General features: G+C 33.8%; 46 protein-coding genes and 1 tRNA gene. 28 read left to right on the forward strand and 19 right to left on the reverse strand.

The features are described from left to right. Nucleotides 1-151: 151 nt before the first annotated feature. The 6 genes from uvrA to AA089_RS09595 all read right to left on the reverse strand — a co-directional run bounded on the left by uvrA (nt 152) and on the right by AA089_RS09595 (nt 9,262). Nucleotides 152-2,986 (reverse strand): excinuclease ABC subunit UvrA, encoded by a 2,835-nt coding sequence (gene uvrA, locus AA089_RS09565; RefSeq protein ID WP_046756722.1) that lies wholly within the window; start codon nt 2,984-2,986, stop codon nt 152-154. 428 nt (nt 2,987-3,414) lie between these two features. After that, on the reverse strand, nt 3,415-3,882 hold the full coding sequence (locus tag AA089_RS09575; RefSeq protein ID WP_046756724.1) for a hypothetical protein: 468 nt from the start codon (nt 3,880-3,882) through the stop codon (nt 3,415-3,417). Nucleotides 3,883-3,945: 63 nt separating this feature from the next. After that, on the reverse strand, nt 3,946-4,335 hold the full coding sequence (locus tag AA089_RS09580) for a hypothetical protein (RefSeq protein WP_046756725.1): 390 nt from the start codon (nt 4,333-4,335) through the stop codon (nt 3,946-3,948). Nucleotides 4,336-4,770: 435 nt separating this feature from the next. Next, complete coding sequence (locus AA089_RS09585; protein ID WP_053002304.1) at nt 4,771-7,488, reverse strand: zinc-dependent metalloprotease; 2,718 nt, start codon at nt 7,486-7,488, stop codon at nt 4,771-4,773. A gap of 123 nt (nt 7,489-7,611) precedes the next feature. Next, a complete protein-coding gene (locus AA089_RS09590; protein ID WP_046756726.1) occupies nt 7,612-8,322 on the reverse strand; it encodes a hypothetical protein in 711 nt (236 codons plus the stop codon). Nucleotides 8,323-8,347: 25 nt separating this feature from the next. After that, on the reverse strand, nt 8,348-9,262 hold the full coding sequence (locus AA089_RS09595) for a DUF4846 domain-containing protein (RefSeq protein WP_241479986.1): 915 nt from the start codon (nt 9,260-9,262) through the stop codon (nt 8,348-8,350). 65 nt (nt 9,263-9,327) lie between these two features. Here AA089_RS09595 and AA089_RS09600 point away from each other — a divergent pair, with 65 nt between their 5' ends. Beyond that, nucleotides 9,328-9,852 (forward strand): hypothetical protein, encoded by a 525-nt coding sequence (locus AA089_RS09600; RefSeq protein ID WP_046756727.1) that lies wholly within the window; start codon nt 9,328-9,330, stop codon nt 9,850-9,852. Nucleotides 9,853-10,040: 188 nt separating this feature from the next. On the opposite strand, the gene AA089_RS09605 is transcribed toward AA089_RS09600, so the two are convergent. Beyond that, the gene (locus AA089_RS09605; RefSeq protein ID WP_064972217.1) at nt 10,041-10,553 is read right to left on the reverse strand and encodes a fasciclin domain-containing protein; all 513 of its coding nucleotides are present in this window, start codon (nt 10,551-10,553) and stop codon (nt 10,041-10,043) included. A 131-nt stretch (nt 10,554-10,684) separates the two neighbouring features. Between AA089_RS09605 and AA089_RS09610 the strand changes: the two genes are divergently transcribed. The 7 genes from AA089_RS09610 (at nt 10,685) to AA089_RS09640 (ending at nt 23,649) form a co-directional block, all read left to right on the forward strand. Beyond that, nucleotides 10,685-11,266, forward strand: a complete 582-nt coding sequence (locus tag AA089_RS09610) for an RNA polymerase sigma factor (RefSeq protein WP_241479987.1) — start codon at nt 10,685-10,687, stop codon at nt 11,264-11,266. Beyond that, the gene (locus tag AA089_RS09615; RefSeq protein WP_046756729.1) at nt 11,263-12,069 is read left to right on the forward strand and encodes an anti-sigma factor; all 807 of its coding nucleotides are present in this window, start codon (nt 11,263-11,265) and stop codon (nt 12,067-12,069) included. The genes AA089_RS09610 and AA089_RS09615 overlap by 4 nt, the downstream gene beginning before the upstream one ends. 230 nt (nt 12,070-12,299) lie before the next feature. Then, nucleotides 12,300-15,251, forward strand: a complete 2,952-nt coding sequence (locus AA089_RS23640; protein ID WP_162200431.1) for a DUF7619 domain-containing protein — start codon at nt 12,300-12,302, stop codon at nt 15,249-15,251. A 174-nt stretch (nt 15,252-15,425) separates the two neighbouring features. Next, entirely contained in the window at nt 15,426-17,378 is a 1,953-nt protein-coding gene (locus tag AA089_RS09625) for a tetratricopeptide repeat-containing sensor histidine kinase (protein WP_156168962.1), read from the forward strand. 1 nt (nt 17,379) lies between these two features. Next, nucleotides 17,380-18,141 carry a LytR/AlgR family response regulator transcription factor gene (locus AA089_RS09630; protein ID WP_046756731.1) on the forward strand — a complete coding sequence of 254 codons (762 nt, stop codon included), beginning with the start codon at nt 17,380-17,382 and terminating at the stop codon, nt 18,139-18,141. 92 nt (nt 18,142-18,233) lie between these two features. Beyond that, nucleotides 18,234-20,819 (forward strand): DUF7619 domain-containing protein, encoded by a 2,586-nt coding sequence (locus AA089_RS09635; RefSeq protein ID WP_046756732.1) that lies wholly within the window; start codon nt 18,234-18,236, stop codon nt 20,817-20,819. A gap of 178 nt (nt 20,820-20,997) precedes the next feature. Next, entirely contained in the window at nt 20,998-23,649 is a 2,652-nt protein-coding gene (locus tag AA089_RS09640) for a DUF7619 domain-containing protein (protein WP_053002309.1), read from the forward strand. 132 nt (nt 23,650-23,781) lie between these two features. On the opposite strand, the gene AA089_RS09645 is transcribed toward AA089_RS09640, so the two are convergent. After that, complete coding sequence (locus AA089_RS09645) at nt 23,782-24,450, reverse strand: DNA alkylation repair protein (RefSeq protein ID WP_046756733.1); 669 nt, start codon at nt 24,448-24,450, stop codon at nt 23,782-23,784. A gap of 183 nt (nt 24,451-24,633) precedes the next feature. On the opposite strand from AA089_RS09645, the gene AA089_RS09650 reads away from it, so the two are divergent. Continuing rightward, nucleotides 24,634-25,437 (forward strand): hypothetical protein, encoded by an 804-nt coding sequence (locus tag AA089_RS09650; protein ID WP_241479988.1) that lies wholly within the window; start codon nt 24,634-24,636, stop codon nt 25,435-25,437. A gap of 91 nt (nt 25,438-25,528) precedes the next feature. On the opposite strand, the gene ggt is transcribed toward AA089_RS09650, so the two are convergent. Further along, the gene (ggt, locus tag AA089_RS09655; RefSeq protein ID WP_046756735.1) at nt 25,529-27,229 is read right to left on the reverse strand and encodes a gamma-glutamyltransferase; all 1,701 of its coding nucleotides are present in this window, start codon (nt 27,227-27,229) and stop codon (nt 25,529-25,531) included. A gap of 10 nt (nt 27,230-27,239) precedes the next feature. Then, the gene (locus AA089_RS09660; protein WP_046756736.1) at nt 27,240-27,824 is read right to left on the reverse strand and encodes an acyl carrier protein phosphodiesterase; all 585 of its coding nucleotides are present in this window, start codon (nt 27,822-27,824) and stop codon (nt 27,240-27,242) included. A 61-nt stretch (nt 27,825-27,885) separates the two neighbouring features. On the opposite strand from AA089_RS09660, the gene AA089_RS09665 reads away from it, so the two are divergent. Together AA089_RS09665 and glmM are read left to right on the forward strand one after the other, a co-directional pair. After that, nucleotides 27,886-28,944: an acyltransferase family protein gene (locus AA089_RS09665; RefSeq protein ID WP_046756737.1), complete on the forward strand. Its 1,059-nt coding sequence runs from the start codon at nt 27,886-27,888 to the stop codon at nt 28,942-28,944. Nucleotides 28,945-28,951: 7 nt separating this feature from the next. Continuing rightward, nucleotides 28,952-30,340: a phosphoglucosamine mutase gene (gene glmM, locus AA089_RS09670; protein ID WP_046756738.1), complete on the forward strand. Its 1,389-nt coding sequence runs from the start codon at nt 28,952-28,954 to the stop codon at nt 30,338-30,340. 65 nt (nt 30,341-30,405) lie between these two features. On the opposite strand, the gene AA089_RS09675 is transcribed toward glmM, so the two are convergent. Genes AA089_RS09675 through AA089_RS09685 form a run of 3 tightly spaced genes read right to left on the reverse strand, consistent with a single transcriptional unit; the run spans nt 30,406 to nt 32,858 of the window. After that, nucleotides 30,406-31,677 carry a hypothetical protein gene (locus AA089_RS09675; protein ID WP_046756739.1) on the reverse strand — a complete coding sequence of 424 codons (1,272 nt, stop codon included), beginning with the start codon at nt 31,675-31,677 and terminating at the stop codon, nt 30,406-30,408. Between the two features lie 6 nt (nt 31,678-31,683). Further along, nucleotides 31,684-32,697, reverse strand: coding sequence for an App1 family protein (locus tag AA089_RS09680; RefSeq protein WP_046756740.1), 1,014 nt, complete (start codon nt 32,695-32,697; stop codon nt 31,684-31,686). An 8-nt stretch (nt 32,698-32,705) separates the two neighbouring features. Beyond that, the gene (locus tag AA089_RS09685) at nt 32,706-32,858 is read right to left on the reverse strand and encodes a YqaE/Pmp3 family membrane protein (protein ID WP_046756741.1); all 153 of its coding nucleotides are present in this window, start codon (nt 32,856-32,858) and stop codon (nt 32,706-32,708) included. Nucleotides 32,859-33,083: 225 nt separating this feature from the next. Here AA089_RS09685 and AA089_RS24225 point away from each other — a divergent pair, with 225 nt between their 5' ends. Next, nucleotides 33,084-33,554: a hypothetical protein gene (locus tag AA089_RS24225; RefSeq protein ID WP_053002311.1), complete on the forward strand. Its 471-nt coding sequence runs from the start codon at nt 33,084-33,086 to the stop codon at nt 33,552-33,554. On the opposite strand, the gene AA089_RS09695 is transcribed toward AA089_RS24225, so the two are convergent. Continuing rightward, on the reverse strand, nt 33,555-34,451 hold the full coding sequence (locus tag AA089_RS09695) for a lysophospholipid acyltransferase family protein (protein WP_046756742.1): 897 nt from the start codon (nt 34,449-34,451) through the stop codon (nt 33,555-33,557). 56 nt (nt 34,452-34,507) lie between these two features. Here AA089_RS09695 and AA089_RS09700 point away from each other — a divergent pair, with 56 nt between their 5' ends. The 4 genes from AA089_RS09700 to AA089_RS09715 all read left to right on the forward strand — a co-directional run bounded on the left by AA089_RS09700 (nt 34,508) and on the right by AA089_RS09715 (nt 39,274). After that, a complete protein-coding gene (locus AA089_RS09700; protein WP_046756743.1) occupies nt 34,508-35,158 on the forward strand; it encodes a rhomboid family intramembrane serine protease in 651 nt (216 codons plus the stop codon). A 13-nt stretch (nt 35,159-35,171) separates the two neighbouring features. Further along, nucleotides 35,172-36,326 carry an alginate O-acetyltransferase AlgX-related protein gene (locus AA089_RS09705; protein WP_046756744.1) on the forward strand — a complete coding sequence of 385 codons (1,155 nt, stop codon included), beginning with the start codon at nt 35,172-35,174 and terminating at the stop codon, nt 36,324-36,326. A gap of 13 nt (nt 36,327-36,339) precedes the next feature. Beyond that, a complete protein-coding gene (locus AA089_RS09710) occupies nt 36,340-37,275 on the forward strand; it encodes a tetratricopeptide repeat protein (protein ID WP_046756745.1) in 936 nt (311 codons plus the stop codon). Between the two features lie 319 nt (nt 37,276-37,594). Beyond that, nucleotides 37,595-39,274, forward strand: a complete 1,680-nt coding sequence (locus AA089_RS09715) for a DUF885 family protein (protein WP_082113243.1) — start codon at nt 37,595-37,597, stop codon at nt 39,272-39,274. A 981-nt stretch (nt 39,275-40,255) separates the two neighbouring features. On the opposite strand, the gene AA089_RS09720 is transcribed toward AA089_RS09715, so the two are convergent. The 3 genes from AA089_RS09720 to AA089_RS09730 form a co-directional block, all read right to left on the reverse strand. Then, nucleotides 40,256-40,337: transfer RNA gene (locus tag AA089_RS09720), tRNA-Tyr, on the reverse strand. A 153-nt stretch (nt 40,338-40,490) separates the two neighbouring features. Next, nucleotides 40,491-41,639, reverse strand: coding sequence for a TlpA disulfide reductase family protein (locus AA089_RS09725; RefSeq protein WP_053002316.1), 1,149 nt, complete (start codon nt 41,637-41,639; stop codon nt 40,491-40,493). A 72-nt stretch (nt 41,640-41,711) separates the two neighbouring features. Continuing rightward, complete coding sequence (locus AA089_RS09730) at nt 41,712-42,185, reverse strand: hypothetical protein (RefSeq protein ID WP_046756746.1); 474 nt, start codon at nt 42,183-42,185, stop codon at nt 41,712-41,714. Nucleotides 42,186-42,377: 192 nt separating this feature from the next. On the opposite strand from AA089_RS09730, the gene AA089_RS09735 reads away from it, so the two are divergent. Next, nucleotides 42,378-45,296 carry an FAD-binding and (Fe-S)-binding domain-containing protein gene (locus AA089_RS09735; protein WP_046756747.1) on the forward strand — a complete coding sequence of 973 codons (2,919 nt, stop codon included), beginning with the start codon at nt 42,378-42,380 and terminating at the stop codon, nt 45,294-45,296. A gap of 59 nt (nt 45,297-45,355) precedes the next feature. Here AA089_RS09735 and AA089_RS09740 read toward each other — a convergent pair whose 3' ends face one another. Both AA089_RS09740 and AA089_RS09745 read right to left on the reverse strand, forming a co-directional pair. After that, nucleotides 45,356-45,859, reverse strand: a complete 504-nt coding sequence (locus AA089_RS09740; RefSeq protein WP_046756748.1) for a DUF421 domain-containing protein — start codon at nt 45,857-45,859, stop codon at nt 45,356-45,358. A 143-nt stretch (nt 45,860-46,002) separates the two neighbouring features. Continuing rightward, the gene (locus AA089_RS09745; RefSeq protein ID WP_046756767.1) at nt 46,003-46,839 is read right to left on the reverse strand and encodes a UDP-2,3-diacylglucosamine diphosphatase; all 837 of its coding nucleotides are present in this window, start codon (nt 46,837-46,839) and stop codon (nt 46,003-46,005) included. 184 nt (nt 46,840-47,023) lie between these two features. On the opposite strand from AA089_RS09745, the gene aroC reads away from it, so the two are divergent. The 11 genes from aroC (at nt 47,024) to AA089_RS09800 (ending at nt 57,160) form a co-directional block, all read left to right on the forward strand. Then, nucleotides 47,024-48,088, forward strand: coding sequence for a chorismate synthase (gene aroC, locus AA089_RS09750; protein ID WP_046756749.1), 1,065 nt, complete (start codon nt 47,024-47,026; stop codon nt 48,086-48,088). Then, nucleotides 48,085-48,603: a hypothetical protein gene (locus AA089_RS09755; protein ID WP_046756750.1), complete on the forward strand. Its 519-nt coding sequence runs from the start codon at nt 48,085-48,087 to the stop codon at nt 48,601-48,603. Before aroC ends, AA089_RS09755 begins: the two co-directional genes overlap by 4 nt. A gap of 25 nt (nt 48,604-48,628) precedes the next feature. Then, a complete protein-coding gene (locus AA089_RS09760; RefSeq protein ID WP_046756751.1) occupies nt 48,629-50,077 on the forward strand; it encodes a dicarboxylate/amino acid:cation symporter in 1,449 nt (482 codons plus the stop codon). Between the two features lie 63 nt (nt 50,078-50,140). After that, on the forward strand, nt 50,141-51,172 hold the full coding sequence (gene gshB, locus AA089_RS09765; RefSeq protein ID WP_082113246.1) for a glutathione synthase: 1,032 nt from the start codon (nt 50,141-50,143) through the stop codon (nt 51,170-51,172). Beyond that, nucleotides 51,172-52,002 carry a sulfurtransferase gene (locus tag AA089_RS09770; RefSeq protein WP_053002318.1) on the forward strand — a complete coding sequence of 277 codons (831 nt, stop codon included), beginning with the start codon at nt 51,172-51,174 and terminating at the stop codon, nt 52,000-52,002. The genes gshB and AA089_RS09770 overlap by 1 nt, the downstream gene beginning before the upstream one ends. Further along, nucleotides 51,999-52,418, forward strand: a complete 420-nt coding sequence (locus AA089_RS09775) for a hypothetical protein (protein WP_046756753.1) — start codon at nt 51,999-52,001, stop codon at nt 52,416-52,418. Before AA089_RS09770 ends, AA089_RS09775 begins: the two co-directional genes overlap by 4 nt. A gap of 1 nt (nt 52,419) precedes the next feature. Next, complete coding sequence (locus tag AA089_RS09780; RefSeq protein ID WP_046756754.1) at nt 52,420-52,944, forward strand: hypothetical protein; 525 nt, start codon at nt 52,420-52,422, stop codon at nt 52,942-52,944. Between the two features lie 30 nt (nt 52,945-52,974). Then, the gene (locus AA089_RS09785) at nt 52,975-53,802 is read left to right on the forward strand and encodes an N-formylglutamate amidohydrolase (RefSeq protein ID WP_046756755.1); all 828 of its coding nucleotides are present in this window, start codon (nt 52,975-52,977) and stop codon (nt 53,800-53,802) included. A gap of 14 nt (nt 53,803-53,816) precedes the next feature. After that, a complete protein-coding gene (locus AA089_RS09790) occupies nt 53,817-54,974 on the forward strand; it encodes a flavohemoglobin expression-modulating QEGLA motif protein (protein ID WP_046756756.1) in 1,158 nt (385 codons plus the stop codon). A 133-nt stretch (nt 54,975-55,107) separates the two neighbouring features. Beyond that, nucleotides 55,108-56,808: a helix-turn-helix domain-containing protein gene (locus AA089_RS09795; protein ID WP_162200432.1), complete on the forward strand. Its 1,701-nt coding sequence runs from the start codon at nt 55,108-55,110 to the stop codon at nt 56,806-56,808. Between the two features lie 85 nt (nt 56,809-56,893). Next, a complete protein-coding gene (locus AA089_RS09800) occupies nt 56,894-57,160 on the forward strand; it encodes a hypothetical protein (protein WP_046756758.1) in 267 nt (88 codons plus the stop codon). Nucleotides 57,161-57,478: the final 318 nt, after the last annotated feature.

The raw sequence follows: 57,478 nt of genomic DNA on the forward strand, positions 1-57,478 counted from the left end.
GTATCGAACTAAATTTTTTACATCGAACTCAGGTTAACTAACACTTGCAAAATTGCACTTGTATCACAAAAATAGAAAATTTAAGTTTCTGAACTGTTAAATACGCTTGATGAACTGTTTATTGAACAGCATAGTACGTGTTTTTATTCAATTATTCCAATTCCTTCTTCAAGAAACGTGCGGTATGACTCGTTTTGTGTTTGGCAACTTCTTCCGGAGTTCCTTTTGTGACCACTTGTCCGCCACCTTTTCCACCTTCATAACCAATATCAATGATGTAATCTGTCATTTTAATCACGTCCATATTGTGCTCAATAACGACAATGGTATTTCCTTTGTCAACGAGTTTGTTTAGTACTTCCATTAAGACACGAATGTCTTCAAAATGCAGTCCCGTTGTAGGTTCGTCTAAAATATAGAACGTATTTCCTGTATCTCGTTTAGAAAGTTCAGTTGCTAGTTTGATACGTTGTGCTTCACCACCAGAAAGTGTGGTACTTTGTTGCCCAAGTGTAATGTAACCCAAACCAACATCTTTAATGGTTTTGAGTTTTCGGTAGATTTTCGGAATGTGTTCAAAGAACGTAACCGCTTCATTCATCGTCATGTTGAGTACATCTGAGATCGATTTCCCTTTGTAGCGAATTTCTAAAGTTTCACGGTTAAAACGTTTTCCGTTGCAGGTTTCACATTCTACATAGACATCTGGTAAGAAGTTCATTTCTATCACACGCAATCCACCACCTTGACAGGTTTCACAGCGTCCGCCTTTTACATTGAAGCTAAATCGTCCAGGTTTGTACCCGCGAATCATTGCTTCGGGCGTTTTTGCATAAAGACTACGGATTTCGCTAAAAACTCCCGTATACGTCGCAGGATTCGATCGTGGTGTACGACCAATTGGCGATTGATTGATATCGATTACTTTGTCAATATGCTCTAAACCTTTGATGCTTTTGTACGGCATTGGCTCTTTTACGGCATTGAAAAAATGTGCGTTTAGAATAGGGTAGAGCGTTTCATTGACTAAGGTCGATTTTCCACTTCCTGAAACTCCTGTAACGCCAATCATTTTCCCTAATGGAAATTCTACAGACACATTTTTTAAATTGTTTCCTGTAGCACCTTTTAGGATTAGTTTTTTACCGTTTCCTTTTCTACGTTTTTTAGGAACTGCAATTTCTTTGTTTCCGTTTAAGTATGCAGCGGTCAGTGTATCGTGTGTGAGTAATTCTTTTGGCGTTCCTTCTGAAATGATTTCGCCACCATGTCGTCCTGCATGTGGACCAATATCAATAACGTGATCGGCGCGTTCAATCATGTCTTTGTCATGTTCTACGACGATGACAGAGTTTCCAATGTCGCGTAAAGATTCAAGCGAATTGATTAGTTTTTCATTGTCGCGTTGGTGCAAACCGATACTTGGTTCATCTAATATGTATAAGACACCAACCAATTGCGAACCAATTTGTGTTGCCAAGCGAATACGTTGTGCTTCGCCACCCGAAAGTGATTTTGAACTTCTGTTTAATGCAAGATAATTTAGACCTACATCTAATAAAAAGCGCAATCGGGTTGAAATTTCTTTGACAACTTCTGTGGCAATTTTTTGTTGTTTTTCGGTAAGATTGTTTTTTAAATCATCAAACCAAGCCGCTAATTCTACGACATCCATGTTTGCCAATTCGGCAATATTTTTTTTATGTACTTTGAAGTATAACGATTCTTTGCGTAAGCGCGATCCTCCACATTCGGAACAATCGACTTTGTCCATATAGTTTTTTGCCCAACGTTTGATGGAAGAAGAATCGCTTTCTTCGTACTGACTTTTGATGAAACTTACGATTCCTTCAAAATCAATTTTATAATCGCGTGTAACGCCTAAAGTTTTGCTAACTACTGAGAATTTTTCGTTTCCACCGTGAAGAATTACGTCCATCGCTTCTTTTGGAATGTCTTTGATAGGATCGCTTATTTTAAATTCGTAGCGTTCTGCGATGATTTCTAATTGCTTGAAAATCCATGACTTTTTATAATCGCCCAAAGGCGCAATTCCACCAGCTTTTATCGTTGCTTTCGCATCAGGAATTACCTTTGCGCTGTTGACTTCATATAATGTTCCCAATCCGTTACAGTTGGGACACATTCCTTTTGGAGAGTTGAATGAAAACGTGTTTGGTTCAGGATTTGGATAGGAAATTCCCGAAGACGGACACATGAGGTTCCGACTGAAATAACGTGCTTCTTTTGGTGCGTCTTGATCAATAACCATGAGTACATCATCGCCGTGATACATGGCAGTTTTGATGGTTTCTGTGAGACGTTTGTCGTTATCAACATCATCTTCAATTTTTAGACGATCAATTACAATTTCAATGTCGTGTGTTTTGTAACGATCGAGTCGCATTCCTTTTTCAATATCGAGAATTACGCCATCGACACGCACTTTGACAAAGCCTTGTTTAGCAATGTTTTCAAATAATTCACGGTAATGTCCTTTACGCGAACGAATGATAGGAGCGAGCACATTGACACGTTTTCCTTTGAAATCGTTTAGAATTAGGTTTTTGATTTGCTCATCACTGTAACTGACCATTTTCTCGCCTGAATTGAAACTGTACGCATCGGAAGCTCTAGCAAATAGTAATCGAAGAAAATCGTAGATTTCCGTAATGGTTCCTACCGTAGAACGTGGACTTTTACTCGTCGTTTTTTGTTCGATAGCAATTACGGGCGATAACCCATCAATTTTGTCTACATCTGGTCGTTCTAAACCGCCTAAGAATTGTCGCGCATACGCAGAAAACGTTTCTATATATCTTCGTTGTCCTTCTGCATAAATGGTATCAAAAGCGAGTGATGATTTTCCACTTCCTGAAAGTCCTGTAATTACGACTAGTTTTTCTCTAGGAATCGTAACATCGATATCTTTTAGGTTGTGTACTCTAGCACCTTGAACTTCTATATTTTCTTCGTAATTCGTCATAGTTTTTCGCAAAAGTGCAAAGGTACGAATTTTGGAATCAGTTATAAAGCTAGTTTAATTGTTATTAATGAGAATTATTATAAATATTTTGATATATCATACATAGACAAGTTTTCAAAATAGCGATACCTTATTTGTAATCGACTTTTTTAATCAAAATGTCACTAACGTGTTTATTGCAATTCCGATGATAAATATTGCTAGGATGAGCAAGTATCCATGTTTACTTTTTAGTTTTTGCATACATACTAATGCGCCAATAGTGAAACTAACGATACTTAAGAAAATAAAAAGAAATAAGCACCAAGTTGGATACGTGAAGAAGAAAAGAATATTTGAACAATTGTATAAATACAATAGTTTACCAAAATGCCAAATCCAAAATAGCGATCCCAGCATTTGAATGGTTCCATGTATATAAGCACTTTTCATTGTATTGCTTTCCACTCTTTTTCAATTTTAGTTAGTTTTATGAGATAAGGAATTAAAAGTACTAACTCTAATCGGAAAGTAAAGCCAACATTTTCTTGCAAATACGGAATGACACACATTGAAATGATACACACAATTATACCAATGATGGCATCTATTTTTCCAACTTTGATGGCAATATCTTTTTCAAACCAAAGTGTATATGCGGTAAAACCTTTGAAAATTCCAATGGCAATTATGAAAATTCCAATTACGGAAAACGGCTCGTTGGTTTCAAAACCATAAATGGCTAAACTGGCATTGATGCCTATAAATATTCCTATGAGAGATAGTGCCGCAAGAAAACCAAATAACATAAAAATCCAACAGAAAACCTTAATCCACCAAGGAAGCAATTGTATTCTACGTTTGTCGCTTTTTTCAAATTCATCAAATGAATTTTTAGATATTTTTTGATGTTTCATAGTTTAATTTTTTATTGAAAGATAGTTGGAGTTTTTTATGATGAAGAAATAATATGTAGAATTTTATTTTTTGTCAGACAACAACGGTTTTCTAAAAAACGCTTTCCAAATTAAAATTATATAAATCACAATTGGAATCAATACACAAACAATCACAGAAGAAGCTACATAAGTACTTCCAAAGTTATTAAATGCGTTTAAGAAATCTACTGATTTTTGAAAGAGCCAATTACAAAAGCTTGTAAAATTGGGAATGAATAGGAGTGAAGCAATGATGCAAAGCACGAATACGATGGTCAGTTTTCGTTGTTGGTATATTTTGTCAATGAGTACTATCCACGACAGTGGAATGATGATAAACCATATAATAATGTTGATTTCTTTATACGTATAACCCGTACTGTTGGCGATTGCCATAAGTATTTGATAGGTATATTCGAATATGGTTTGCATTGTGCTTTTTTGGAAATAACTAATTTTAACGTCAGTAGAATATAATTAATTCAATTCATATTTATAATTTAGTTTAGAAACTCTTTAGTAAAAATCACATTTTCTGTTTGTTATTTTCATTTTCTTTGCTTTCCCAAAGAAAAGAAACAAAAGAAAGGGAACTTTTCCGGAGGTATTTTTAGTTTTTCTTTCTGAAAAAAACTAAAACCGCATGAATTTCCCTAAATTTTTTCCAAGGCTTCAAAAATTCTTAACGGAAAATCCCTGCTATACTTCGGAAAAGAAAAGTATCAAACTAAATTTTCACATCGAATTCATGTTATTTTATGAAGTGTTCTAAACTTTTGATTTCTAATTGAAAAGTTGAAATTACTTCTATATAAAAAAACTCCGAAACAAACGTTTCGGAGTTTTTAGTATGTTTATGAAATATGATTATTCAACAATCAATTTCTTCGTTACTGTTTTGTCTTGATCAGTTACTGTAATTAAATACATACCTGAGCTTACATTTTTTAAAGAGATGTTTTCTTTAAATGTAGCTGTAGCATTGTAGTTTTGATTCATAACTAATCTTCCAGAGATATCGTGTACGGCTACATCAATATCTTGTCCAGATTGAGAGTTAAATGATAAAGAGAATTCTCCTTTGTTTGGGTTTGGATATAAAGAGAAGTTTTCTAAAGCAAATTCTTCGTTACTTAATACAATGGTTGTAGAAGTAGTACAAAGCTCAACAGACCATTCGTTTACAGTTCCCATGTCTCCGTTATAGAAATCTACAAATACTAAGTTCCAAACTCCAGAAGGATCATTTCCTGTAAATCCAGTCATAGGATTTGCTGGAGCGTATGTTCCAACTGTTGGAGAAGCACACATAAGTGCTGGTTCTCCGTCTCTAAACGTTACATCAAGGTTTCCAAACTGAGCAGAGTTACAGCTTCTAGACCATATGTTTGAGAATCCTCCACCGTTTGGTGATTGTAATTGCATAATTAAATCTCCAATGTATGAGTGCGTTACGTCAGCTCTTACTCTAATATCACTTATAGGATTACTTTCAGTGACTGTTACAGGAATAAATACAGGAGTTCCTTGTGCGTTAGGACCTGCACCATCAGGAATTGCTGTTGAAATTGGTCCTGTTGTATACGTGTTACAAACAGTATTATCTGTTACTGTTGCTCCAACTGAGAATGAACTTGAAATTGCAAAGAAAATATTTCCAACTGCTTCAATTTTAATTCTACAATATGGCTCAAATACAGTTGGGAATGTGATTGACTCAGATCCGTCGTTTGCTGTGTTTGCAGCAAGTGTTGTTGGGAATGTCAATCCTCCATCTGTAGAAAATAAAATATTTACATTAGAAGTGTTGATTCCGTTTGCTGTTGTTCCAGCAACATCCCAAGTTATTGTTGTTGCTGATCCAGAAGGGAAACTTTCGTTTGTTGTCGTTTGAGAAGTTAATCTAAATGGCCCAGTATTTGCCAAGGTAACTCTCATGTCATCTCTGTTGGTTTGTCCACCATTTGGTGTTCCATTATCTCTAACAGTTAGACTAAAATTCATATTTCTAGCTACGTTTGGCATAACTTCCCAAGCAGGAGTTAAGTTTCCGTCTAGAATATCACTTAATTGTGGAAATGTACGATCTCCAGTGGTCACAGGAGAGTATGATCTAAATTGTGGATCCGTTGTGCTTGTAGTGTTTGGTACACCTGCAACAACACCAACATCTACTTGTTCCCAGCAGTATGATAAGGTAGTTCCATCAGGATCTGTAGCAGTTCCTGTTAATGTGAAAGCAGTTCCATAAGGAATTGTATAATCTGTACCAGCATTTACAGTTGGTGCTGTGTTTCCGTTTCCAGTATTTGTAGAACATACAGGGTTTGTTGTAATTCTAGCCCACATGTTGTCAATACTAATTGCATGGAAGTGATCGTCACTATTGTTTTGTACGTTGTCTGAACCACAAATTCCAGCATATGCCATAATTGTTGTTCCACTACCAGGTTCTACCGCAGTTGAAGCACTTCTGTTTCCTCCAGAGCAGTTTCCTTGACTTCCGTTGAATGTATGTGGCGCTCCAAATTGGTGTCCCATTTCGTGTGCTACGAAGTCAATATCAAAAGGATCTCCTACAGGATTTGGTGAACCTGTAACTCCTCTTGCTTTTGCATTACTGAAACAAATTCCTCCTAAAGAAGCCAAACCACCACCACCAGTAGTGAATACGTGTCCAATATCGTAGTTTGCTGTACCAATGTTAGCATCTACGATAGCTTGGTTTTCAACTATTAATGCATTTGCATTGTCATCCGTATAACCATCATTTTCAGCTAAGAAGATAATGCTTGTATTGTCTACTAACGTCATTGTTAATGACATGTCTCTTTCGAAAACAGCATTCACTCTTGTCATTGATACGTTCATAGCAGCTAAAACAGTCGCTCTTTTTACAGCGTCAGTTGCAGCAGCTTGTCCAGCAGCGTTGATGTGATAGTTAGCATATTCTTGTGTACATGCCAATGCTAAACGGAAGGTTCTTAATGTTCCATCGTTTGCATTTTCAGGTGTGAACGCTGTATCTGGTTCAAATCTGTTTGCACTATCATCTACTTCACATTTAGCTTGTTCTGCCAAACTATCATATGCATATAAGTTGTCTTTTGCATACATAACGTAAGTACGTAAGTCTGTCGTCATTGGATCAATGTAGAAGGTTCTACCAATGGTATGAACCGTTGCATGAAATCCAAAGATTGTTGTAGAAAAACGAATGATTGTTCCTGAATTTTCTCTACTCACCGCGACATATGATTGAATGTCTGGATAATTTGCCGCAAATTCACGTTCTAATACAGAAGCATTGTATACTTCAAAAGTTTCCATTTTTCCATCTGCAACAGGAAATTGTACTGTAATTTCAGAAGGAATGTTTAATTCTCTATCTGGAGCATCTGCCAATACTTGTTTTAGTGTATTTAAGTCTAAATTAAATAGATCATACGCTATTGGTGTAGAGTTTCTTTCCAATAATTCAGCTTGTTGAATTTTTGTTTCATCCGTTGGGTACCAAAGAGATCGCCCTTGTGAAAAACCAATTAAGGGAAGTAATAGTAATATAAAAAAGTAATTCTTTCTCATAATTATAAGATTGATTTTAGTTTAATAAAAGTGTGGTAAAGTTAATTCTTTTTTTAAAATACAATATATAAGATGTAACAAATCTGTGAAAAATCTGTTAAAATTTAACAGATTGTTAGTGAATTAGTTCCAAGCTTTTACATTTTTCATTGGAATGTCCATAAATATGATAGTGTGCGTGTTAGGCAATGAAATGCCACTTTCTGTAGTTTGCCAGTTTTCCCACGAAGCATATAATCCACCAATGGGAATGATACGTACCCACATTTTGTAACCTTTTGGTCTTTTATTTTCATCAAGAATCCATAGATATGAATCGCCAGGTGTAGTACCGCCACTTTTGTAGGTTACTAATAATCCTTTTTCGTTATTTTCTAGAGAAACAATACTTCTTTGTACACCTTCATCAAAGACTTTGTGTGGTGCTACAAGCCAAAAAGAGTCATTGTTAAAGTATGAAAGTGCGGTTTCAATGTATGTTGATGCTTTTTCAGAATCGACTTTTGTTCCAGCTACAGTTACGGTACTTGATTGCGTGTCTTTTAAGTGTAAATTAACTTTGACATTGCTCCAAGAAACATCCACCTTGTGTTGATCTTTATCCCATACATAGTGATGTCCGCCAGGAAATGTCCAACTGAGGTAGCGTGTGTTTTTATATTTTTCATGTTGTACAGCTTCAAGCATTTCGGTAGCTAATGCATCTGCTTCAGCTCCTGAAACACCTTCAGGTATTGGTTCGTTATATTTAAAGTAAACAAATGCAAATAACAATAGTAGGATAACAAAAACAGCCAGTATGCCTTTTCCTATGATTTTCAATAGTTTTTTCATTGATTTTGGGTGCAGTTTTTATGAATTATTCTTTAAATCGACGTAAATCAGTACTTTCAAACGTCCATTCAGGTGTGTAAATGGTTCCTGATTTAGCGATATACCACGGACTGATTTGTGTATTGTTTCTGTTGACTAAGATTTGTGTTTCTTGCGCAGGCATGTAACTTTGAGCGATCATGAATATTTTTTCTCCTTGTTCATTTTTTGCCACATCTACAACAATGACGGCATGTCCAAACGGATTTCCTTGTTGAATAAATACATCGCCGACTTGTATATTTTTGATGTCGTCAACTTTTGCCAATTCTTTTCGCAACGAAGCTGTGTTTGCATAGGCAAAGATATAATTCATGTATTTTCGAAATTTTTTATATGAATGGTCGCCTTTTGCGTAGTTTTTGAAATAGCGCGGTTTTCCATCCGATAGAAAGTTGAAATGAATATCGTTTAATCGCTGTTGCGAGAATAAATATTCGCCACGTAAACGCATGACTGCATCGGCACATTGTTGTAAATCGCGTGTACCAATTTCCATATCGACCACAGAAATATATACGTTGTTATTGTACTTTTCACTACCGTCAAAGTATTTTACAGAACTGTTGAAGGGTTTTAGCGGAAGCTTCCGTAAGTATGTACCAAACTGAGTTGCTTCAAGTGGAATTCTAGTGAAACCTTTAGGAGTCATAAAACGTTCTTGAATCGTTGTTCCTTTAGGATGTATCAAGTTTTCTACCTCCACAACTTCTTCTTGTACAATTAATTCACTTGTAGTTGTTGAAGTCTTTTTTTGATTATTCACGCAAGCACAACATAGTACACTTAGCAAAAGAAAAAATGCTGTATTTTTTATCGAATGTATTGTCAAATTTCGCAATGGATGTTTATTTTTACTCAATGATTTGTATGTGATGTATACATTGTGAATGTATTCCATGTTTTAAATCTACAAAATAATAGAGTCAATTAATAATAGTATACAATTTATAACTATAAAAAAGAATGAATATTTTAGGAATAAGTTCAAGAATTAAGCATCCAACATACGGATTGGGTGTAGTAACCAATGTAACTTCAAAGCATTATTGGGTAACTTTTATTGAAAATGGTCTGGAAACGATTGATATTGATAGCGATTTTGAAGTAATAGAAGCTGTTGAAGACGAAGTGGATAGTGTCAGTTTTTATGAAGTAGAAAATGTGTTGCGAAATTTGCTAAAAAAGTGGTCAGATGTATCTGAAATTGTTCCTATTGCTGACAAATGGAAAGGCGGAACGCTGATTTTGGAACCTGGCGACACCAACTTAAAAGGCAAAGAAATGCCTATTGACGGCTTTTTTCATAAAATTGTAATGGTGCGTGATCGGATTCGCGTGATGGAACAAAAGATTAATTCGAGTAATTTGGACGAACAAGAAAAGATAGATTTGCAACAGTATATTACACGTATGTATGGAAGTTTAACCACGTTTAATGTATTGTTTAAGAACAAGTCGCAGCAATTTGTGGGTGCTCGTTCGAAATAGTAATTTTGGTTTATGAGTTTATAAAATTTGTCAACCTGTTGATTAGTTTTCCACAATCTGTCACATCGAGCGCAGTTGAGATGCAACACATAACAGCCGAAAATTTAAAATCCCAACTCTCAAACAATAAAAAAGGAACGATTTTCATTGAAAACCGTTCCTTCTTTCATAAAACTAACCAACACTAATTATGGCATCACGACACTGTCGATAACGTGGATTACTCCATTACTAGCCATCACATCTGTACTAGATATCATGCTGTAATTACCGTTAGCATCTTGCAACCAAATTCCTTTGTCGTTTTGTACAACTGTAATTTTTTCTCCACTAAGCGTTGTTAGTGTCACTTTTCCTTTTCCTTTTTTCAAAGCAGCAACTACATCTTTTGCAGTTAATTTTCCCTTGATAACGTGGTATGTTAATATGCTTGTTAGTTTTGATTTGTTTTCAGGCTTCAATAAAGCTCCTAACGTATTTTTGTCAATTTTAGCAAATGCTGCATTTGTTGGAGCAAAAACTGTAAATGGTCCTTCTCCTTTTAATGCATCTACTAATCCGGCAGCTTTTACAGCCGTTACTAATGTTGAAAAACTTTTATTTGAAGCAGCAACATCTACAATGTCTTGGTTTTGTGCATTCATGTTTACTGTAAATAATAAAACGACTGCAGTTGTGATTGTTAAGAATAATTTTTTCATAATTTTTTTCTTTATAGTTTTTAGATTTTTTATTTAACGTTTAACTTTTTTTGTGAATTCTTAAACGCTTTCAAAATTATATACACAAGTTTTTAGCGTTTGGATGAGTTAGGTCGATTTTTTTTTTAATTTTGAGAAGATTTATTTTTCAAGTGAACAACGAAACCTTATTTATTGATCGATTTAAAAATCGCGACGAAGCCGCTTTGTCAAAGCTATACGACAAATATTCGGGAGCTATTTATGGAGTCATCATACGCATGTGTAGAAATGAGGTAGTTGCACAAGAAATTTTGCAAGAAACTTTTATGAAGGCTTGGGATAAATCGCACTTATATGATGCATCTAAAGGAAAATTTTATACTTGGTTGTATAGAATTGCTCGAAATACCACATTAAATTTTTTAAGAAAAGATGATAAACTCATCCAAACAGAAGATTTAAGTGTATATAAAGATGAAGAAGAAAGTGTAGCATACGATAGCGAATTGCATATAGAATTAAAAGGCGCACTTTCCAAATTAGAGGTACATCATCAAAAAGCCCTACAATTAGTATATTTTAACGGACTTACGCACAAAGAAGCACATGAAGAAATGGGCGTTCCTTTAGGAACTTTTAAATCATATGTGCGACAAGCGGTTGAAAAATTGCGCTTGGTGTATGCGAAAGAATTATTATTGTTGATTTGTCTTATTGAATTATTGACATGAAAGATAGAAATGCGATCATAGAAAGCGGAATGCTAGAACAGTACTTTTTAGGTATTTTACCTGAAAAGGATACGGCTATGCTTGAAAAAATGTTAGCAAATGATGAAGAGTTCGTAACGCAATTTGCTACTGTAGAACAAGATTTTGAAACTATTGCCTTTGAAAATGCTGTGCAACCGCCAAGTTTGGTCAAAGAGAATTTATTGAAAGCCATTCAACAAACTACACAACAAGATTCTAAAGTGAAAACACTTCCTAAAGAGATAACTCAACAATCTTCGCGTGGAACTACACAAACATTTTTGTGGATTGCTGCAGGATTGGCTGCAATTTTTATGATAAGTTCCTTGTGGATGTTCACGCAATGGAACACTACTCAGAACGATTTGCAAATTACACAACAAGAATTACAAACCATAAAAGATCAAATAGACAGCTTGCAAGGAAACTTAAAAGAAGCTGAACTATTAGCAGCCGTAGTAAAAGATCCAAATACACTACAATACGCGTTAAAAGGAAATGATAAAATTCCTAACGGATTTGCTACAGCTTACATAAATCATGAAGATAAATCTGCTATCGTAAATGTAGAAAAGCTTCCTGAGTTGTCTTCCGACAAAACCTATCAAATGTGGGCAGATGTAGAAGGCGAAATGATCAATATGGGAATCATCGACAAAAGCAAAGATGTGGTTGTTCTACAATATATTGACGAAGCTACTTCGCTTAACATTACTATTGAACCAGCTGGCGGAAGCGATCATGCTACCGTATCACAATTGGTAACCAATGTGTACTTGTAAGAATACCTTACTATCCTTTTTATAAATTCCGAATGCATTTTAGTAAAACTCTTTATTTTCTATATTTAAAAAAGTAATTTCTGTTTATATTTACTGTCTAATTACACCGAAATAACATTAAAACCATGAAAATAAAATTACTAGGATGTTTCCTATTGTTTGTTTTTTCGTTAAGTCATGCGAATAAACGAACAGATCTTTCTTCAAAGAAAAAAACAACAACCAAATATATGCCAGTTGTATCCATTGACAACGTAACAGTTACTGAGGATCAAGGTTCGGCATTTATTTCTGTAGAACTTGATGTAGTTGATACCGTTGATACTGTAATAAGCATTGCTACAGTTGCAAATACAGCAACAGATCCAGATGATTATACAACGACAATATTTACGGCAACCATTCCAGCAGGACAATTAGGTGTATCATTTTCAGTTCCAATTACGGATGATTCTATCGGAGAACCTACAGAAAATTTCTTTGTAAATGGTACCGTTACTAGTGGAAATACTACAAATACAAATCCTTCAGGAATTGTAACTATTGGAGCAAATGATACTCCCTTTTTTAATGTGCAAGATCAAACAGTACAAGAATTAGATGGAGCAGCGTCAATACAAATTTCCTTATCGAATCCAAGTAGTCAAGATACATTTTTTGATATAATGACTATAAATAATACTGCTGTAAGTCCAGTTGATTACACCGCTGTCAACGATACAGGAATCGTTCTGTCTGCTGGACTCACAAGCTTTTCTTATTCAATTCCAATTGTTTCAGACACAGCTGTTGAAGTTACCGAAGATTTTAGTGTCAATGTAACTGCAACTAGTGGAAATACGGCTAATACTTATGAATCAGGAACTATTACCATCATTGATGATGATACTTCTACATTTTTTGTGAATGATGTGACGATTGCTGAAGATGACGGATCTGCTATTGTTACTGTCGGTGTCTCAAATCCTAATCCTGTAGAAACAACGATACAAATAAATACTGTTGATAACTCTGCTGTTCATCCAAATGATTACACTTCTTTATCAATTACAACAACACTTGCTCCTTTTCAAACGACAACAACTTTTTCAATTCCTATTACAGACGACAACATAGGAGAAGCTACAGAAGATTTTTCTGTAAATGCTACAGTTACCAGTGGAAATACATCCAACTCTTCAGATTCTGCAACGATCACGATTATAGATAATGACGATGTAGAATTGATAATTGATGACATTACAGTTTTAGAAAATGATGGAACTATTATGATTCCAATTACTATTAGTGCACAAAGTGTTGTAGATACCACAATAAACATTACAACCACAAACGATACAGCAACGGATTCGGACGATTATACTTCGGTAATGACTACGGTAACGATTCCTGCGTTACAAAGTACTACCAATATAACCATTTCACTTACGGATGATGATGTTTTTGAAGCTCCAGAAACATTTACAGTACAAGGAATCGTTATATCAGGAAATACCATAAATAGTTCAGACACAGCAACAATTACGATCAATGACGATGGAAGTTGTGGAAGCGGAACTGTTGGCGCTCCTTGTGATGACGGAAATCCTGCAACACTATCCGATTTTATAGATGAAAACTGCAATTGCGTTGGAGAAGCTGTTGAAGATATTGATGGCGACGGAATATCTAATGGTCAAGAAACGCTACTTGGAACCGATTACAACAATCCGTGCGATCCTGTCCAGAATATTGGTTACACAGGATATGACGCTGACAATTCAGTATGGCAAACCGCCAATTGTGATAACGATGACATCAATAATGCCTTAGAAGTTGTTTTAGGTTCTGATCCGTACGATACAAACTATAATACAATTGCAGGAAATATTTCCTATGATGTAAATGCAGACGGCTGTAATGGAGTTGATGATGTTGTTTTTCCTTTTACGAGTGTTATCATTGATGATGGATCAAACACAAGAACAAGATTTACAGACACTGCTGGCGACTATTCATACATAACAACTACAGGAAATTTCACGATAACACCAAATCTAGAAAATCCAACATTTTTTACAATAACGCCTGCAAATGCTACGACAAATTTCTCAACGATAAACAATAGTGTATTTACACAAGATTTTTGTATCACAAATAGCGGAACAAATCCAGATATAGAAATTGTCATCGCTCCTGTAGATTTTGCACGTCCTGGTTTTGATGCTGTATACTTAATTACCTATAAAAACAAAGGAAACGAAATTGTTTCTGGCGATATCAGTTTTACCTATGACGATACAATTACAAGTTTTGTCAGTGCTACAGAAATGCCAAGTTCGCAAACAGCTGGTGTAGTCAATTGGAACTACACTAATTTAGTTCCTTTTGAAAGTAGAAACTTTTATGTAGTCTTAAATGTAAATCCACCAACGGCAACGCAACCAGTAAATATTGGCGATCAATTGGTATTTACAGCAACAATAAATCCTATCACGGGAGATATTTTTCCAAATGACAATCAGTTTACATATACACAAACAGTTGTAGGTTCGTATGATCCAAATGATATCACTTGCGTGGAAGGAAATTTTGTAGATCCAAACGAAATTGGAGAATATTTGCACTATATCATCAACTTTGAAAATACAGGAAACTTCTTTGCTCAAAATATAGTCGTTGAAATGCAAGTTGATCCTACACAATTTAACATAGCAACAATGCGAATGCTAAGTAGTTCACACGATGCCAATGTTAGCATTACAGGAAATGAAGTACGCTTTATTTTTCAAGACATTCTATTGGATGCTGGAGGACAAGGAAACATTCTCTTAAAAATGCGCTCGCAAAATACGCTTGTTGAAGACGATGTTGTAAGCAATGAAGCCAATATATTCTTCGATTACAATTTCCCGATTCAAACCAATACGGAAACAACGGCTTTTACTTTGAGTACGGAAGCAGTTCGTTTTCAAGCTGCGATACAGATCTATCCAAATCCAACAAAAGATGCCGTATATATTTCTGCAAACAAACAGATTAAAAGCATAGAGTTGTATGATATACAAGGAAGAATCTTAACACAAGAAAACTACAATTCCAACACGATACATTTTAACATGTCTACTGAAACGGTAGGTGTTTATTTCTTGAAGATAAAAACTGAAAAAGGAGTGCAAACTCAGAAAATTATTAAAATGTAACCTTTTATTTGGTTCAACAATTGTCAAAAAAGATCAACCGTTGCGTTGGTCTTTTCTGTTTTTGGGACTGTTTTGCTTCTAATTTTTCAAATTCTAAGTCAAATCCCTCAAATTCTAATTAACGAAGTATTTACGTAATCTAAATAGTATATTTGGATATCAAATCAACTCATTTTGAAAATAAAAATATTCATAGTTGCCGTTTTATGTGTGTTGACACAAGTTGTTTCGCAAAACAAAGTAACCGATAGTTTGCTACAAGTAATTGCCAATACAAAAGATGAAAAGGAAAAACTAACGTTACTAAATGATGTTTCGAATGCATTTAAAACATCGAATGGGCAACAAGTAATTCACTACGCCGATAAAGCGCTTCAATTGGCAAAAAAGCTACAAATACCAGCAGAAGAAGGAAAAGCTTATCTCAATTTGGGCAATGGAAATATCATTTTGGGCAATTATGACACATCAGTCATGTATTTTACTAATGCAAAAAATATATTTGAACTTCAACTAGCTGAAAACAATTCGATAGAAGTCAAAAAAAACTTAGCAAGAGCTTACGGAAGTATAGGTGTTGTTTCTTCTGAGCAGAGCAATTATGCAAGCGCTTTTGAACATTATACAAAATCAATTGTCATCTACGAAGAACTGAAAGATATCAACATGCTTTCAAGACTCTATAACAATGTTGGTGTTGCGTATCAAGCACAAAAAACATATGACAAAGCGTTGGAATACTTTCAAAAAGCAAAACAAACACAACTACAACTAAACAGTGACAATGTAGGGATTACTCTAACCAATACTGCAAACTGTTACAGAAGCTTACAAAACTATGAAAAAGCCTTGTTAGCTTTCCAAGAAGCTGAAAAATATGTTCAAAGCAATCCGAGAGCGTTGGGCGAGTGGAATAACAGTATTGGCGCATATTATAAAGAAATAGCAAACGATGAAAAAGCAGTGCAATACTGGAACAAAGCTATTACAGCGTTTAACAGTATCAATGATAAATTTGGCATTGTAGATACCTACATTTATTTGGGAGAATTATACCTAGAGCAAAAACAATATCAGCAAGCAATAACAAATGCCGACAAAGCTTTGCAACTTAGCAAAGAAACAAATGTATTAGAACAAATGCGCAATGCCTCAAAAATATTGAGTGAAGTCTATGAAGCTAAAAACAATTTTACGCAAGCTTATACATATGGAAAACTATTTTGGCAGTTAAATGATTCGTTAACCAATGAAAAAAATATTCGAAAAGGGCTAGAAGCAGAAATGAATTTTGAATATAAAAAAGCGGCAAATATAGCCAGACTGCAACGCGAACATGAAGCATTTGTAAAAGCTGAAGAAGCAAAACAAACGAGAGTAAAATACATACTAATTGGCCTAAGCGTATTGTTATTGTTGGGATTAGCTTTTGTATATTACAAACGTGTTGAATTGAAAAAGCGACTAACCTTAGAAAAAGAACTGAGCGAATACGAACAAAAAGCACTGCATTTGCAAATGAATCCGCATTTTATCTTTAACTGTTTGGGTGCCATTTCTGGATTTATCATTAACAACGGAACAGATCATGCGATAAAATACTTGGCAAAATTTTCAAAATTAATGCGCTTAACGCTAGAATATTCAAAAGAATCGCTCATTCCTATTGAAAAAGAAATTGAAAGTTTGCAAAACTATTTAGAGCTGGAAAAATTGCGCTTCAACAATGCGTTTACCTATACAATTACAAAAAGTGATGCCATAGAAGACGATATGGGAATTCCTCCTTTGCTCATTCAACCACTGATAGAAAATGCCATCATGCATGGAATTATTGTCAAAAAGGAATCAGGGAATATTACGGTCAATTTTCTGGTAGAAGATAATGCAATTGTTTGTGAAGTAATTGATAATGGAATAGGAATCGAAAAATCAATTCAATCCAAAGAAAACTCTGTGCAAATTCACAAATCAATGGCACTAGATATTATAAAAAAACGATTAAAAATGATGACCAAAGTTTCCAATCGTAAAGCGAACATGATAAGTAATCAAATTAATGACAATCAGGGAAATAGTTTGGGAACCAAAGTTGTCATAACACTACCAATTCAATACATAGATTAAGATGATAACAGCAATAATAATAGACGACGATATCAATTTGCGGAATGGAATGAAAGGATTACTAAAGCTTTATGCGCAAGAAATTCATATCATTGGAGAAGCTGATAGTGTAAAAAGTGGTGTTGCAGAAATGCTGATCAAAAATCCGCAAGTTGTTTTTCTTGACATTCAACTTACTGACGGCACAGGTTTCGATATTTTAGAGCACATTTCTAAAACCGAAGGAAAAGTAAATGCCAATGTCGTATTTATTACGGCTCATGAAAAATATGCCATCAAAGCGTTTCGTTTCTCAGCGTTAGATTTTTTACTAAAACCCGTAGATCCTGACGAATTACAAGAAGTCATCACAAAAATAAAAAACAACTTAGAAAGTAAACAGAGCTTTTCAAACATTGACTTATTGCTAGAAAATATTAGCAAAAAAGTTGATACGTTCAAACGAATTGCATTGTCTACTTCGGATGGAATTCATTTGTATGAAATAGGAAACATTATTCGCTGCGAAAGTCAAGATAATTATACCAAATTTCACATCAAAGATCAACCACCTGTATTAATCTCAAAAACACTCAAAGAATACGATGAGTTGTTAAGTGAGCACGGTTTTGAACGGATTCATCAAAGTCACCTAATCAACATTGCGTACCTAAAAGCATACATACGAAGTGATGGCGGTTATGTAGTCATGCAAGATGGTTCGAACTTGCCAATATCGCAACGTAAAAAAGAACGTTTAAAAGAAATACTAAACACCATCTAATCGAATTCTAATTCAAACTAGCTAAATTCTAATTTACCATTAAAATATTGAAGCTGTTGCATTAAATTTATACGTATAAAACCGAATTAATCATGAAACATATACTATTCCTCTTTTCCTTTCTAATCTGTTCGCTGGCAAGTGCACAAATTATAAATTTTCCTGATGCTAACTTTAAGAACGCGCTAACTAGTACTACTTGTGTTGCATTTGAGTATGACTTTCCAAGCGCCATTGATGCTGATACTAATAACGATGGTGAGATAGATTTAAGTGAAGCACAATCCGTACGACATTTAAGAATTAATGGAGGAGGAATAATAGATTTGTCAGGGATTGAAAACTTTACAAATTTATTGTCAATTAGTTTTACTAATAATCCGATTACATCAATTGATTTAAGTTCAAATTTAAACCTAACAGAGATTTATTGTGTAGGCAATTCTCAGCTTACTGCTTTAACATTAGGGAATAACTTAAATTTAGTTGAATTGAATTGCAAATCAAATCAATTACTGAACTTAGATGTTAGTAATAACTCTAATCTAGAAACTTTTATTTGCAGGGGAAATCAACTAACAACTTTAGATGTTTCGTTGAACACGAATCTAAGTATTCTTGATTTTGGAAATAATTTGATAGATAATATCGATTTAAGTACGAATGTAAATCTTAGAAGATTAGAACTTGTTAGTTTAAATACGCTGCTTACTTCTATTGATTTAAGTGCCAACACCAATTTAGTTTATTTTTCTTGTAGTAGTAGTTCAATTACAACGCTTGACCTCAGTAATAATGTAAACTTAAAAACATTATTATTTTCTAATACACAAATACCATCAGTAAATTTAGCTCAAGTCCCATTATTAGAAAATTTGTTCTGTGCTAACAGTCAAATCAGTTCCTTAGATCTGTCAAACAATCCAAATTTAAATAATTTAGACGTTGAGAACCTTCAGCTTACACAATTAGATGTGACCAATAATACTTTGTTAGATTACTTGAACGCTAGAAATAATCAAATATCTAGTTTAGATTTAAGTCAGAATGTAGCGCTTGTAGATTTGTTTTTAGACACTAATAACCTTGTATCTCTTGATTTAAGTAATAATCCAAATATAGATTTATTTGAAGTAACCAATAATCCTCAATTGACTTTTATTAATGCAAAGAATGGTAATAATATTGATATGACTCAAGTTAGTCTTACTTTAAGCCCTGGATTTGATAATCTTCAAGCTATATGTGTTGATGATATAAACTCTAATTTGTGGACAACGTATGCTAATTCACCTTCAAATCCTGTAATTACTGAATACTGTTCTTTTACGCCAGGAGGCGATTACAACACCATTACAGGAAATATCACTTTTGATAATGATACTAATGGTTGCGATGCAAATGATGCTAATTTTCCGTTTGTACGAATCAATATAGATGATGGAACAGACACAGGAGCTACCTACACGAATACCGATGGAGAATATACGTTTTACACACAAGATGGAAACTTTACCATAACACCATCACTTGAAAATCCTTCATTTTTTACTGTAACACCAATTGATGCAACGATTAACTTTCCAAATAACAACAATAATATTCAAATAGAAGATTTTTGTATCACTGCAAATGGTATTCATAATGATGTAGAAATTGTAATTGCACCAATTTTCCCAGCACGTCCTGGATTTGATGCACAATATTTGCTAACCTATAAAAACAAAGGAAATCAAACACTCTCAGGAAATTTAAGTTTTCAGTATGATGATACTGTTTTAGACTTGGTAACAAGTTCACAAACGACAACATCACAAACAGTTGGACAATTAACATGGGATTATACAAATTTAATGCCTTTTGAAAGCAGAAGTATCTATGTGACACTTAGCGTGAATGCTCCAACTGATACGCCAGCCGTTAATATAGATGACCAACTCGTTTTTACAGCTACTGTAACTCCAATTGCTGGTGACGATTTACCAAATGATAATAATTTTACATATACCGAAACAGTTATTGGAGCCTACGATCCCAATAATATCATATGTGTTGAAGGCGATGTAGTTGATCCAAGTGAAATAGGGAGCTTTTTACACTACGTTGTTAATTTTGAAAACACGGGAAATGCACCCGCAGAAAATGTAGTCATTGAAATAGAAATTGATCCAATGCAATATGATATCAATGAACTATATCTATTAAGTAGTTCACATAATGCGCAAGTTTCCATTGCGGGGAATATTGTAAAAATCATCTTTCAATCTATATTTTTAGCGTCTGGCGGACACGGAAATATATTATTAAAAATTCCAACACAATTAAGTTTACAACCACAAGATTTTGTATCTAAAACTGCAGATATATTCTTTGATTACAATTTCCCAATCGAAACCAACAATGCAGAAACAACGTTTGCAACGCTTAGCAATCCAGAATTTGACGTAGATAGCAGTATCAAAATGTATCCAAATCCAACAAAAGATAACATCTATATTACGGCAAACAATCTTATCAAAAGTATAGAAATCTATGATCTACAAGGACGATTATTGTCTCAGGAATATTATCACGCGAACAATATAAACGTAAACATTTCAGAAAAAGCAGTAGGCGTGTATTTTGTGAAAATAAAAACAGTAAAAGGAAGTTCAACTCAAAAAATTGTCAAAATGTAACAACTACTTCTCGCGGGAAAAGTTAAAAAGATCAATTTATCGAATTGATCTTTTTTAGCTTTTAAGTGATAATCACATTGAAACTTTTCAAATTCTAAGTCAAACTAGCTAAATTCTAATTTACCCATAAAAAACTGAAGTTGATACATTAAATTTATATGTGTAAACCGAATATATCATGAAACAAAAAATGCTATTCTTTTTCTTATTCATAAGTTCACTAACCAATGCACAAATCATAAACTTTCCTGATTTTAGTTTTAAAGTCACACTTGCATATACCAATTGTGTAGCTTCTAGTTATGAAACTTCAGCAACCACAAACGTTGATATCAATAATGATGGAGAAATAGACATTAGTGAAGCTGAAGCCGTAGAACATTTGGTTATAACTGGCGGCGGATCATCAATTTCAGATTTAACAGGTATTGAAAACTTCATAAACTTAAAATCAATTAGAATATCATACACATTAGTTTCGTCTATTGATTTAAGTTCAATCGTTGCTTTAGAAGAGATTCGCTTTGAAAATAATGCGCAACTGCTAAATTTTACGTTCGGCAGCAATGCTAATTTACGTAGATTCGATTGTAACTCAAATCAACTACTTTCAACAATAGATTTGAGTGTGTACGTAGGTTTAACAGCAGTTTATTGTACAAATAATCCGCAACTAACAAATATAATTTTAGGGAATCAAACTAATTTGGTCGAATTGAACTGTAAATCAAATCAACTTCAGCAGTTAGATATCAGTAATATTCCCAATCTGGAAAACCTTATTTGCTCGGAAAATCAACTAGTTAATTTAAATATTTCACAAAATATAAACTTGAAAGAACTTGATTTTGGAGATAATTTAATAAATGCTATAGACCTGAATGCAAATACCAATTTGACTCGATTAACTTGTAGCAATAGCTCCATTACTACACTTGATTTGGCGACTAATATAAACTTAACTTATTTAGATTGTAGCAATACACAAATAGCATCATTAGACGTAAGTGGCAATTCATTACTTGAACGGCTAACGTGTTCTGATACCCAAATGACTGCTGTAGATGTATCAAACAATCTAAATTTAGAATATTTAAATTGTGAAAATTTGCAGCTACAACAATTAGATGTATCTAATAATACACAACTTGGAGATTTGGTAGCTAATAACACACAATTATCAAGTATAGATTTAAGTAATAATGGCAGACTTGCGGTACTTTATATCAACAATAATAATCTTACTTCCATCGATCTAAGCAATAATCGTTTGAGTTTTTTTGATGTAAGATACAATCCTCAATTAACGTATATCAATGCTAAAAATGGTATAAATCAAGCTTTAGTTGTGTATTCGCTTAACGACAATGCTGGATTAGATAATCTTCAAGCCATATGTGTTGATAATCCCAATTACGGTTTATGGACAACTTATATGAATCTACCTTCAAGTCCTGTAATTACGGAATACTGTTCCTTTACACCTGGAGGCGATTACAACACCATTTCAGGAGACATTACTTTTGATAGTGATACTAATGGTTGCGATGCAAATGATGCTAATTTTCCGTTTGTGAGAATCAATATAGATGATGGAACAGACACAGGAGCCACCTACACAAATACCGATGGCGAGTATAGGTTTTACACACAAGAAGGCGACTTTACAATTACACCTTCGTTAGAAAATCCTTCATTTTTCAATGTGACGCCAAATACTGCAACGATCAATTTTCCTGACAACAATAATAACATGCATACAGAAGATTTCTGTATTACGGCAAATGGCATCCATAATGATGTGGAAATCGTGATTGCACCAATATTTCCAGCACGTCCAGGATTTGATGCGCAGTACATAATAACCTATAAAAACAAAGGAAATCAAACACTATCTGGAAACCTAAGTTTTCAATATGATGATACCGTTTTAGACTTGGTAACAAGTTCACAAACGACAACATCACAAACAGTTGGACAATTAACATGGGATTATACAAATTTAATGCCTTTTGAAAGTAGAAGTATCTATGTGACACTAAGCGTAAATGCTTCAACTGATACGCCAGCCGTGAATATTGGCGATGCACTCAACTTTACAGCAACGGTAAGTCCAATTGTTGGAGATGATTTGCCAAATGATAACGTATTTAACTTCAATCAAACGGTAATAGATGCGTTTGATCCGAACAATATTATATGTATAGAAGGCGATGTAGTTGCTCCAAGTGAAATAGGAAACTTTTTACACTATGTAGTCAACTTTGAAAATACTGGAAACCTAATTGCTGAAAACATAGTGATAGAAATAGAAATCGATCCTACGCAATACGATCTAAATGCTTTATATCTGCTAAGTAGTTCTCACAATGTTGAGGTTTCGATTACTGGAAACATTGTAAAAATCATTTTCCAGTCAATATTTCTTGAATCTGGTGGACATGGAAATATTTTACTAAAAATTCCAACACAATTAAGTTTACAACCACAAGATTTTGTGGAAATAACAGCAAATATTTTCTTTGATTACAATTTCCCAATCGAAACCAACAATGCAGAAACAACGTTTGCAACGCTTAGCAATCCAGAATTTGGCGTAGATAGCAGTATCGAAATGTATCCAAATCCAACAAAAGATAACCTCTATATTACGGCAAACAATCTTATCAAAAGTATTGAACTCTATGATCTACAAGGACGAATCATACAACAAGAAAATTTCAATGCAAAACAAGTAAATGTTGATATGGCGAACCAAGCTCGTGGAATCTATTTTATCAAAATAAGTACTGAAAACGGTGTGAGTACAGAAAAAATTATAAAAATTTAGGTGTGAGTATTAGTGTACTTTAGTTGAGTATTAAAAAGGCTAGCAGAAATGTTAGTCTTTTTTGTGTTTAAAAATCTCCGTTTGGCACAAATTTTAAAAACACCCAAAAACCCAAGACCAAAACCCAACACCTCAAATCAATCTCCGAATCGCTTCACGCTTGCTCAATTCTTTCAATTGTGTAGATTTTACAAAGTGTAAAACGGCTTCAGGCTGTACTTTTCCATATTCTCGCAATGCCCAACCAATCGCTTTCTGAATGAAAAATTCGTCTGAATCTTTATGCAACGTACATTGTTTGAATAATTCGGCTTCGTCAGTTTCGTTTTTATAACTCAATTGATACAAAATCGCAGATCGATTCAACCACATGTTCTCACTTTCCGAATAAAAATCCAGCATTTTTCGTTTCTGTTCAGGAAATTGCAGCAAATATTTTCCAAAAACGTGTTTCGCTAAAAAATCAACAGTATCCCACCAAGAATGTGTCGTAATCAAACCTGTGAAAAAACGTCCGTCTTTCAAATCATACTTCTTATTTAAAAACTTTTGATACAATTCCATCGCGGTATAATGATATTCACGTTGAGGTAAATTGTACAATTGTGTCACAACTTCCCGAATGTGTTCTTGAAGAAACGGCTTATATGCAGCAACTAATTCTTTGGTCAATTGCTTTCGAACTGGCGCTTTAATTCCATGAAACACAAACAAATTCCGCATATATGCTTCCATCTGTTGTTGGTTGTCAACATTGGCATTGGCTTTAAAAGTTTCTTGTAATTTATGTACGAATTCCATCAATATAAATTTTTACTGTAACAATACAAAATTTGGTTCGTCTTCTTTTCAGACCAAACCAAAACTTTAATCCTCAAATTAGAAAAGATTATGCTAAAAAACATTCTAAATGTCCTTAAATACTTACTAATCTACTATTTGTCTGTAAAAATGATATGTTTTGCGATTCCAAAAATCCTTTTCATGCAATTTAGAATTCCTAATTACAGCTCCTACATATATCTAGCGGAAATGTCTAAATATCAGCATATGTGGTCATTTTTTGGAAGGTCAGAAAATTACAATATTTTTATTGGAATATCTGAGTTTTTAATTGGAACGCTTGTTTTATTTAAAAGAACCCGACTCATAGCATTACTAATTTCCTTAGGTGTTTGTTTAAATATTTTAGTCTTAAATATTGAGTTCGAAATTATTTTTGCAACTTCACACATTATCGTAGATTTTATAATAACGTTGATCTTATTGATTGGTTATAGAAAAGATTTATATCAATTTTTTATCAAACTAGGTGGTAAATTAGATAATACATCGATAAAACCAACGCGTAAATTCGCTAAAATATTTCCTGTTGTATTTCTTTTGGTTTTGTCTGTAGGTTATTTTTCTTTTTCATTATACATCAAATCTTTTTACATAGGCGACCCGAACGTTATTGGTGCTTATGAAATAAAACAAATTCAATTAAACGATTCTACTTTTACGCCCAAAATAGGGAAACTTGGCAAACTTCCTATGCTGTTTGTAGAAAATAACAATCAAATTGTTCTATCTGTTGATGATACACTGTACATGGGAGCGTATTTGGTAGAAAAAGGAAATATTAAACTTGGTTTTGAAAGCACTACAAAATTTGGCTTACAAACACTCAATGGCACATTGAATTCAAAAGGGTTAACAGGCGAAATAAATGATAAAAGTTTGATAGATATTTCTTTAGAAAGAATTGATGGTAGAAAAAACTACATCAATGATTTGTATAAATAATTAAAAATATGAGTTCTACAAAAACAATTTAAAATATAGCATTTAACATGTATAACTCCCAAAACCCAAGCGACCTAAAACCCAAGACCAATCAGAAACCAACAGCTTTATCATCGCCTCTAGGATCTGCGCCACCTTCTAATTTTCCATCAGGAAGCACTAAAATTCCTTCCACCTTTCCAATGACGATACTTTCGCTTACATCAATAAAATAACCAAGTTGCGTTAATTCATTTCGAATGGTTTCGCTAAATCCGTCAGGTTCCATCTTTACAGTATCAGGCAACCATTGATGATGAAATCGTGGCTGATTGATCGCTTCTTGCATGCCCATATCATATTCATGAACATTCAAAATAGTTTGTAAAACCGACGTAATTATTGTGGATCCGCCAGGTGTTCCAACCACCATAAACAACTTGCCATTTTTTTCTACAATCGTTGGTGTCATAGAGCTCAACATCCGTTTTTGCGGCTCAATTTTATTCGCTTCAGCGCCAATAAGTCCAAACATATTGGGTTCGCCAGGTTTCGAACTAAAATCGTCCATTTCGTTGTTTAGAAAGAAACCCAATTCTTCACAATACAGTTTTGAACCATACGCTCCATTAATCGTAGTTGTCACCGAAACCGCATTTCCAAACGGATCTACAATAGAGTAGTGCGTAGTTTCATCACTTTCGGTAAACGCAATAACTCCATGCGAAACATCAGAAGAAGGTGTGGCTTTTTTAAATGAAAAAGTTGACATGCGTTCGTTAATATATGTTTCACTAAGGAGCGTTTCTGTTGGAATTGACACAAAATCTGGATCGCCCAAAAAGTAGTTGCGATCGGCATATGCACGACGTTCCGCTTCAGTAATGACTTGAATTGACTGTACGGTATTGTGTCCTAAACTATCCAAATGAAACGGTTCAATTGCTTTCATAATTTGTTGCAAGCAAAATCCACCACTCGAAGGTGGCGCCATCGAAATCACACGTAAATCATCATACGAAAATGTGATTGGTTTGCGCCATCGTACTTGGTAATTCTTCAAATCTTTTTTGGTCATAATTCCGCCAGATTTTTGCATAAATTCTACCAGCTTATATCCAGTTTCTCCATCATAAAACTCGTCGCGTCCATTTTTTTGAATGCGTTCTAGTGTTTTTGCCAATTGCAAACGCTTAATTGTATCATTTGCCTTCCATTCTTTAGCAAAAAGCGAACTGTCGCCATTGACTTCAATAATGAAATCACGATACTTTTTAAGTCTAAGTTCTTGTTTTTCAGTGACAATAACACCTTTTTTTGCCAAAGCAATTACGGGCGCTAAAATATCTTTCATGGGCAATTTTCCATATTTTTCATGCGAAGCGTATATGCCAGCAATATTTCCAGGAATTCCTACGGCCATTGCGCCAAGCGTACTTTTTCCCTTAATAACTTCATCATTTTCATCCAAATACATTTTCTCAGTTGCCAATAAAGGAGCTTTTTCTCTAAAATCTAAGGTACCAATTTCACCATTATCCAAGCGATAAACCATAAATCCGCCACCGCCCAGACTTCCTGCATACGGATAAGCAACCGCTAACGCCATTTCAATTCCAGCCATGGCATCAAAAGCATTTCCACCTTTTTGAAGAATCAAATTGCCAATTTCAGAAACTTCTTCACGAGCCGAAACGACCATTGCATTTTCAGAAACAACTCCAATAACATTGGCTTCAGGTTGTTGTGTTTGCTCTTTTTTACAAGAAATACATAAGAGCAGAAAGGAGCTTATTAAGAGTAGTTTTTTCATGAAAAGATAGTTAAAGTTCTTTTAGTTTTTGTTTAGAAAATTCGATTAATTCGTCGAAAAAAGATGTGAATTCGGCTTCAAATTCATCATAAAACTCTTGAAGCTCTACAACTGCCAAATTCATTTTAGAACGATTTTGAGTTCTTCTATTCATACCTTCCAACACTTTTGTAATTCCTTCAATAGAAGCATAACTAACCAACCAATTATCGTGAATCATGTATGGAAGCATGCGTTGTACATTCTGCGGAAGCATTTCAAAATTATCTTCTAATAAATTATAAAAGTCATTGGCGAAAGTTTCAAGTGGAATAGTGGAGTATTTTTCCCAATTTTTAGCCAAAAAATGATCGTATAGAATATCTACAATAACACCGCTATAATGACTGTAATTTTTATGCAGACGTTTGGTACTTTGACGCACTGTAGGATGCGCATCTGTAAATGTGTCTATGTGTCTGTGCAACAAAATTCCACGTTGAATTTGAAGTGGATATTCTTTATACTTTTTCCCACGAATGCTGTCGGCTATAAAATTTCCAATTGTAATTTCATCATTATTATGAGAAAGGTAAATATGTGCTAAGAAGTTCATTTGTTAAATTTAATAAGAATATTTTTCTAAGAATATTATATTTGTAAAAAAAACATCCTTGATGCTTCCCAATTTAAATCCTTTGCGTTTTCTATTAGCGCTTCTTGTGATGGTTTTTCATATTCCAGAATTTTTCAGAAATCGAGAATTGCCATATTTTAATGATGGTGCTATTTTTCATAGAGGTTTAGAAGCTGTATATGTTTTTTTTGTATTAAGTGGATTTTTAATTATTCGCTTGCTGTACAAAGAAGTAGTTAACAAAGGGAAAATTGACATTAAAAACTTTTACATGCGGCGTATTTTACGAATTTACCCGCTGTATTTTGTGATTATGATCACAGGATTTTTATACTACAATGTAGTGTTGGATCTTGTTGGAATTCCGTATGAGAACGATTATAATATTGTAAATGCTATCTTGTTATTTACGTTTTTCATGCCCAATGTTGGAACCGTTTTATATCATCCTGGTGGCGTACTTGAAATATTATGGTCCATTGGACTAGAAGAACAATTTTATTTACTAACTCCGCCAATATTACTGTTTTTACGCAAGCAATTTTTTATAAAATTCTTACTCTTTTTTACGATTGTTTACTTTGCGTTATTTGCAAGTGATATATTTCCGTTTTTAAAACGATTCGATTTTCTGTTTTTCTATTTTTCAGCAGGCGGTTTGTTTGCCATACTTCACGAACGATATAATTTGGGTAATGCAATACATAAATACTTGAAAATTGGTATTCTAGCACTTTTTATACTTTACTTTTGCACAGATATCATCAAAGGAATTAATATAAATTTATACCACTTTATAAGCATGGTATTATTTAGTTTTGTAATATTGACCCTAAGTTACAAACCTGTGATTACGATACGAAATGCTTCGTTGAATTATTTAGGAAAAATATCATACGGAATATATATGTATCATCCTTTAGTGATGCAATTGGTAGGATTGTTATTGCTTAAATTAGTAGCCAAAATTGACATGCCAGCCATTGTAATTGTGCTACTTTCGTATGGACTTGTGTTTGGAGTAACATTGATAGTATCGCATTTTTCATATGTGTACTTTGAAAAACCATTTTTAAAACTAAAAAATAAATTTAGATAAGATAATTATGACTTTAATCAAATCAATTTCAGGAATTCGTGGAACGATCGGAGGAAATGTTGGCGACAATTTAACGCCAATTGATGCAGTAAAATTTGCAAGTGCTTACGGAACTTGGTTGAAAAAAGAATATAACAAATCAAAACTTACTGTAGTTATTGGAAGAGATGCCAGAATTTCTGGAGCTATGATTCAAAGTTTAGTAGTCAATACCTTAGTTGGTTTAGGAATTGATGTCATTGATCTTGGATTATCAACAACACCAACGGTAGAAGTTGCCGTTCCTTTAGAAAAAGCGGATGGCGGAATTATTTTAACGGCAAGTCACAATCCAAAACAATGGAATGCATTAAAACTCTTGAATCATAAAGGAGAATTCCTAAATGGAGCTGATGGAGCGCAAATTTTAGAAATTGCCGAAAGTGACGATTTCGATTTTGCCGAAGTAGACGATTTAGGAACCGTAACACCAAATGATACGTACATTACCAAACATATTGAAGAAGTACTAAATCTTCCACTTGTTGATGCAGAAGTAATCAAAAAAGCCAATTTTAAAGTGGTTGTTGATGGTGTAAATTCTACTGGAGGAATTGCCATTCCGCAACTATTACGCGCATTAAATGTTGATGTAGTGGAATTGTACTGCGAACCAAACGGACATTTTCCACACAATCCTGAACCATTAAAAGAACATTTAACGGACATTTCGGAATTGGTTGTCAAAGAAAAGGCAGATTTCGGAGTTGTGGTTGATCCAGATGTGGATCGTTTGGCATTTATATGTGATGACGGCGAAATGTTTGGCGAAGAATATACATTAGTTGCGTGCGCAGATTACGTGTTAGGAAAGGTAAAAGGAAATACAGTGTCTAACTTATCGTCTTCTAGAGCATTGCGTGATGTAACTGAAAAACACGGCGGAACGTACCAAGCAAGTGCGGTAGGAGAAGTAAATGTTGTCATAAAAATGAAAGAAACCAATGCGGTTATTGGTGGAGAAGGGAATGGCGGAATCATTTATCCAGATTCACATTACGGACGTGATTCACTTGTAGGAGTCGCTTTGTTTTTAACACATTTGGCTGAAAAGAAAATGACAGTTCGTGAATTACGCGATAGTTACCCAAGTTACTTTATGAGTAAAAATAAAATTCAATTGACACCTGAATTGGATGTTGATGGAATTTTAAAAGCAATGGAAGAGAAGTATGCAAGTGAAAATGTAACTACAATTGATGGTGTAAAGATTGACTTTGCTGAAAACTGGGTACACTTACGTAAATCGAATACGGAACCAATTATCAGAATCTATACAGAAGCAAAATCACAACAAGAAGCGGACGACTTGGCTCAGAAAATTATGAAAGAAATTGCTGCTATCGCAAATCTGTAAATCATTTTATAATATTATATATTACGAAAGCTGTCCAAATGGATGGCTTTCTTTATATAAAACAGTTAACATTCAAAGCATTTCAGTTTGTTAGCGTTTACATCTTCGCGTTCGCTACCTTTTAGTGGTTCTTGCAATAATGGTTTTGCATCCAATATACGTTTAAATTCTTTAGCCAAATCAACCAATTGATCGCGTCGAGCTTTGATTTTATCAGCTATATCATTGGCATATAGAGCATACAATTCTTCATTCCAATAACGAAGTGCATCTTCAATAACGTCATCTGTTAAGTGAGTTTGTATATAATTGGCCTGTCCAGTAAAGATTTCTTCTGAAGTATTGTGTAAAAAATACACATCAAAATCATAGATAAGTCCTTCCATGTATTCAATATCATTTTGAAAAGGACGTAACTCTTCAATGACGTTTTCATTAGTTAAAATACTAGGAATCAATCCACTTGTATTAAAAAAAGCATTGTCACGATCTCCAGGAATTGGATAAGCCGTGTAAAGTGAATCATTTTTTGAAATGGCCCAGCCCCATTGTTTGGCATGTCGATCCCAATCGCCAATAACCAAATCAAATAACCGAGCTCTTACCAAACTTGCTTTATCGATCTTCAAACGGTTTTTCAACTCCATTTTTAGCTCTTGCAATTTTTCAGTATCTACCAGTTTGGTAGCATTTTCATAGCTTGTCCAATTGGCATCACCTTCAGTTTCATATTCTAATAAGTACAAGCGATTGCCATACTTTTCATTGTAGGAAGCTAAGGTTTTTTGTTTGGGTAAAAATATAGGTTTTGGATGTGTATGCGGAATTTTCACATTGTCAGAAAGTCTTGCAACTACTGGCGCTGCATATGGATGTTGAGAGGAAATTCCATCGATGATGATATTTTCTAAGTTTAATATTCTGGCAAATTCAGGTACTAATTTTTCTGGACTCTTGTTGATGCTTCTCAGTGTGTATTCAATGCCGTTTTTTTTGCTTCTAATACGCAATGAATGTGTTTGTTTCCCGCCACCTTCTTTTAAAATTTCAACTCCACCAAAAAGTGTATCTAAAAATACAATTGGCAGTTTTACTTTTGCCGTCCATGCTTCGCGATAATTATCTCCTTGCAAAAGCGATTTTAATAAATCAGATTCGTACAACGAACTTGCACTAACCAACACGGTATCATGTTTTTTAAAATTTGTATCATTCAGATCCTTAATATTGTGAATTGTACAAGTCTCAAAAGTATTATCAGCACTTGCTAATCGCATATAAATGACGGCGATCAAAATGACAAGTACAATACTAAGAATTTGAAGTGATTTTTTCATGAAGCGTTAGGATATCAGTTGCTGTTTTTTTGCATGTACCATGGCTTCATCGGTGTGTTCAATTAAGATTACATTGATATCTGTATTTGCTTCTACAAGTGCTTTTACGTGTTGCATTTTTCGTTCATTCTGCACTGTACGGATGTAAATTGTATGCACTCTGTTGGGAAACTGTCGCGCAATTTCAACATATATTTCATGATCTAAATCTACGGCATCACCGATCAAAATGAACGGCATATCGGGATACGTGTTCAGAATATGCGAAATTTTCACAAACTTATTTCTTTCTAAAAAGCTTTCTTTTTTCTTGTTTTCAAAGCCAATATCACGCAGTAAAAGTGTTCCTTTTGGAAAATCGTGAAATTTTAAAAAATCGACCAAATATTCGTGTAAATTCCACGGACTGTTTGAAAGATAAAAAAATGGATTTTCTCGTTTTCCGTCGCCACCTTTGTGTAGTTTGGTATAAAACTCATGCGAACCTTGCAATGGTATTCTATTGTTGCTGTGTTTAAAAAACGAATTTACCACTACTTTCCATTTCAATGTAGATGAAAGCCCAGTATCAATAACCGTATCGTCCATGTCTGAAATAATTCCGAACGAAGCTTTCGCACTTGGAAACATGATAGCGTCTTCTACGGTATGTGTAACTTTTCCATCTAAAATAAGCTCGTATTTAATTGGAATCCACTCCGTTTCATCAAGAGATGCGCGCGCTGTATTGTGCGGCGCATCGATGTAAATATACCCTTCATTATCAGATACTAAGTTGTATGTAATATCTTGAATGGTCACTTTTACATGCGCATCTTCTATTTCATCACTTTCAAATCGTTTGTAAGAATTATAAAAATTTTTGATGAAACTATCTTCCTGCGAATGTGTAATGCCTTCATCTTCCAGAACACGCGCTTGGGCATGAATTGTTTTATCATTTGCATAACCACCAAAAGGCATTACTATTACAGGATCTTCATCGTCAATGAGACGTGAAATGAATCGGAAAAGCGGCATATTGTATATTATTTGTTTACGATAAATGCATGTATAACGCCTGGTAACCAAGCTAATAACGTTAATAAAATACTAACTAACAAAGTTGTACTCAATCCGTGTTTGATAGCAACAGCTACAGGTGGAAAAATAATGTTTAAAATAATGATTAAAATTGACATAATATTTGTTTTTATGGTTAAGTGTAAAATTAAGTATGTGAAATTTTTTAACTTGACGGTATCACTTGAATGATTGACTCAAATGCACATAATTGAATCACGGAAGTACAATTACTTTCAATATCTTTGTTAAAATGGGAGTTGCGAATTATTTTAATACTATTAAAGTGTAACAATACTTTGCATTGCGCTACCTATTTTACAATACATACAACTTATTGCATTATGGAAACCACTTATACAATTTGGAAAGAAAAGACAATTCGCAGTTTAGACGACAAAACAGCTTCATTCTCTGAAACGTTACATAAAAAAGTAGAAACGGATTATTTGAAACGTTTGTTAGAAAAAATGGCAACTCATGCCGCATCTCCAGAAGATTTACGAGATTTTCAACAGCAAATGGACGCACTTGTAGCAGCAATTCCGTCAATAACAGGTTTTCAAGATAAAAAACTACGACGTGATTTTATCAAAAAGAAAGCAAAAATTAAGAATACAGCGACTTCAAAGCACAAACTTGTGAATAAAGGTTATTATATAGGTATTTGGATTGCTTTAGGAGTAGCACTTGGAATGCCATGGGGCGTAGCTTTTGGAAATGTAGCATTGGGTTTACCAATTGGGATAGCAATAGGTGTTGCCGTTGGTAGTTCACTAGATGCAAAAGCAGCAAAAGAAGGCAGAGTTCTTTAATTATTGTTGATATTCTGGCGGCACTTTATCGCGGTGTTTCCAACGTTTGTGAACCCAATAATAATATTCTGGTGCTTCATATAATTGTTTTTCTAACTCTCTATAGAACAATTCTGTAGGTTCGTTTTCAGGATAATTTTCAATTCCTTCAGGCGTTAGCGGAATAAATGTTCCTTGGTAATGTCCGCGCTTTACTTTTTCAATCTTAAAATAAATAAACGGCATATTTACTTTACGTGCTAAAATTTCAGAACCATTAAAACACGGAACTGTAATGTTCATAAACTTTGTCCAATAATAATGCGGCAACGGCTTTGGCGATTGATCACTTACCATATAATAAATTGCCAATTTATTAATCTCTTGATTCTTTCGAATCGTTTTAAACGTTTCTTTTGTTGTAATTAAGGTAGAATTTCGCTTCTCGCGGATGTCACGCACTAACTTATCAAAATACTTGTTTGTGAGTCGTTTATAAATGCCGTAACCGTGAAGTGAAACATACTCTTTTACAATATTCATCCATTCCCAATTGGCATAATGTCCAGAAATCAAAATAATGCTCTGTCCTTGTTTTTCATACTCGTTTAACACTTCAATATTCGGGAATGTAAAACGCTTGCGTAACTGCGCATCGGTAATTGTGAGCGATTTTATCATTTCCAGAAACATATCACACAAATGATGATAAAACTTCTTTTCAATTTTTAAACGCTCGGCATCGCTCTTTTCAGGAAAAGTCAATTGTAAGTTTTCTCGAACTACTTTTTTTCTGTATCCTATTACATAATACACAAGAAGGTAGCAAAAGTCAGAAAACAAGTAAAGCAAACGAAACGGTAAAATAGAAATCAACCAAAGAATTGGATATATAATAATGAACGCGATAAGCTGCATATGTGTGCTAAATTTTGACAAATATAGCTATATTTGACACTTAATAAAGGCTATTTATGATGAATTTAGAATTGGTAACCATTGTAATTATTATTGCAAACGTGTTGGTATCCATCAAAGGATTTGACGATTACGAATTTCGAAACAAATATATTTACAATATTGGCGCAATCCAAAACGGACAGCATTACCGAATGATTACCTCAGGATTTCTACATGCCAATCCACCACATTTGTTCTTTAACATGCTTACGTTGTACTTTTTTGCAGATATTGTAATCATGAATTTTGGGCAATTTAACTTTGTCTTAATTTACATGGCAAGCTTGCTCTTGGGAAGCTTGTTATCTTTCTTTTTTCATCAAAATAACTACGCGTATACAGCTTTAGGTGCCAGTGGCGCTGTGACGGGAATTCTTTATGCGGCGATCTTGTTATACCCAAATATGGAGTTGTATTTAATGTTTATACCAATTCCGATAAAAGCATGGATCTTTGGAATTTTATACTTGGTATTTTCAATCTATGGAATGAAAAAACAACTTGGCAATATAGGTCATGATGCACATTTTGGTGGCGCTATTGCAGGATTTGTCATCACATTGGCGCTTCGGAGTAGTATTATACAAACAGACACATTTATCGTAATTGCGCTGGCATTGCCAATTATTGCGTTGTTTGTAATGATCAAAACGGGGAAAATTTAAACATCAGAAACGCATGAAGAACTTCTTACATACGCTAAAAAAGTATTCCATCATCTTTGTCATAACGTTGATTTTACTCGAAATCGGTTCATATATTGTATTGCGAGTGACTTCATCATCCAGTTCAACAACTACGGAAAATACTTCTTCGTATACACATATTCCGTTAACAATTTACAAACAACAAAACGATGAAGGCGTCATACAACCTATACAAACGGCTGTTGTTCCTGTAAAAGAAAACTACGAATCGCGTTGGGCTTATCGTGAATTTAACGTATCTGTTAAAACAAATGCGAAAGGTTTGCGTGAAAATGAAACACTAGAAAATCATGAAGTTGATATTGCTTTCTTTGGTGACTCATTTACATTTGGTCATGGTGTAGAAGTTGATGAACGCTACTCTAACATACTGGCAGCTTCAGATTCATTACAAAAATATAAAGTTGCAAATTATGCTTACCTAAGTGGTTTTCAACCAGAACATTATGAATTTTTCATTCGAAACAATAAAGATTTACAAGCAAAACATGTTGTCGTTGGAATGTATATTGGGAACGATTTAGCTTCGGATATTCAAGAAACAAACTATGATAGAACCACTAATAATTTGGAAATTCCGATGCGAATGATTTCGGAAGAAGGTTCAATTTATAACGCTCCAAAACTGTATATTTTTCCGATAAATAAATTGATTAAATACAGTTATTTTACAAAATTAGTTGTAAAAATGATCAATAGATCGCATTACAGAGCGGTGTTGTTTGAAAATCTGTTGCCAAATGTTCCAAACAGTATTGCGTTAGAAACGGGACAGGAAAGTATTGAAAACAATAGAGGAATTATTGCGTTGCAAGAACTTGACAACATGATTTCGAAACGTGGCGGAAAACTAACGGTATTGCTAATTCCACAGAATTATTTCTTCTCTAAGAAAAATCCGCACATTCATCCTGAATTAAAAGATAAAATTCAAGAAGTCATTAAAGGCGATAATGTCTACAAAGCCATTCAAACAGAACTTACGAAACGCAATATAGATTTCTTTGATCCGATGCCTGTATTGAGTGAATCATCTTATTTTGATGAAGATGCACATTGGAACAAAAAGGGACACAAAGAAGTAGGAGAGGCGTTGGCAAATCATATTGAGAAACTGCAAAAATAATTATAAAATAACGATGTTTAAAAGATTATTTGGAAAGAAAAAAATAGTGGAAGACAAAGCGTTTACTTCAGATTTTGATGATGCGCTTAAGCGATATTTTGGAGTTCCGACTGGAAGAATTGAATACGAATTTAAAGATAAAAAAGGCAACGTTATTCCACCTTCATACGCTTTTGAAGGCGCTTACAATGAGTGGAAAACCATTCAATCTATTTGGGATAGACGAAGTGTTATTTTTTCAGCAGTTGATGAAATTTACTTACATGAAATGTCAAATGCTCAAATAATAAATAGGTTTGTAATAGATCGATATCCTGAAAAAGCTTTGTCATTTAGCGATTCATATGCTGTTGATGCCGATTTTGAAAATGTCGATTTTTTAGCCTCTTTGGCAAAGTGTCATTTTTTTCTAAGTAATTACGAGGAAAGCATTTCATTGGCAAAAAAAGCGTTGGAAATAGAAAATGATCACAAATATGCACAAATTGCGTTGGCTGATTCATTACATCTTACAAGTAAGCATGATGAAGCTCATGAAATATACGAAGACATTCTCAAAAATAGCAAGCTAAAAGAATGGGATAAAGAGGAGATCAATAGTATAGAAATCATTGATTTTAACAACGACATACTTAATTCTTCTGTATATGCGGTTGGTTTACTGTCAAATGATCTTACAGATGAAGCTACTTGGGAAAAAGCTGCTGAAGAATTTTATCATTGTCCATACTTTAGAAGTCAACATGCTTTTTGGTTGTTAAAAAATGACCAAAGTTTAAGAGGAATGGCGAAATTAATGTCTTGTACACAAGAATTTCCATGGTTTAAAGATGCAATTATAAATGCAAAAAGTGGAATACTACAATTTAGAGAACAAATGGGAACCAATGATTTATGGGAAGACGAACTAAAATATCTATCTGAAATCATTGAAAAAAATAATTGGTAAACTCAACTTTTAAGAGAATTCTGTCATCTCATTTTAAAGCAGGATTATTTCATGAACCTTTCTCGCCACTTTTGCAACTAAGAAAACCAATACAATATTGAAATATCGACGATTTTATATTCGATTTAAAAAACGATAAAATTTTAAGACTAACAGAAGAAAAATAAATTCGTTGAACACCATGTATAAATTATTGTCAATTAGAGTACGCTTTTAGAATTCCTTCAGAATTTCCTTGTATTTCTTTTGTTCACAAAATTAGTTGCTTAAACACACAATTAAACATACTCAAATACGTTAGGTTTAATTAAATATAAACATGGATAAATATAGAATTTTAATACTTTTTGGATTTCTTTCTACCTTTTTCAATTGTACTAACGAGGATTTTACGCGGAAAAATATCAATGATATAAACGATGTGAAAATATCTGAAATCTTAATTAATTATAATGTAAACACTGAGAGATTAAATAATTTTTATAAGTATCATGCAACCACTCAATATGTTAAACGCTCAATAAAAAACTGCCATCATTTCAGCAATATGTTGACTTTGATCGATTATGAAAATTTAAGTATTGATCAACAAATTGATTATCAATTGTTAAAAAGACGAATTGAAGTTGACTTAGAAAAATTACAGCATAAATTTAACGATATCAAGGCTGTAGGTCAATGGGGAAAAGCTGGGCGATTTATCATTGAAACTGCCACAGCAAGTCAACAAGGAACAACGCCAATACCCAAAGAATTTGCACAACAGCTTGAAAAAGCCTCTCAGGAAATCAATCTCAAAATAAAAACGATTGCAAACCAAGCGAGTCCTTTTAGTCTTAAAGAAAGACAAATAGTAATGGAAATGATTGGAAACCAAAAAGATGCACTTGCGTTTTTGTCTAAACAATTTGATGAATATCTACCTAATTACTATGTTGAAACAAGTAAATACAAATCTGCTTATGAGATGCAGTTAGACTCTTTAAGTGCGATTGTTTCAAAACAATTTAAAATATCAGAAGCACAATACTTGGGAAAAGATAAACTTCAACAACAGCTTACCTCTGTTAGGCATTTACCTTATTCCGTAGATGAGATTTATAAAATTAGTGAAGAATTTTTCAACAAAAGTCAAAAAGAAACAGAGCTAATAAGCGAAGCAATGGGATTTGAAACCGATTGGAAACAAGCCTATGAAAAAGTTAAAAATTCTTATGTGGCACTTGGAGAGCAGCCCAAAACAGTGCAAAGATTACAAAATGAAGCCTTGGATTTTATTGAAGATAAAGAACTTGTTACAATTCCCGATATTTTAAAAGAAACTTGGTCAATTGGTATGGTACCAGGTTTTCTTCAGCAACGCGCACCTTTTTTCCTTGGTGGTCCAAATTTATTGATTTCTTATCCAACTTTAGAAATGAACAAGGTTGATAAACTACAAATCATGAGAATGAACAATCCTCATTTTGCACGCTCAGTTATTTTTCATGAACTCATCCCTGGCCACTTTATGCAATATTACATGGAAGATGTGAAAAAGCCGTACCGAAAAAGCTATAATTTTAGTGCTTTATGGAGTGAAGGTATGGCCTTTTATTGGGAACTCTTATTATATGAGAAAGGGTTTGCAAAAACTAATGAAGATAAGTTGGGGATGTTATTTTTTCAAAAATTACGAGCCGCTAGAGTTATTACTTCCATTAATTACCACACAAAAAAATGGACTAAAGAACAATGTATTTCATTTTTTAAAAATAAAGTTGGAGCAGATGATTTTGTTGCTATTGCCGAAGCCAACAGAGCAGTCAATTCATATCCAATTGATTATTTAATTGGAGGACTTCAGTTTATGCGTCTAAAAGAAGAACTTGTAGATACAGGAAAAATGTCTCTAAAAGTATTTAATGATAAATTATTCAAAGAAAATTTTATTCCATTAGATTTGTTGGAATTCAAATTAAAGAACCAAAATATACCCAAACAATTAAGGAATAACTAAATCCAACAATGGCTATCAATAATTGTTTGTTCTCGCCTGCTTTTGAAATTTAGCGGAATTTCCTACTTGGTATATACTTGTAAAGCTAATCGCTAAACTACACAACTAATCATAGCTTAGACCGTAAGATTATCTTAAAACTTCATATTTTGATTCAAATATTTGGAGGAGTATTTTTGAGAAAACTAAAATACTGTAATTTCAAGAAGGTAAAATTAGTTTTGAGACAGAGTGACGTTGTGAGTAATTTGAATATATATTCGTAAAATGAACAAAATTTTGGGATTTAGACCTGTATTTTTTGCTTTATCTCAAAACTCAAATGTTATTTGGTTTTGCTCTAATAGCAGGATTATTTCATGATCCTTTCTCGCCACTTCTGCAAATAAGAAACCCACAGCTTTCGCTGTTTTGTTTTTTTTATTTTATTTCAAAGTTCAAACGTTGTTTGGTTTTGCTCTTAAAGCAGGATTATTTCATGAACCTTTCTCGCCACTTCTGCAAATAAGAAAACCATAGCTATCGCTGTTTTGCTTTTTTTGTTTTATTTCAAAGTTCAAACGTTGTTTGGTTTTGCTCTTAAAGCAGGATGATTTCATGAACCTTTCTCGCCACTTCTGCAAATAAGAAAACCATAGCTATCGCTGTTTTGCTTTTTTTGTTTTATTTCAAAGTTCAAACGTTGTTTGGTTTTGCTCTTAAAGCAGGATGATTTCATGAACCTTTCTCGCCACTTCTGCAAATAAGAAAACCATAGCTATCGCTGTTTTGCTTTTTTTGTTTTATTTCAAAGTTCAAACGTTGTTTGGTTTTGCTCTTAAAGCAGGATGATTTCATGAACCTTTCTCGCCACTTCTGCAAATAAGAAAACCACAGCTTTCGCTGCTTTGCTTTTTTTGTTTTATTTCAAAGTTTAAATGTTGTTTGACTTTGCTCTAAAACAAAAAAACCACGTCATACGACGTGGTTTCTTGCTTGATGTGGGGAGAGCAGGATTCGAACCTGCGAAGACATAGTCAGCAGATTTACAGTCTGCCCTCGTTGGCCGCTTGAGTATCTCCCCATTGCCATCGATTTTTGTTTCAAAATCGGTTGCAAATATACTATTGTTTTTAACACGTGCAAATAAAATTTGAGCGTTTTTTTAAATTAAAATTTAAGGTGCTGAAAATCAGTTTTTATACACTTTAAAAAAATTAGAATACAGAATTCTGAATTACTTTCCTAGCAACTCTTTTACTTTTGCTTCCAATTGCGCACCACGTAAATTTTTAGCAACAATTTCTCCTTTTTCATTCAAAATAAAAGTAGCAGGAATCGCGCGTACATTGTAGTTTCTAGCAATTTTGTCTCTAAATCCAGCAATATTAGAAACTTGATGCCAAGGCAATCCATCTTGTTCAATAGCTTTTATCCAAGCTTGCTTTGCATCACGTTGTCCTTGTCGTCCATCTAACGAAACACCAATGATTTCTAAACCATCTTTATGGTATTTATTGTAAATATTTACCACATTTGGATTTTCTCTTCGGCAAGGTCCACACCAAGCTGCCCAAAAATCAACAATGGTTACTTTTCCTCTAATATCATACATGGAAATGAGTTCTCCATCAGGATTTGGCGCTTTAAAATCAGGCGCTACAGAACCTACAGCGGCTCTTTTTGCTTCAAGAACTTTCAAGTTTAAATCTTCAGCAACTTTCGTTTTCTTCAAGTCATTAGGAAGTTTGTCATAAAAAGCTTTGGCTTCTTTCACATCAATAACTTTGTAGTTTAACATTCTATTGATGATTTGAAGTGAAATATACGAATCAGGATGATCTTTTACATAGTTTTTTTGATATTCTGTTCCTTCTTTTTGTAAAGCATCCGATTGTGCTTTTAAGCTCTTTATCAGTGCAGTATCTTTACTTTTCGTAGCAACTGCATAACGTTGATTTACAGATTTTATTTTTTTAGAAATATCTTCAGAACTCTTTAAAAAGTTTGCATATTCTTGGTTGTGCTTTCCTCCAGAAATTTTTGCTTCCATCAAATTACTTCTGTCAGCTTCAACCTTTACATCACCTTTCTCTAAAATAAATGTTACATTTCCTTGTGCTCCATTTACATAAATAAAACCCATTTCAGGAAACTCAGAAGTACCATAAAACGTAAACTTCCCATTTTGAACAATAGCCGTATCTTTTGAAACTGGTTGCCCTTTTTCATTTGGCACCTTTAGAAAAGCACGAACTCCGTCAGGAATACCATTTATTGAGGTTTCTACACTATACGAATTATCTCCACTTTCTTGCGTACCACAAGAAATAAATAGGAATACACTCAAGATGCATGCAACTAAAAATACCTTTTTCACGTTCATATACATTTTTATTTACTATGATTTAAATTAAGTCGCAAATTTAACTAAATGTATATAATTACGCTAGTAAAATTAGAATTGATAACGAATTCCCAAAGCCAGATCAAAATCAAGATCATTATTAAACCCTTTTACAAAGCCTATTTCTGGTCTAAAATCTAATGAAAGGAGTAGTGGAAAGTCAAAATCATACTCAATACCAACATCGCCAGCTACAAACGCGTAAAAGCCGTCATTAGTAGCGCCTCGGTTGCTATTCCAGCTTCCAAATCCGCCACCAGCGCCAGCATACCAATTAAATCCGCCATCAATATTCCAAACCCATTGGTACAATCCTGTTAATTTGTATGCGTCAAATTCGTCGCTATCTTTCCAGCCCAAATCGAGTTCCAAACGATTGGTATCGCTCAATCCAAGTTGATATGAAATTTCAGTACCAAATCCGTTATTACCACCTAGTCGTAATCCAATAGCATGGTCTGAAATGTCTTGCGCTGTTGCAACATATCCAAAAAATAAAATACTTAAAATCACTAAATTTTTCATCTCTTTCTGTTTATTTTTGTTGTTTTCAGATGAAATTCAGCCAATAGCATGCCAACGCCCAAAAAGTGATGTCATAAAAGTATATTTTATCTATTTACAATATACTTAAGCTAAAATTTCATTGTAATATTATAACTGAAAAAATAAGTATATATTGCTAAAATTAATATAGAAAGCATTCAATACCGTAGCATGAATTCAAAATTAGAAGTCTTAAAAAACAACTTATCAGGAACACTCTTTTATGATGATTTGCATAAAATATTATATGCTACAGATGCTTCTGTATATCGAAAAATTCCATTGGCGGTTGCCTATCCAAAAGACACGAACGATTTAAAATTATTGATCGATTTTGCGACGAATGAAAATGTATCATTAATACCACGAACCGCAGGAACTTCCTTGGCTGGACAATGTGTTGGAGAAGGAATTGTAGTAGATGTTTCCAAACATTTTACAAGAATTTTAGACATCAATGAAACTGAACGCACAGTTACGGTTGAACCTGGCGTTGTACGTGATGAATTAAACCAATATTTAAAACCGTTTGGCTTATTTTTTGGTCCAAATACGTCTACATCAAATCGTTGTATGATTGGCGGTATGGTCGGAAATAACTCTTCAGGCACAACTTCCATTCAATATGGCGTCACACGTGACAAAGTCATTTCACTAGAAACCTTATTATCTGACGGAAGTGAAGTAATGTTTGAAACGATTTCTACAGAAGCTTTTCACGAAAAACGAAATCAAGCATCTTTAGAAGGGAAAATTTATCAAAAAATTTACGAAACACTGAGTGATTCTAATAATCAGGCGCGAATTCGAATTGAATTTCCAAAGCCTGAAATTCACAGACGAAATACAGGATATGCTATTGATGAACTCTTGTATTTTGCACCTTTCAACAAAGAAAGTGAAACGTTTGATATGTGTAAATTGCTTTCAGGAAGTGAAGGAACGCTAGCATTTACCACAAAAATAAAGCTGCAATTAGATGTATTGCCACCAGAACGTCATTGTGTAGTTGCAGCGCATTATGAAAGTATCGAAGATTGTTTGCAATCGGTTTCGTTGACCATGAAGCACAATTTGTATACCTGTGAAATGATGGATAAAATCATTTTAGATTGTACCAAGTCAAATCTGGCGCAAGCCAAAAACAGATTCTTCGTAAAAGGCGATCCACAAGCAATTTTACTACTAGAATTACGCTCAACAGACGAAAACGACTTAGCAAACCAAACCAAAGCACTAATTACGTCTTTGCAGGAAGAAGGCAAAAGTTACCATTATCCAATATTGCGAGGAAACGAAATTGGCAAAGCGATGGAATTGCGCAAAGCTGGTTTAGGATTGTTAGGAAACATCATTGGCGATCGAAAAGCAGTGGCATGTATTGAAGATACAGCCGTAGCATTGCCTGATTTGGCGCCATACATTGCTGAGTTTTCAGAATTGATGAAGAAATATGAGCAACAAGCCGTGTATTATGCACATGCTGGTGCGGGAGAATTGCATTTGCGTCCAATATTGAATTTAAAGAAGCAAGAAGATGTAGTATTGTTCCGAAAAATCACACGTGATGTGGCTAAATTGGTCAAAAAATACAAAGGTTCGTTTAGTGGAGAACATGGTGACGGAATTGTGCGCGCAGAGTTTATTCCGATTATGATAGGAGAGAAGAACTATGAATTGCTGAAAGAAGTAAAACAAGTTTTTGATCCGAAAAACATATTCAATCCTGGGAAAATAGTGGATGCGGCAAAAATGGATACGTCGTTGCGGTATGAAATTGATAGAGAAGAACCTGAGATTGAAACACTTTTTGATTTTTCTGATAATGAAGGAATTTTGCGAGCCGCCGAAAAATGCAATGGTTCGGGCGATTGTAGAAAACCTGCTTCGTTCTCAGGTACCATGTGTCCAAGTTACCGAGCAACCAAAGATGAAAAAGATACGACACGTGCGCGTGCAAATGCGTTGCGTGAATATTTGACGCAATCGGACAAGGAAAACAAATTTGATCACCCTGAATTAAAAGAAGTTTTCGATTTGTGTTTGAGCTGTAAAGCTTGCGCAAGTGAATGTCCAAGTAATGTAGATGTTGCGGCGTTAAAAGCAGAATTTTTACATCAATATTACAAATCAAACAAACCTACATTTCGTGATAAAATGTTTGCATTTTCTACCAAATCAAACAAATTGGCAAGTAACTTTTCAAGTATTTCTAACTTTGTAAAAACGAATGGTTTTACGTCAAAAATTATTAAAAAACGCTTAGGAGTTGCACAAGAACGTACATTACCAATTAATTCAAGTAAAACTTTAGATAAAATACTTCAAAAATCATTAAATCAATTAAATAATAATATATCAAAATCTAAAAAAGTATATCTTTTTAGTGATGAATTTACAAATTATCTAGAATCTGACATTGGTCAAGATGCATTAATTGTTTTATCCAAATTAGGATACGAAATCAAGTATGTAAAGCATGAAGAAAGTGGACGTACATTTATATCCAAAGGTTTTCTGTCTGAAGCTAAAAAAGCAGCGAATGCGAATGTAGAAATATTCAAGAATTTGATCAATGAAAATGCTGTTTTGGTCGGAATAGAACCTTCTGCAATTTTAACGTTTCGTGACGAATATATTCGTTTGGCGGATGATAAAGAAGCGGCAAAAAGTATTGCAACACATTCGTATCTAATTGAAGAATTTTTAGCCAAAGAAATCGAATCAGGCGAAATTACTTCAGCTGCATTTACAGGAGAAGCAAAAGAGGTCAAAATACATGTGCATTGTTACCAAAAATCTTTGTCGAATCAGAAATGTACGTATGACATTTTAAACCTTCCAAAAAACTACAAACCAACTATTATTGCTTCAGGATGTTGTGGCATGGCAGGTTCGTTTGGATATGAAGAAGAACATTACGAAGTCAGCATGAATGTTGGCGAGCAAACGTTATTTCCAGCTGTGCGTGCGGCTTCTGTTGATACATTGTTAGCAGCAAATGGTACCAGTTGTCGTCATCAAATAAAAGATGGAACGCAAAAAGAAGCATTGCATCCAATTACGATCTTGCGACGCGCTTTGTTATAAATTTTGAAAGTGCGATTGTGAATTTAGAAGTTTCAGAAAATCACTCGATTCTTACGGATTTATACGCTAACATCGCTAAAAACCTGTTGATGCATCTCCTTGTGTTCTCTTTTGTACACAACCGAAATATCACCAGTATTTTCTAAAATAACAGCTTTAATTTCGTGAAATTCGTAAATATTAGCCTTTTTGAGCTTCAACATAAAGTCGCTTTTGCTAATATTTGATTTTCTCAATCGTTCTTCTAGAATTTTACCATTCCACATTACAATTTTAGTTTTGTTTGCAAAATAGTGCTGAAATACTTTGCTTTTACTAAGTAAAAAAACAAATAAACACTGAAATAAAGTAATTGTAACTAACATAATAAAACCTTCAACCAATGTATATTTACTACTCGATAGCAGCGAAATTGATACGGAAGCAATTGAAATAATTGAAATAAAATCAATAGAAGATAGTTTACCAAACGAGCGTACACCAGCAATTTTGGTAATAATAGTTAGGGTAATGAAAATTCCAAAAACGATTAAAGTTAGTTTTAACATTTCTACAGGTTCCATAGTGTTGAATTTTTTTAAGCAAAATTAGACCATATGGAATTTTGGATTAACCCAAAAAAAAAATTTAGTAACTCAAAAAATTTATAGATTGAAAATCAGAAAGATAAATGTAAAATGTACAAATGTATTCTTCAAATGAAAAACTACTTTTTCGGACTTTCTATAATAGTAATTGCTGCCAACAAATCTTTATAATCCATTGATTTTAGTTCTTCATCTGCATAAAAAGCTGTCAAGCGATCTTCGGAATGACGGTAGAGTTTCCAACGGTTTCTGTGATATTCTAAAGCCGTTAAGTTTTCAACCCAATCGCCTGAATTTAAGTATACACATGAACCTTTTCTATTGGTTTTCTTCTCCATTTGTGGCTGATGAATATGTCCGCAAACTACATATTCGTATCCATTATCAATCGCCAAATCAGCAGCAACTTTTTCAAAATCGTTGATATATTTGACTGCTTTTTTGACGCTATTTTTAATTCTTTTTGATAACGAATACTTTTCGCGTCCAATTTTAAGCAAAAACCAATTGATACAACGATTTAAGCGAATCAACATATCATAACCCCAACTTCCAAGTTTGGCAATCCATTTGGCATTTTGAATAGAGGCATCAAATACATCGCCGTGAAAAAACCATGCTTTTTTCCCGTTGAGTTCTAACACAAGTTTGTCAACTAATGAAAAATTACCTAAGGTAGTCTCTGAAAAGCGTCGTAACGATTCATCGTGATTTCCTGTAATATAAATAACTTCAACGCCTTTCGTGGAAAAATCGATTAGTTTCTTAATTACTTTTAAGTGCGATTTTGGAAAATAACGTTTTCTAAACTGCCAAATATCAATGATATCGCCATTCAAAATAATCTTTTTTGGATCAATACTATTCAAGTAGGAAAGTAATTCATCGGCGTGACAGCCGTAGGTTCCTAAATGAACATCGGAGATGACTGCGAGGTCTATTTTTCGTTTTTTCAAAAAATCATTTTTCACACCGCAAATAAATAATAAAGCCAATGGTTTCATGAAAAAATACTGTTAAGCTTAGTTGCTTGAATGTTAATAATATATAAAGGAATTATCTGAAATGTTAAGTTAATTTTAAGCATTAGTTGGGTTTTTGAATCTGTTAGATTAAATTTACATTTGATAAAAAAAGACTATGGCAGGAAATACCTTTGGAACACTATTTAAATTAACCACTTTTGGAGAATCGCACGGAACCGCAATTGGTGGTATTATAGATGGCTGTCCAGCAGGAATCACATTAGATTTAGACATGATTCAGGAAGAAATGAATCGTAGAAAACCAGGACAATCAGCCATAGTAACACAGCGTAAAGAACCTGATACTGTAGCATTTTACTCAGGAATCTTTGAAGGAAAAACTACAGGCGTTCCAATCGGATTTGCAATTCACAATACCAATCAGAAATCACGCGATTATTCACATATAAAAGAAACCTATCGTCCATCACATGCCGATTATGTATACGATCAAAAATACGGACATCGCGATTATCGTGGTGGCGGAAGAAGTTCGGCACGTGAAACGGCTTCCAGAGTCGTAGCGGGCGCAATTGCAAAACAATTCCTTTCAGACATCAAAATTAATGCTTTTGTATCGTCGGTTGGCGAAATATCATTAGATAAACCTTATCAAGAACTCGATTTCAATCTTACGGAAAGTAATCCTGTACGTTGTCCAGATCCTGATAAAGCGGCTGAAATGGAAGCTAAAATTAGAGAAATTCGCAAAGAAGGCGATACCATTGGCGGAACGATTACCTGCGTATTGCAAAACGTTCCTGTTGGTTTGGGCGAACCTGTATTTGATAAATTGCACGCCGAACTCGGAAAAGCAATGTTATCGATCAACGCGGTAAAAGGTTTTGAATACGGAAGCGGATTTGAAGGCGCAAAGATGAAAGGAAGTCAGCACAACGATATATTTAACGCTGACGGAAGTACCAAAACAAATCTTTCTGGCGGTATTCAAGGTGGCATCAGTAACGGAATGGATATTTACTTTTCTGTAGCATTCAAACCAGTGGCAACCATTATGCAAAGCCAAGAAACCATCAATAAAGATGGCGAAATTGTAGAAATGACAGGAAAAGGACGTCACGATCCGTGTGTTGTACCAAGAGCTGTGCCCATTGTGGAAGCCATGGCAGCATTGGTATTAGCAGATTATTATTTACTCAATAAAACCATAAAAAAATGACCGTAAAAGATTTTTTTATAATGGTTCTTAAAATCATGGGAATTTACTTTTTTATTGACGGAATCTTGCCATTAGTATTAGAGTTGATTTTTTATAGTACTACAGATCATTTATCAGATCATTTTTGGTTTATCGGTTGTATATTATTGTTTTTTGCGATTATTTATTTTATGATTTCTCATTCGGAAACTTTAGCGAAGTTTTTACGGCTAGATTGCGGTTTTTCAACAGAACGCTTCGATTTTTCTAAAGCAGATAGTGCATATATTATAGAAATTGCCATTGCTATAATGGGATTGTATATGCTATTTTATACGATTCCTTTTATTTTGATCGATGGTTATGTATTATTTAAATCGAATGTGAATAGTCGTATTTTTTCAGTAGACAAATCGCCAGAAACACTACAGTTAAATTTAATTACAAACTTTTTATATATTTTAGTCGGATTGGTCATACTCTTACTAAGAAAACCAATTTCATCTATATTTACACCAAACACCAACAAAAAATAGTCAACAGAACAGAAACATACTCAATATGAAAAAAATGGCATTACATTGGAAAATTTTAATAGGAATGGTATTGGGAATTTTGTTCTCGTTCATTCTGCTTTCTACTTCTTGGGGAAGTGAAATGATTACGACCAAAACAATTCCAGCTTCCGAACAAATCGTTCAAGAAATTGTCAATGGAGAAGTCGTTACTACTGTAAAAGCTATTGATGCCAAAGAAATACAAACCACACGCGCAGAATATTTTATCAGTCGATGGGTAAAACCGTTTGGAACAATTTTCATCAACTTATTAAAACTAATTGCGGTACCATTAATCTTGGCTTCGTTGATAAAAGGTGTATCTGATTTAAAAGATATTGCTAAAATAAAAAAGATGGGATTGCGAACCATTGCCATTTATGTTGTGACGACGCTTGTGGCAATTATTATCGGTTTAGGAATTGTAAACACGGTAAAACCTGGTGTTGGAATGCCACAAGAAACCATTGAAAAAATCAAGGAAAAATATGCAACTTCCGATGGTGTGAATGATAAATTACAAAAAGCGGCGGCGCAAAACGATGCAGGACCATTACAAGCATTGGTTGATATATTTCCAAAAAACATCTTTGAAGCGTTAGGGAATGCTAAAATGCTTCAAATTATATTCTTTGCTTTATTTGTTGGAATCTGTTTATTGCTCATTCCTGAAAAACAAGCAAAACCCATGATTGATATATTTGATTCGCTCAATGAAGTCGTCATGAAAATGGTAGATTTAATCATGCTTTTTGCACCATATGCGGTATTTGCTTTATTGGCAAACGTTATTGTCGCCTTTGATGATCCTGAAATTTTACTCAAACTATTGTCATATGGTTTATGTGTCGTTTTTGGATTGTTATTAATGATTGTGTTCTATTTGGTACTTGTAAGTGTATACACGAAAAAATCGCCATTATGGTTTTTAAAACAAATCAGTCCTGCACAATTATTAGCATTTTCAACCAGTTCAAGTGCAGCGACATTGCCTGTTACGATGGAAAGAGTGGAGGAACATTTAGGTGTTGACAAAGAAGTTTCAGGATTTGTATTGCCTGTTGGCGCTACCATTAATATGGATGGAACAAGTTTGTATCAAGCTATTGCGGCAGTTTTCATCATGCAAGTATTAACGCCTGAAGCCATCACGTTGGAAGTGCAATTAATCATCGTATTTACTGCATTATTGGCATCTATTGGAAGTGCGGCAGTTCCAAGTGCAGGAATGGTTATGTTGGTTATTGTGTTAGAATCTGTAGGATTTGATCCAGCATTATTACCAATCGGATTGGCACTAATTTTTGCAATTGACAGGCCTTTAGATATGTGTAGAACAACGGTAAACGTTACAGGAGACGCAACAGTTTCGATGTTGGTAGCAAAGTCGTTAGGAAAACTACACGATCCAAAACCGAAAAACTGGGATGATAATTATCCAGCAGCAGAATAATGTGAAAAACCAACAATTTTGCATAAATTAGAAGACCAAATAAACAACCAAAAGAAATCAGTTATGAATATCTGCTTTTTAATGTATCCATGGGAAGATATAGATCCAGAAAATGATACAAGCCTCGCTTTGATAAAAGAATGTGTAAAAAGAGGGCACGGTGTCGCCACGTGTTCCCCTTCCAACTTAACGATAAGAGATAGTGTTACCAATGCATTCTGTACAGTTATTGGAAGAATGGATAAAGTACCTTCGACATTAAAATCTTTTTATGCAAAAGCTACGTTACGTGAAGAAATGCTACCATTAGCAGGATTTGATGTCATATTTATGCGTGCAAATCCACCGCTAGATCCAATAATGTTAAATTTTCTAGATTCTGTAAAAGATGATGTTTTTATAGTAAACTCACTGCAAGGAATGCGCGAAGCCAATAATAAATTGTATACGGCTGCTTTTGGAGATGCACATAGTAATATCATTCCAAATACGCATGTATCAAAAAATAAAGATTATTTGGTGCAACAAATCAAAGAATCAAAATCTGATAAAATGATTCTGAAACCATTAAACGGATTTGGTGGTTCAGGCGTTATTTTAATAGAAAAATCAGCCATGAATAACATTAAATCGTTACTTGATTTTTATATTACAAGTAGCGATGGTTCATCAAATTATGTCATTCTTCAAGATTATATAGAAGGAGCAGATCAAGGTGATGTTCGTATATTATTACTCAATGGAGAACCAATTGGCGCAATGCGTCGTGTACCTGGCAATGATGATCATCGATCAAATGTGAGTGCAGGAGGAAGCGTTCAAAAACATTCACTGACCAAAGATGAAAAAGCATTGTGTAAACAAATTGGTCCAAAATTGGTAAATGACGGATTGTTTTTTGTTGGAATTGATGTTATCGGCGGAAAATTAGTAGAAGTAAATGTAATGTCGCCTGGCGGAATTACATATATCAACAAAGTATACAAAGTAAAACTACAAGAAAAAGTAATTGATTTTGTAGAAAGTAAAGTATCGGACAAATTACAAGCATTTGACAGACGTGTTCGTTTGCGCAAAGCTGTTGATGACGCGTAATGAACGTGCAAATTCCGAATACAATAGTAACATCAGATTGGTTGTATGAACATCTTTATGCAACCAATTTGATCGTTTTAAACGGAACCATTCCGAAAGTTGTAGGAGCTTCATTAGCTGAAACACAACAAATTCCAAATGCACGTTTTTTTGACATTAAAAAAGTTTTCAGTGTAATGGATGCGCCTTTTCCAAATACAATGTTGGATGCAGCTACATTTACACAAAAAGCACAACAATTAGGCATCAATCAAGAGAGTAGTATTGTTGTGTATGACGAATTGGGAATTTACGCATCGGCACGCGTTTGGTATATGTTTAAAGCAATGGGTTTTGACAATATTGCTGTTTTAGATGGCGGATTTCCCGTGTGGAAAGAAAAAGGATTTTTATGTGAAGAAAAAGTAGCGTTTAAAGGCAAAAAAGGCAATTTTGAAGCAAAATATCGTCCAAAACTATTTAGAAACTATGACGGAATGTTGCAAGAAATTCAAAATGCTTCAAGCTTAATTGTAGATGCACGATCTTCAGCACGATTTACAGGAAAAGTGCCTGAACCAAGAAAAGGCTTGCGAAGCGGACAAATTCCAACATCAAAAAATCTTCCATACACGGAATTAGTACACAACAATCAACTAAAATCAAAAGCTGAAATCAAAGCTATTTTTGAATCTTTACAAACAAATGAAACTGAATTTGTATTTTCGTGTGGATCAGGAATTACGGCGTGTATTTTGGCGTTAGCGGCTGAATATTCAGGATATACAAACTATTCCGTATACGATGGTTCGTGGACAGAATGGGGAACTTTATACCATAAAACAACATGAATACATCAAACAAAACAACAATTGACGTAGCATATATTAAAGATGAACTTTTAGAAATTCTTGTTGAACTTGAAAAACTAAAAATTATTCGCAAAGGAATTCTCAAAGATGCCGCAATCATCGGTTTTATAGGAGTTTCTGTGATACTATTTGGTTTGTATGTACACTATGCAGAATGGACAGCATATCCTGTAATTCCATTCCTAATATTTGCTGGTGGCGTATTGTTGGCAGTAGCTTTGCGACCACTGCAACGTTATAAAAAAGATTTCGAAAGAGCAGAAAAAAGATGTACTGCTTTAACAGCGAAACTCAAAAAAGAAAATCTTGGTTATAAAGCAGATGTAAACGTTTCTAGAAATGAACAAGGAGCATTTGACGTAGAGAAAAGTATCGAAATTAACACACTTTCATGATATGGAAATCGACATTAAATCACATTGTACTATTTGCGACAATAGAATTTATGACTTTCAAACAGGCGCTATTTGTGGACTTACGAATGAAGCACCCAATTTTTCACAGAAGTGTAAGTACATAAAACCTGAAAAAAAGTTAGAAGAAAAAATAGTTGAAGTGCACACCAAATTAAAGTTGGTTACCAAAACAAAAACGGATACCATCAGTCACTTTATTTTCTTTACCATACTAAATATTTTAATTGTTACCGTATATTATTTCTTGGTAACGTATGATATGTATAACGGATACGTGCCAGGAATACGATTTGTCATTGTCGGTTCATTATGCTTGTTAGGAATTGCCATCGGACCTATACATAAATACCGAAGAGATTATAAAATTGCCAAAAACAACAAAGAGCGTTTGGATGCACTCTTAAAAATCTATAAATTAGACTACGAAGTTTCGGTTGATATTATTAACGAAGCGCACGGCGATTATGATGTTGAAAAACAAGTGAAAATTTTTAGAGTAGGATAGAAGTACCATATACATAACCATAAATGCCTCATGAAAAAACTAACCATTCAAGAGATTGTTACCAAAATTGAAAATGAAGAAGTATTTAGAGCAGTTTCGTCAGACTATTCTTTTACTATAAAAATTGACGCGTATGTACCGTACGCCTGCGGAGCTGTTCATGATGGACATCAGTTTAGACGTGAGCTTTGGGAGAACTGCATACATACCGAATACGAACGCTGGTTTGAAGAAGATCCTGCAACGCGAGAAATGGTAAAAACACATCCAATTATCATTGCAGGAATGGATTCACGCTTTGAATACGATCTAAATCGTGCGCCTGAAAGTGCCATTTATGAAGATGCTTGGGGGAAAAAACTCTGGCACGAACCACTTTCTGAGGAAATGAAACAAAAAAGTTTGGATAAACATGCCAATTTCTACAAAGTAGTATATGCATTAATTGCTAAATTAGAAGAAAAATTTGGTGTATGTGTCGTGTACGATATGCATTCGTACAACTGGAAACGTTGGGAACGCGAAGTGCCAACCTTTAATCTTGGAACTGGAAATGTTGACAATGAGCGTTTTGGAGAATCGATAGAATCTTGGCGAAAAATGCTTTCTATGATCGAATTGCCAAACGATATAGAATCGACCTCAAAAATTAACGATACGTTTCAAGGAAATGGCTATTTTTTAAAATACATTACGCAGCATTTTAGCAACACTTTAGTTTTGGCAACCGAAGTAAAAAAGATATATTGCGACGAAATTAATCAAGTCATGTTCCCCGAAGTTGTTGCGACTATTGAAAAAGAGTTGCGACGAATGTTACCAAAACATGCTACTGCATTTTATGCAAAATACAAATAAGAAGATTTTTTAGGATGAATGATATACATGTTGGAAACGAAGTGCTTTTTGAAATCGACAATAACATTGACGAACTTGTCAAAAAAGTCGAACTATTAAGCTATGTAAATCCCATAAATTTAGAAGAAGAGAAACAAAAATTCTTCCAATCAAAATATCTAGCAGAGCCAAATTTTAAATATCCTGTGATGGATTTTGATCGTTTTCAGATGCATCGAGAGTTGATTTCACAACCGATAGAACATATTGAAAATGAATTCACTAGAGAGTTGTATGAAGATATTATTTATGCATATTCAGGCTTAATTCAATGTATTCAAACCATTGGAACCAAGCGAAAATTTTATTACAACAGTCTGCGTTCTTTTGGAACACCAACGGAGCAAGATGTTGAAAACGCAAAGTTTATTCTGCATTTTGAAGAAGAAGACGAAAGCGAAGCTCAATTTCAGCCAAAATATTCTCCTAAAGAAACGGAAGCACTTTTTCGTGACTACTCAGCGCAATACGACTTTTCGTATCATATTAAGTTTTCCAAAGATATGAGCGCTATTGCAATGGTATTAAATAATATTAAAACATTGGTTATCAATGAAAAACATACTTTTTCTGATAATGAAATTGCCGTATTGACCAATCATGAAATTGGTGTACATATGGTGACGACAATGAATGGACAATTGCATCCGCTTAAAATATTTTCAAACGGATTTCCAAATTATGAAGAAACCCAAGAAGGATTGGCTGTTTTTTCAGAATATATGAGTAATAATTTAACAGTAAAACGCTTAAAAGAATTAGCATATCGTGTAATTGCGGTAGATAGTTTGGCAAAAGGATATTCGTTTTCTACAACGTTTAGAAAATTTGTCAACACCTATGATTTAGACAAAGACACAGCGTTTAATATTTCCGTAAGAGCGCATCGTGGTGGCGGATTCACGAAAGATTATTTATACTTATCTGGATTAAAAAAAATATATAACTATTACAAATCTGGAAAAGATATGAATGCGTTATTACGTGGAAAAATATCGTTAGATTATTTAGAAAACATCGAATCGTTGGCCAAAAATGGGTGTGCTGTTGATTCTAAATACATTACAGATTCTTACCGAGAAAACAAAAACACCAATAAAACTGTTGATTTTATTCTAGAGAATTTGAAGTAACAATATAATCAATCTTCTTACGTAATTAATATATGAAGATTGATTATATTGTAAACTCTTATTTCAAAATCAGAACATGTTGCATTTCAAGCAGTATTGCTATTCCACATTTTTCAAGTTTTTTGTTATTATTATGTATTTCGTTAGTGTTTCTAATGCTTTTGCTCAGACAGATTCATTAGCTGATAAGTCGTATGATGAACTTACAAAGTTATATGTCAAATCTATAAATACACAACCATCTCATGCGCTTGTTTACATCACCAAAGCCCACGAAGTAGCTCTAAAAGAGAAAAATAAGAAAAATATTGCCAAAACAATGTATGGAATAGCTTTTAGCAACTATACATTGGCAAATAATTCGCAAGCCTTGGAAAGTGTTGAGAAATCAATTTTACTATTTGAATCCGCAGATAAAAGAAATAATACGTTACTTTTTCAAGCACACAATTTAAAAGGCGCTTTGCTCACAGACTTGCGACAGAATTCTAGTGCCCTAAATGCACATTTAAAAGCGAAAGCGTATGCTAAAAAAGCGAATAACATACGAAATGAAATTCTAGCTTCAACAAATATTGCCTTCATTAAAAAAGATCACAAAGATTTTAAAGATGCCATCCGAATTTTTAAAGAAAATCTTGAAACACTTGAAAATGCAACAAAACCAATAGCTAAAAAATTGTCCTATCAACTTTTTCAATATGCTAATATTTCTGAAGCATATCTGCGAATGGGAGAAATGACTTCGGAAAATTATCTAAAAGAAGCAAAATATTACAATGAATTGGGTTTGCAGAAATGCCCTAAAGATGATATCACATCTTATTCATATTTACTCATCAATAAAATTGTCATTCTACATGAAGAAGGAAAATACGAAGAAAGTATTGCCTTGGTTAAAAAAACGGAGCTTCTAGCAATAGATACAAAAGATGAAAATTTATTGTGTGCAGTCTATTTTTATGCAGGGAAAAGCTATGCGAAACTCAACAAATACGAAACAGCACTTGATTTTTTAGAAAAGGCAAATGCTATTATTCTAACATCTGAAAAAAAATATCATATAGAACGATTGCTCAAAAAAGAATTGTCAATCGTATACACAGCAATTGGTAACATAGAAAAAGGGCAAGAATATTTTGAAAAGTATGTTTCGTTGGTAGAAAAAGAAACAGAGGAAGATATTAAAGTCATTAAAGAAGTATATATTAAAAATGATATTGCGGAACTTAGAGAAGAACTGAACAAACTCAGCGAACGTATGGCTTCTGAAACACTGCAAAAACAACAACTTTACGTTGTTTTGGGAATACTGATAGTTTTGTTAATTATCAGTATTTTTTGGTATCGTAACAAAGTAAAACAAGTAAAGAAACGAATAGAAAATGCATTACAAAAAGCCAACGAGTTAGAAAAAACAGGCATCCCACAAGTAGCAAATAGTTCTTCAATTTCTGAAAAAGTAACCGATGCTAAAGCTGCATTATTATTGCAGAAATTACAAAAGTTTGAAGAAGAAAAAATGTATCTGTTACCAGATTGTAGTTTAAGTTTTGTAGCTGAACAATTAGATTCAAATACGTCTTATGTTTCCAACGTGATTAATAATTATAAAAATAAAACCTTCAAAACATACATTTCAGAATTACGAATTAACACTGCATTAGTCCAACTAAAAAATGATGAAAAATTACGTTCATATACCATAAAAGCGATTGCAGAAGAATTCGGTTTCAAACGACAAGAAACATTCTCAAAAGCATTTAAAACGCAAACAGGAATTCATCCGTCACAGTACTTAAAAAAACTACGAAAGGATTTAGAAACTATTTGATAGTTCATAAACCATCACAGTTTAGACTTTGTAAGCCTTACGTTTTCATGTTACTTTGTATTTGTAACATTAAAATTTATTGAGAATGAAAAAAAAGAAATTTGGGCTATTGAATTTTAAAAAGAATAAAATTTCAAATTTATATAATTTGCAAAAAACGAAAGGCGGAACTGGAACCGGCCCTGGAACTGAAGGCGGTTTATTTACAGGACTAACCAATTGTGGTGCAAGTTGTGAAGTTGGTTGTGAAACCTATGACCCTGTAAAATGCTATGATACTACAAGAACGCTAACAGACAATACTTTTTACGAAACTTGCGATTGTGAAGGTTTTGCAAGTATGGGATGCTAATTTTTTAATGTAATTTTAAAAGTATATATAAAAAAAGCTGTCTGAAAGGTTATTACGCGGAAAAATTTCGTTGGATTATTTAAAAAATTTCGAATCGTTGGGCAAAAATGGGTGTGCTGTTGATTCGAAATATATTACAGACTCTTACCGAGAAAACAAAAATACCAATAAAACTGTTGATTTTATTTTGGAGAATTTGAAGTAACAATATAATCAATCTTCTTACGTAATTAATATATGAAGATTGATTATATTGTAAACTCTTATTTCAAAATCAGAACATGTTGCATTTCAAGCAGTATTGCTATTCCACATTTT

The organism is Kordia jejudonensis, assembly GCF_001005315.1.
Classification (GTDB): domain Bacteria; phylum Bacteroidota; class Bacteroidia; order Flavobacteriales; family Flavobacteriaceae; genus Kordia; species Kordia jejudonensis.

Excerpts from the sequence above, each read along its gene's own strand:
- AA089_RS09780 (WP_046756754.1), top strand. The coding sequence starts at position 52,420 with ATGGAAATCGACATTAAATCACATTGTACTATTTGCGACAATAGAATT.
- AA089_RS09600 (WP_046756727.1), top strand. The coding sequence starts at position 9,328 with ATGAATATTTTAGGAATAAGTTCAAGAATTAAGCATCCAACATACGGA.
- AA089_RS09605 (WP_064972217.1), bottom strand. The coding sequence starts at position 10,553 with ATGAAAAAATTATTCTTAACAATCACAACTGCAGTCGTTTTATTATTT.
- AA089_RS09580 (WP_046756725.1), bottom strand. The coding sequence starts at position 4,335 with ATGCAAACCATATTCGAATATACCTATCAAATACTTATGGCAATCGCC.
- AA089_RS09660 (WP_046756736.1), bottom strand. The coding sequence starts at position 27,824 with ATGAACTTCTTAGCACATATTTACCTTTCTCATAATAATGATGAAATT.
- AA089_RS23640 (WP_162200431.1), top strand. The coding sequence starts at position 12,300 with ATGCCAGTTGTATCCATTGACAACGTAACAGTTACTGAGGATCAAGGT.
- AA089_RS09800 (WP_046756758.1), top strand. The coding sequence starts at position 56,894 with ATGAAAAAAAAGAAATTTGGGCTATTGAATTTTAAAAAGAATAAAATT.
- AA089_RS09640 (WP_053002309.1), top strand. The coding sequence starts at position 20,998 with ATGAAACAAAAAATGCTATTCTTTTTCTTATTCATAAGTTCACTAACC.
- AA089_RS09675 (WP_046756739.1), bottom strand. The coding sequence starts at position 31,677 with ATGAAAAAATCACTTCAAATTCTTAGTATTGTACTTGTCATTTTGATC.
- AA089_RS09710 (WP_046756745.1), top strand. The coding sequence starts at position 36,340 with ATGTTTAAAAGATTATTTGGAAAGAAAAAAATAGTGGAAGACAAAGCG.
- AA089_RS09650 (WP_241479988.1), top strand. The coding sequence starts at position 24,634 with ATGCAATTTAGAATTCCTAATTACAGCTCCTACATATATCTAGCGGAA.
- AA089_RS09635 (WP_046756732.1), top strand. The coding sequence starts at position 18,234 with ATGAAACATATACTATTCCTCTTTTCCTTTCTAATCTGTTCGCTGGCA.
- ggt (WP_046756735.1), bottom strand. The coding sequence starts at position 27,229 with ATGAAAAAACTACTCTTAATAAGCTCCTTTCTGCTCTTATGTATTTCT.
- AA089_RS09755 (WP_046756750.1), top strand. The coding sequence starts at position 48,085 with ATGACCGTAAAAGATTTTTTTATAATGGTTCTTAAAATCATGGGAATT.
- AA089_RS09735 (WP_046756747.1), top strand. The coding sequence starts at position 42,378 with ATGAATTCAAAATTAGAAGTCTTAAAAAACAACTTATCAGGAACACTC.
- glmM (WP_046756738.1), top strand. The coding sequence starts at position 28,952 with ATGACTTTAATCAAATCAATTTCAGGAATTCGTGGAACGATCGGAGGA.
- AA089_RS09700 (WP_046756743.1), top strand. The coding sequence starts at position 34,508 with ATGATGAATTTAGAATTGGTAACCATTGTAATTATTATTGCAAACGTG.
- AA089_RS09775 (WP_046756753.1), top strand. The coding sequence starts at position 51,999 with ATGAATACATCAAACAAAACAACAATTGACGTAGCATATATTAAAGAT.
- AA089_RS24225 (WP_053002311.1), top strand. The coding sequence starts at position 33,084 with ATGGAAACCACTTATACAATTTGGAAAGAAAAGACAATTCGCAGTTTA.
- AA089_RS09705 (WP_046756744.1), top strand. The coding sequence starts at position 35,172 with ATGAAGAACTTCTTACATACGCTAAAAAAGTATTCCATCATCTTTGTC.
- aroC (WP_046756749.1), top strand. The coding sequence starts at position 47,024 with ATGGCAGGAAATACCTTTGGAACACTATTTAAATTAACCACTTTTGGA.
- AA089_RS09725 (WP_053002316.1), bottom strand. The coding sequence starts at position 41,639 with ATGAACGTGAAAAAGGTATTTTTAGTTGCATGCATCTTGAGTGTATTC.
- AA089_RS09685 (WP_046756741.1), bottom strand. The coding sequence starts at position 32,858 with ATGTCAATTTTAATCATTATTTTAAACATTATTTTTCCACCTGTAGCT.
- AA089_RS09785 (WP_046756755.1), top strand. The coding sequence starts at position 52,975 with ATGAAAAAACTAACCATTCAAGAGATTGTTACCAAAATTGAAAATGAA.
- gshB (WP_082113246.1), top strand. The coding sequence starts at position 50,141 with ATGAATATCTGCTTTTTAATGTATCCATGGGAAGATATAGATCCAGAA.
- AA089_RS09695 (WP_046756742.1), bottom strand. The coding sequence starts at position 34,451 with ATGCAGCTTATCGCGTTCATTATTATATATCCAATTCTTTGGTTGATT.
- AA089_RS09575 (WP_046756724.1), bottom strand. The coding sequence starts at position 3,882 with ATGAAACATCAAAAAATATCTAAAAATTCATTTGATGAATTTGAAAAA.
- AA089_RS09665 (WP_046756737.1), top strand. The coding sequence starts at position 27,886 with ATGCTTCCCAATTTAAATCCTTTGCGTTTTCTATTAGCGCTTCTTGTG.
- AA089_RS09645 (WP_046756733.1), bottom strand. The coding sequence starts at position 24,450 with ATGGAATTCGTACATAAATTACAAGAAACTTTTAAAGCCAATGCCAAT.
- AA089_RS09585 (WP_053002304.1), bottom strand. The coding sequence starts at position 7,488 with ATGAGAAAGAATTACTTTTTTATATTACTATTACTTCCCTTAATTGGT.
- AA089_RS09730 (WP_046756746.1), bottom strand. The coding sequence starts at position 42,185 with ATGAAAAATTTAGTGATTTTAAGTATTTTATTTTTTGGATATGTTGCA.
- AA089_RS09740 (WP_046756748.1), bottom strand. The coding sequence starts at position 45,859 with ATGGAACCTGTAGAAATGTTAAAACTAACTTTAATCGTTTTTGGAATT.
- uvrA (WP_046756722.1), bottom strand. The coding sequence starts at position 2,986 with ATGACGAATTACGAAGAAAATATAGAAGTTCAAGGTGCTAGAGTACAC.
- AA089_RS09770 (WP_053002318.1), top strand. The coding sequence starts at position 51,172 with ATGAACGTGCAAATTCCGAATACAATAGTAACATCAGATTGGTTGTAT.
- AA089_RS09760 (WP_046756751.1), top strand. The coding sequence starts at position 48,629 with ATGAAAAAAATGGCATTACATTGGAAAATTTTAATAGGAATGGTATTG.
- AA089_RS09615 (WP_046756729.1), top strand. The coding sequence starts at position 11,263 with ATGAAAGATAGAAATGCGATCATAGAAAGCGGAATGCTAGAACAGTAC.
- AA089_RS09715 (WP_082113243.1), top strand. The coding sequence starts at position 37,595 with ATGGATAAATATAGAATTTTAATACTTTTTGGATTTCTTTCTACCTTT.
- AA089_RS09630 (WP_046756731.1), top strand. The coding sequence starts at position 17,380 with ATGATAACAGCAATAATAATAGACGACGATATCAATTTGCGGAATGGA.
- AA089_RS09795 (WP_162200432.1), top strand. The coding sequence starts at position 55,108 with ATGTATTTCGTTAGTGTTTCTAATGCTTTTGCTCAGACAGATTCATTA.
- AA089_RS09590 (WP_046756726.1), bottom strand. The coding sequence starts at position 8,322 with ATGAAAAAACTATTGAAAATCATAGGAAAAGGCATACTGGCTGTTTTT.
- AA089_RS09680 (WP_046756740.1), bottom strand. The coding sequence starts at position 32,697 with ATGCCGCTTTTCCGATTCATTTCACGTCTCATTGACGATGAAGATCCT.
- AA089_RS09595 (WP_241479986.1), bottom strand. The coding sequence starts at position 9,262 with ATGGAATACATTCACAATGTATACATCACATACAAATCATTGAGTAAA.
- AA089_RS09790 (WP_046756756.1), top strand. The coding sequence starts at position 53,817 with ATGAATGATATACATGTTGGAAACGAAGTGCTTTTTGAAATCGACAAT.